The organism is Paenibacillus sp. JDR-2 (genome assembly GCF_000023585.1).
Taxonomy (GTDB): Bacteria; Bacillota; Bacilli; order Paenibacillales; family Paenibacillaceae; genus Pristimantibacillus.
Genome location: NC_012914.1, coordinates 5,198,186 through 5,254,006, shown reverse-complemented (window position 1 = coordinate 5,254,006; position 55,821 = coordinate 5,198,186). Strand labels below are relative to the sequence as shown.

Annotated in this window: 71 protein-coding genes and 3 pseudogenes (1 of these 74 running past the window's edge); 65 read left to right on the top strand and 9 right to left on the bottom strand. The window is 42.1% G+C overall.

The features are described from left to right. The 5 genes from PJDR2_RS23125 to PJDR2_RS33600 all read left to right on the top strand — a co-directional run. Positions 1-369 carry the 3' portion of a barstar family protein gene (locus tag PJDR2_RS23125; protein ID WP_015846145.1) on the top strand. It extends 21 nt beyond the left edge of the window, so 369 of the gene's 390 nt are visible here — the last part of the coding sequence; its start codon lies beyond the left edge, outside the window; the stop codon is at positions 367-369. Between the two features lie 212 nt (positions 370-581). Next, positions 582-779, top strand: a complete 198-nt coding sequence (locus tag PJDR2_RS23120; protein ID WP_015846144.1) for a hypothetical protein — start codon at positions 582-584, stop codon at positions 777-779. A gap of 318 nt (positions 780-1,097) precedes the next feature. Beyond that, complete coding sequence (locus tag PJDR2_RS23115) at positions 1,098-2,384, top strand: IS110 family transposase (RefSeq protein WP_015846143.1); 1,287 nt, start codon at positions 1,098-1,100, stop codon at positions 2,382-2,384. Between the two features lie 521 nt (positions 2,385-2,905). Beyond that, positions 2,906-3,229, top strand: a complete 324-nt coding sequence (locus PJDR2_RS23110) for a hypothetical protein (RefSeq protein WP_041613589.1) — start codon at positions 2,906-2,908, stop codon at positions 3,227-3,229. Positions 3,230-3,476: 247 nt separating this feature from the next. Further along, positions 3,477-3,773, top strand: a complete 297-nt coding sequence (locus PJDR2_RS33600; protein WP_049790075.1) for a hypothetical protein — start codon at positions 3,477-3,479, stop codon at positions 3,771-3,773. Positions 3,774-4,134: 361 nt separating this feature from the next. Here the strand turns inward: PJDR2_RS33600 and PJDR2_RS23100 are convergent, their stop codons facing one another. Continuing rightward, positions 4,135-4,740, bottom strand: coding sequence for a TetR/AcrR family transcriptional regulator (locus PJDR2_RS23100; protein ID WP_015846142.1), 606 nt, complete (start codon positions 4,738-4,740; stop codon positions 4,135-4,137). A gap of 207 nt (positions 4,741-4,947) precedes the next feature. On the opposite strand from PJDR2_RS23100, the gene PJDR2_RS23095 reads away from it, so the two are divergent. From PJDR2_RS23095 to PJDR2_RS22985, 24 genes and pseudogenes are all read left to right on the top strand, one after another. Then, positions 4,948-6,099 (top strand): Gfo/Idh/MocA family protein, encoded by a 1,152-nt coding sequence (locus PJDR2_RS23095; protein ID WP_015846141.1) that lies wholly within the window; start codon positions 4,948-4,950, stop codon positions 6,097-6,099. 95 nt (positions 6,100-6,194) lie between these two features. Then, the gene (locus tag PJDR2_RS23090) at positions 6,195-6,911 is read left to right on the top strand and encodes a DsbA family oxidoreductase (protein WP_015846140.1); all 717 of its coding nucleotides are present in this window, start codon (positions 6,195-6,197) and stop codon (positions 6,909-6,911) included. Positions 6,912-6,972: 61 nt separating this feature from the next. Beyond that, on the top strand, positions 6,973-8,355 hold the full coding sequence (locus PJDR2_RS23085) for an MFS transporter (protein ID WP_265525204.1): 1,383 nt from the start codon (positions 6,973-6,975) through the stop codon (positions 8,353-8,355). Between the two features lie 33 nt (positions 8,356-8,388). Further along, on the top strand, positions 8,389-9,051 hold the full coding sequence (locus PJDR2_RS23080; RefSeq protein WP_015846138.1) for an NAD(P)H-dependent oxidoreductase: 663 nt from the start codon (positions 8,389-8,391) through the stop codon (positions 9,049-9,051). A gap of 235 nt (positions 9,052-9,286) precedes the next feature. Beyond that, positions 9,287-9,487 (top strand): cold-shock protein, encoded by a 201-nt coding sequence (locus PJDR2_RS23075; protein WP_015846137.1) that lies wholly within the window; start codon positions 9,287-9,289, stop codon positions 9,485-9,487. A gap of 345 nt (positions 9,488-9,832) precedes the next feature. Continuing rightward, positions 9,833-10,513, top strand: a complete 681-nt coding sequence (locus PJDR2_RS23070) for a hypothetical protein (RefSeq protein ID WP_015846136.1) — start codon at positions 9,833-9,835, stop codon at positions 10,511-10,513. Positions 10,514-10,847: 334 nt separating this feature from the next. Then, positions 10,848-11,129 (top strand): annotated as a pseudogene (locus PJDR2_RS33870) (SMI1/KNR4 family protein); the annotation flags it as partial. A gap of 38 nt (positions 11,130-11,167) precedes the next feature. After that, positions 11,168-11,431 (top strand): hypothetical protein, encoded by a 264-nt coding sequence (locus PJDR2_RS23065; protein WP_041613588.1) that lies wholly within the window; start codon positions 11,168-11,170, stop codon positions 11,429-11,431. 27 nt (positions 11,432-11,458) lie between these two features. After that, positions 11,459-11,659, top strand: coding sequence for a hypothetical protein (locus tag PJDR2_RS33595; RefSeq protein ID WP_015846135.1), 201 nt, complete (start codon positions 11,459-11,461; stop codon positions 11,657-11,659). A 567-nt stretch (positions 11,660-12,226) separates the two neighbouring features. Beyond that, the gene (gene fabZ, locus PJDR2_RS23055) at positions 12,227-12,661 is read left to right on the top strand and encodes a 3-hydroxyacyl-ACP dehydratase FabZ (RefSeq protein ID WP_015846134.1); all 435 of its coding nucleotides are present in this window, start codon (positions 12,227-12,229) and stop codon (positions 12,659-12,661) included. Positions 12,662-12,860: 199 nt separating this feature from the next. Further along, on the top strand, positions 12,861-13,142 hold the full coding sequence (locus PJDR2_RS23050) for a hypothetical protein (protein WP_015846133.1): 282 nt from the start codon (positions 12,861-12,863) through the stop codon (positions 13,140-13,142). Between the two features lie 172 nt (positions 13,143-13,314). After that, positions 13,315-13,557 carry a hypothetical protein gene (locus PJDR2_RS23045; protein ID WP_041613582.1) on the top strand — a complete coding sequence of 81 codons (243 nt, stop codon included), beginning with the start codon at positions 13,315-13,317 and terminating at the stop codon, positions 13,555-13,557. A 670-nt stretch (positions 13,558-14,227) separates the two neighbouring features. Further along, positions 14,228-14,575 carry a hypothetical protein gene (locus PJDR2_RS23040; RefSeq protein ID WP_015846132.1) on the top strand — a complete coding sequence of 116 codons (348 nt, stop codon included), beginning with the start codon at positions 14,228-14,230 and terminating at the stop codon, positions 14,573-14,575. A 208-nt stretch (positions 14,576-14,783) separates the two neighbouring features. After that, a complete protein-coding gene (locus tag PJDR2_RS23035; protein WP_015846131.1) occupies positions 14,784-15,407 on the top strand; it encodes a DUF3885 domain-containing protein in 624 nt (207 codons plus the stop codon). A gap of 157 nt (positions 15,408-15,564) precedes the next feature. Next, positions 15,565-15,747, top strand: a complete 183-nt coding sequence (locus PJDR2_RS23030) for a hypothetical protein (protein ID WP_015846130.1) — start codon at positions 15,565-15,567, stop codon at positions 15,745-15,747. Positions 15,748-16,453: 706 nt separating this feature from the next. Beyond that, positions 16,454-16,873, top strand: coding sequence for a hypothetical protein (locus PJDR2_RS23020; protein WP_041613585.1), 420 nt, complete (start codon positions 16,454-16,456; stop codon positions 16,871-16,873). Between the two features lie 256 nt (positions 16,874-17,129). Next, positions 17,130-17,576 carry a hypothetical protein gene (locus PJDR2_RS32065; protein ID WP_015846129.1) on the top strand — a complete coding sequence of 149 codons (447 nt, stop codon included), beginning with the start codon at positions 17,130-17,132 and terminating at the stop codon, positions 17,574-17,576. A gap of 57 nt (positions 17,577-17,633) precedes the next feature. After that, entirely contained in the window at positions 17,634-18,107 is a 474-nt protein-coding gene (locus PJDR2_RS23010) for a UPF0158 family protein (protein WP_015846128.1), read from the top strand. A gap of 123 nt (positions 18,108-18,230) precedes the next feature. Beyond that, a complete protein-coding gene (locus PJDR2_RS23005) occupies positions 18,231-18,641 on the top strand; it encodes a DUF4830 domain-containing protein (protein ID WP_015846127.1) in 411 nt (136 codons plus the stop codon). Positions 18,642-18,781: 140 nt separating this feature from the next. Then, complete coding sequence (locus tag PJDR2_RS23000; protein ID WP_041613584.1) at positions 18,782-19,354, top strand: hypothetical protein; 573 nt, start codon at positions 18,782-18,784, stop codon at positions 19,352-19,354. Positions 19,355-19,404: 50 nt separating this feature from the next. Next, the gene (locus PJDR2_RS22995; RefSeq protein WP_015846125.1) at positions 19,405-19,872 is read left to right on the top strand and encodes a hypothetical protein; all 468 of its coding nucleotides are present in this window, start codon (positions 19,405-19,407) and stop codon (positions 19,870-19,872) included. A 141-nt stretch (positions 19,873-20,013) separates the two neighbouring features. After that, positions 20,014-20,157, top strand: coding sequence for a hypothetical protein (locus PJDR2_RS33590; RefSeq protein WP_265525072.1), 144 nt, complete (start codon positions 20,014-20,016; stop codon positions 20,155-20,157). A gap of 106 nt (positions 20,158-20,263) precedes the next feature. Continuing rightward, the gene (locus PJDR2_RS22990; RefSeq protein WP_015846124.1) at positions 20,264-21,220 is read left to right on the top strand and encodes a sigma-70 family RNA polymerase sigma factor; all 957 of its coding nucleotides are present in this window, start codon (positions 20,264-20,266) and stop codon (positions 21,218-21,220) included. Continuing rightward, the gene (locus PJDR2_RS22985; RefSeq protein WP_085982393.1) at positions 21,210-21,653 is read left to right on the top strand and encodes an SRPBCC family protein; all 444 of its coding nucleotides are present in this window, start codon (positions 21,210-21,212) and stop codon (positions 21,651-21,653) included. Before PJDR2_RS22990 ends, PJDR2_RS22985 begins: the two co-directional genes overlap by 11 nt. Before the next feature lie 80 nt (positions 21,654-21,733). On the opposite strand, the gene PJDR2_RS22980 is transcribed toward PJDR2_RS22985, so the two are convergent. Beyond that, positions 21,734-22,150: a VOC family protein gene (locus tag PJDR2_RS22980; protein ID WP_015846122.1), complete on the bottom strand. Its 417-nt coding sequence runs from the start codon at positions 22,148-22,150 to the stop codon at positions 21,734-21,736. Between the two features lie 427 nt (positions 22,151-22,577). On the opposite strand from PJDR2_RS22980, the gene PJDR2_RS22975 reads away from it, so the two are divergent. The 4 genes from PJDR2_RS22975 to corA all read left to right on the top strand — a co-directional run bounded on the left by PJDR2_RS22975 (position 22,578) and on the right by corA (position 24,975). Beyond that, positions 22,578-22,820, top strand: coding sequence for a hypothetical protein (locus PJDR2_RS22975; protein WP_041613582.1), 243 nt, complete (start codon positions 22,578-22,580; stop codon positions 22,818-22,820). Between the two features lie 170 nt (positions 22,821-22,990). Continuing rightward, the gene (locus PJDR2_RS22970; RefSeq protein ID WP_015846120.1) at positions 22,991-23,617 is read left to right on the top strand and encodes a histidine phosphatase family protein; all 627 of its coding nucleotides are present in this window, start codon (positions 22,991-22,993) and stop codon (positions 23,615-23,617) included. 85 nt (positions 23,618-23,702) lie between these two features. Then, positions 23,703-23,867, top strand: a complete 165-nt coding sequence (locus PJDR2_RS33265) for a hypothetical protein (RefSeq protein WP_190276166.1) — start codon at positions 23,703-23,705, stop codon at positions 23,865-23,867. 103 nt (positions 23,868-23,970) lie between these two features. Continuing rightward, positions 23,971-24,975 (top strand): magnesium/cobalt transporter CorA, encoded by a 1,005-nt coding sequence (corA, locus tag PJDR2_RS22965; RefSeq protein ID WP_015846119.1) that lies wholly within the window; start codon positions 23,971-23,973, stop codon positions 24,973-24,975. A gap of 152 nt (positions 24,976-25,127) precedes the next feature. Here corA and PJDR2_RS22960 read toward each other — a convergent pair whose 3' ends face one another. Then, positions 25,128-26,015, bottom strand: coding sequence for an AraC family transcriptional regulator (locus tag PJDR2_RS22960; protein ID WP_265525071.1), 888 nt, complete (start codon positions 26,013-26,015; stop codon positions 25,128-25,130). Positions 26,016-26,356: 341 nt separating this feature from the next. Between PJDR2_RS22960 and PJDR2_RS22955 the strand changes: the two genes are divergently transcribed. The 14 genes and pseudogenes from PJDR2_RS22955 to PJDR2_RS22895 all read left to right on the top strand — a co-directional run bounded on the left by PJDR2_RS22955 (position 26,357) and on the right by PJDR2_RS22895 (position 36,665). Then, entirely contained in the window at positions 26,357-26,974 is a 618-nt protein-coding gene (locus PJDR2_RS22955; protein ID WP_015846117.1) for a sugar O-acetyltransferase, read from the top strand. 35 nt (positions 26,975-27,009) lie between these two features. Further along, positions 27,010-28,398, top strand: coding sequence for an MATE family efflux transporter (locus PJDR2_RS22950; protein ID WP_015846116.1), 1,389 nt, complete (start codon positions 27,010-27,012; stop codon positions 28,396-28,398). Between the two features lie 383 nt (positions 28,399-28,781). Then, positions 28,782-29,504 carry a hypothetical protein gene (locus PJDR2_RS22945; RefSeq protein ID WP_015846115.1) on the top strand — a complete coding sequence of 241 codons (723 nt, stop codon included), beginning with the start codon at positions 28,782-28,784 and terminating at the stop codon, positions 29,502-29,504. Further along, complete coding sequence (locus PJDR2_RS22940; RefSeq protein WP_015846114.1) at positions 29,501-30,238, top strand: hypothetical protein; 738 nt, start codon at positions 29,501-29,503, stop codon at positions 30,236-30,238. Before PJDR2_RS22945 ends, PJDR2_RS22940 begins: the two co-directional genes overlap by 4 nt. After that, a pseudogene (locus PJDR2_RS33585) lies at positions 30,235-30,362 on the top strand (DNA alkylation repair protein); the annotation flags it as partial. The gene PJDR2_RS22940 and the pseudogene PJDR2_RS33585, both read left to right, overlap by 4 nt. 140 nt (positions 30,363-30,502) lie before the next feature. Continuing rightward, positions 30,503-31,069 carry a GNAT family N-acetyltransferase gene (locus PJDR2_RS22935; protein ID WP_015846113.1) on the top strand — a complete coding sequence of 189 codons (567 nt, stop codon included), beginning with the start codon at positions 30,503-30,505 and terminating at the stop codon, positions 31,067-31,069. 4 nt (positions 31,070-31,073) lie between these two features. Continuing rightward, positions 31,074-31,301: pseudogene (locus tag PJDR2_RS33580) on the top strand (hypothetical protein); the annotation flags it as partial. Between the two features lie 281 nt (positions 31,302-31,582). Beyond that, the gene (locus PJDR2_RS22925; RefSeq protein ID WP_015846112.1) at positions 31,583-31,915 is read left to right on the top strand and encodes an ArsR/SmtB family transcription factor; all 333 of its coding nucleotides are present in this window, start codon (positions 31,583-31,585) and stop codon (positions 31,913-31,915) included. Between the two features lie 66 nt (positions 31,916-31,981). Continuing rightward, positions 31,982-33,535, top strand: coding sequence for an MFS transporter (locus PJDR2_RS22920; protein WP_015846111.1), 1,554 nt, complete (start codon positions 31,982-31,984; stop codon positions 33,533-33,535). An 89-nt stretch (positions 33,536-33,624) separates the two neighbouring features. Next, entirely contained in the window at positions 33,625-34,146 is a 522-nt protein-coding gene (locus PJDR2_RS22915; protein ID WP_015846110.1) for a GNAT family N-acetyltransferase, read from the top strand. 99 nt (positions 34,147-34,245) lie between these two features. Continuing rightward, positions 34,246-34,716 (top strand): class I SAM-dependent methyltransferase, encoded by a 471-nt coding sequence (locus PJDR2_RS22910; protein WP_083778185.1) that lies wholly within the window; start codon positions 34,246-34,248, stop codon positions 34,714-34,716. 257 nt (positions 34,717-34,973) lie between these two features. Continuing rightward, positions 34,974-35,540, top strand: coding sequence for a dihydrofolate reductase family protein (locus PJDR2_RS22905; protein WP_015846109.1), 567 nt, complete (start codon positions 34,974-34,976; stop codon positions 35,538-35,540). 185 nt (positions 35,541-35,725) lie between these two features. Next, positions 35,726-36,136: a hypothetical protein gene (locus PJDR2_RS32055; protein ID WP_015846108.1), complete on the top strand. Its 411-nt coding sequence runs from the start codon at positions 35,726-35,728 to the stop codon at positions 36,134-36,136. Positions 36,137-36,212: 76 nt separating this feature from the next. Further along, a complete protein-coding gene (locus PJDR2_RS22895) occupies positions 36,213-36,665 on the top strand; it encodes a VOC family protein (RefSeq protein WP_015846107.1) in 453 nt (150 codons plus the stop codon). Between the two features lie 71 nt (positions 36,666-36,736). Here PJDR2_RS22895 and PJDR2_RS22890 read toward each other — a convergent pair whose 3' ends face one another. Beyond that, complete coding sequence (locus PJDR2_RS22890; RefSeq protein WP_015846106.1) at positions 36,737-38,047, bottom strand: amidohydrolase family protein; 1,311 nt, start codon at positions 38,045-38,047, stop codon at positions 36,737-36,739. 165 nt (positions 38,048-38,212) lie between these two features. Here PJDR2_RS22890 and PJDR2_RS22885 point away from each other — a divergent pair, with 165 nt between their 5' ends. The 5 genes from PJDR2_RS22885 (at position 38,213) to PJDR2_RS22865 (ending at position 41,980) form a co-directional block, all read left to right on the top strand. Beyond that, on the top strand, positions 38,213-38,641 hold the full coding sequence (locus PJDR2_RS22885; RefSeq protein ID WP_041614575.1) for a MarR family winged helix-turn-helix transcriptional regulator: 429 nt from the start codon (positions 38,213-38,215) through the stop codon (positions 38,639-38,641). Positions 38,642-38,765: 124 nt separating this feature from the next. Further along, positions 38,766-39,278, top strand: coding sequence for a CBO0543 family protein (locus PJDR2_RS33770; protein WP_322597423.1), 513 nt, complete (start codon positions 38,766-38,768; stop codon positions 39,276-39,278). A gap of 354 nt (positions 39,279-39,632) precedes the next feature. Then, a complete protein-coding gene (locus PJDR2_RS22875) occupies positions 39,633-40,211 on the top strand; it encodes a class I SAM-dependent methyltransferase (RefSeq protein WP_015846103.1) in 579 nt (192 codons plus the stop codon). A gap of 1 nt (position 40,212) precedes the next feature. Then, positions 40,213-40,899 carry a response regulator transcription factor gene (locus PJDR2_RS22870; protein WP_015846102.1) on the top strand — a complete coding sequence of 229 codons (687 nt, stop codon included), beginning with the start codon at positions 40,213-40,215 and terminating at the stop codon, positions 40,897-40,899. Further along, positions 40,877-41,980, top strand: a complete 1,104-nt coding sequence (locus PJDR2_RS22865) for a HAMP domain-containing sensor histidine kinase (RefSeq protein ID WP_265525070.1) — start codon at positions 40,877-40,879, stop codon at positions 41,978-41,980. The genes PJDR2_RS22870 and PJDR2_RS22865 overlap by 23 nt, the downstream gene beginning before the upstream one ends. A 65-nt stretch (positions 41,981-42,045) precedes the next feature. On the opposite strand, the gene PJDR2_RS22860 is transcribed toward PJDR2_RS22865, so the two are convergent. Continuing rightward, positions 42,046-42,684, bottom strand: coding sequence for a nitroreductase family protein (locus PJDR2_RS22860; protein ID WP_015846100.1), 639 nt, complete (start codon positions 42,682-42,684; stop codon positions 42,046-42,048). Positions 42,685-42,817: 133 nt separating this feature from the next. Here PJDR2_RS22860 and PJDR2_RS22855 point away from each other — a divergent pair, with 133 nt between their 5' ends. Beyond that, positions 42,818-43,180 (top strand): MerR family transcriptional regulator, encoded by a 363-nt coding sequence (locus PJDR2_RS22855; protein ID WP_015846099.1) that lies wholly within the window; start codon positions 42,818-42,820, stop codon positions 43,178-43,180. Positions 43,181-43,285: 105 nt separating this feature from the next. On the opposite strand, the gene PJDR2_RS22850 is transcribed toward PJDR2_RS22855, so the two are convergent. Continuing rightward, positions 43,286-44,494 carry an MFS transporter gene (locus tag PJDR2_RS22850; RefSeq protein ID WP_015846098.1) on the bottom strand — a complete coding sequence of 403 codons (1,209 nt, stop codon included), beginning with the start codon at positions 44,492-44,494 and terminating at the stop codon, positions 43,286-43,288. A gap of 117 nt (positions 44,495-44,611) precedes the next feature. Here PJDR2_RS22850 and PJDR2_RS22845 point away from each other — a divergent pair, with 117 nt between their 5' ends. Further along, the gene (locus PJDR2_RS22845; RefSeq protein ID WP_015846097.1) at positions 44,612-45,499 is read left to right on the top strand and encodes a LysR family transcriptional regulator; all 888 of its coding nucleotides are present in this window, start codon (positions 44,612-44,614) and stop codon (positions 45,497-45,499) included. Positions 45,500-45,573: 74 nt separating this feature from the next. Here the strand turns inward: PJDR2_RS22845 and PJDR2_RS22840 are convergent, their stop codons facing one another. Continuing rightward, positions 45,574-45,774 (bottom strand): hypothetical protein, encoded by a 201-nt coding sequence (locus PJDR2_RS22840; RefSeq protein WP_015846096.1) that lies wholly within the window; start codon positions 45,772-45,774, stop codon positions 45,574-45,576. Positions 45,775-46,098: 324 nt separating this feature from the next. On the opposite strand from PJDR2_RS22840, the gene PJDR2_RS22835 reads away from it, so the two are divergent. The 8 genes from PJDR2_RS22835 (at position 46,099) to PJDR2_RS22800 (ending at position 51,309) form a co-directional block, all read left to right on the top strand. Next, entirely contained in the window at positions 46,099-46,404 is a 306-nt protein-coding gene (locus PJDR2_RS22835) for a PadR family transcriptional regulator (protein WP_322597440.1), read from the top strand. Beyond that, entirely contained in the window at positions 46,404-46,751 is a 348-nt protein-coding gene (locus PJDR2_RS22830; protein ID WP_015846094.1) for a DUF1048 domain-containing protein, read from the top strand. Before PJDR2_RS22835 ends, PJDR2_RS22830 begins: the two co-directional genes overlap by 1 nt. Before the next feature lie 9 nt (positions 46,752-46,760). Further along, positions 46,761-47,054, top strand: a complete 294-nt coding sequence (locus PJDR2_RS22825) for a DUF1048 domain-containing protein (RefSeq protein WP_015846093.1) — start codon at positions 46,761-46,763, stop codon at positions 47,052-47,054. Positions 47,055-47,296: 242 nt separating this feature from the next. Next, a complete protein-coding gene (locus PJDR2_RS22820; RefSeq protein WP_015846092.1) occupies positions 47,297-47,743 on the top strand; it encodes a DUF1572 family protein in 447 nt (148 codons plus the stop codon). Between the two features lie 535 nt (positions 47,744-48,278). Next, entirely contained in the window at positions 48,279-49,061 is a 783-nt protein-coding gene (locus tag PJDR2_RS22815; protein WP_041613575.1) for a hypothetical protein, read from the top strand. Between the two features lie 2 nt (positions 49,062-49,063). Next, positions 49,064-49,522: a hypothetical protein gene (locus PJDR2_RS22810; protein WP_041613573.1), complete on the top strand. Its 459-nt coding sequence runs from the start codon at positions 49,064-49,066 to the stop codon at positions 49,520-49,522. Positions 49,523-49,614: 92 nt separating this feature from the next. After that, complete coding sequence (gene trhA / locus PJDR2_RS22805) at positions 49,615-50,250, top strand: PAQR family membrane homeostasis protein TrhA (protein ID WP_015846090.1); 636 nt, start codon at positions 49,615-49,617, stop codon at positions 50,248-50,250. 168 nt (positions 50,251-50,418) lie between these two features. Beyond that, positions 50,419-51,309: a YusW family protein gene (locus PJDR2_RS22800; RefSeq protein WP_015846089.1), complete on the top strand. Its 891-nt coding sequence runs from the start codon at positions 50,419-50,421 to the stop codon at positions 51,307-51,309. A gap of 70 nt (positions 51,310-51,379) precedes the next feature. Here the strand turns inward: PJDR2_RS22800 and PJDR2_RS22795 are convergent, their stop codons facing one another. Next, positions 51,380-52,252, bottom strand: a complete 873-nt coding sequence (locus tag PJDR2_RS22795) for an alkaline phosphatase family protein (protein ID WP_015846088.1) — start codon at positions 52,250-52,252, stop codon at positions 51,380-51,382. A gap of 257 nt (positions 52,253-52,509) precedes the next feature. On the opposite strand from PJDR2_RS22795, the gene PJDR2_RS22790 reads away from it, so the two are divergent. From PJDR2_RS22790 to PJDR2_RS22775, 3 genes are all read left to right on the top strand, one after another. Continuing rightward, a complete protein-coding gene (locus tag PJDR2_RS22790; RefSeq protein ID WP_015846087.1) occupies positions 52,510-53,712 on the top strand; it encodes a hypothetical protein in 1,203 nt (400 codons plus the stop codon). Positions 53,713-53,733: 21 nt separating this feature from the next. After that, a complete protein-coding gene (locus PJDR2_RS22785) occupies positions 53,734-54,531 on the top strand; it encodes a membrane protein (RefSeq protein ID WP_015846086.1) in 798 nt (265 codons plus the stop codon). 426 nt (positions 54,532-54,957) lie between these two features. Further along, entirely contained in the window at positions 54,958-55,449 is a 492-nt protein-coding gene (locus tag PJDR2_RS22775) for a DUF6985 domain-containing protein (RefSeq protein WP_015846084.1), read from the top strand. Between the two features lie 83 nt (positions 55,450-55,532). Here PJDR2_RS22775 and PJDR2_RS22770 read toward each other — a convergent pair whose 3' ends face one another. Continuing rightward, on the bottom strand, positions 55,533-55,763 hold the full coding sequence (locus PJDR2_RS22770) for a hypothetical protein (protein WP_015846083.1): 231 nt from the start codon (positions 55,761-55,763) through the stop codon (positions 55,533-55,535). Positions 55,764-55,821 lie beyond the last annotated feature (58 nt).

Genomic DNA, 55,821 nt, shown 5'->3' with positions numbered 1-55,821 from the left:
GATGGAACCAAAATCTCTAGTTATGAGGATTTTTGTAGAGAATTTTCAACTAATGTGTTATCAGGGAAGCATCAATGGAATGGCAATTTAGATGCCTTTAACGACATTTTAAGAGGCGGTTTTGGTGACATGGAGGCCAATGAACCTCTTACAATTATTTGGAAGGGTTCCAGCACTCTGAAAGGAAGTTTAGGGTACACTGAGACAATAAAAATACTTGAAGAGCGTTTATTAAAGTGTCACCTAACAAATGTTCCTCGTGTTAAAGAGGAACTCCGACTGGCCAAGAATAGCGAAGGACCGACCATATTTGATTGGCTGCACAAAGTTATATCTAATCACAAACATATCGCGTTAATCCTTGACTAATGGTATCTATCTACCAGGTACGATGATCTGTGGGGCAGTTCTGCAAGATATCGGATACGCTATGGTCATTCAACTAACTGGGAACTATAGCTCAACAATATGACAGCAGCCGGCATATAAAGCTCGGCTGCTTTTAGCTGAATCAATAGGCAGGATAGTTCCAATATGTTATGTAAGGACTTAAATACTCTTGTTATCGAGAGGAGAACCATTTGAAAAAGGAAATAACCATAACCATAGAAATAAAGACTAAAAAAGCAAAAGCTCTATTAGGTCTTGGAGTAATTTTAGTCTTCCTATTCTTTTTGTGGTTTTATAGGGGACCTATTTCTTCCACCGATATAAAACTTAATGAAGTAAAACACTCAGGAAACCGATTAATTATTGATGGCATTTTTAAGGATAAGTAGACACGTTATAAAAGCTACTCAATTCAATACGTAGGTACAGGTAAATCAAACTACGCAATATTAAAAATATACGGCGGTATTATTGGCAAGCGAGATATACATATCGATACAAATGCAATAAAGAACAACAGACCACTTTACCTTTACTATAAGCAACTAGAGGCAAGGGCAGAGGACGTAATAAGACAAAACAAATAAACGAATTAAAGTATTAAACTCTTAAACATTCCTGTAGAGCCTAAGAAATGGGCTTTGTAAAAAAAGGAGTGCCTCGTTATGATGGGTTTGTCGACAACACATCAAGGAGGCGCTCTTACTATGAAGTTTAAGCAATCAGACGCTCAAAATCAACGCATTCAACAAATTACCACCTCACATCTTGTCATAGGAATCGACATGGCCAAAGAAACGCATGTGGCACAAGCTACGAACTTCCGAGGAATCGTGGTTTCCAAGCGACATCTCTCATTCTCAAATAGCATTGAAGGCTTTGAAAAATTGAACCGTTGGATGACGGAGTTACTGCAAAAACAACGATTAAAGAGGCTCATTATCGGTATGGAACCAACCGGTCATTACTGGTTTAACCTAGCCAACTGGTTATCAGATAAGGGATTACACGTGGTTATGGTGAATCCAGCCACAACAAAGAGAAATAAAGAAAACCGAGATAATAGCCCATCAAAGAATGACCCTAAAGATGCGCTTACTATAGCAGACTCAGTTAGCCGGGGCTTCTATTACGAGTACACACGTCAATCATTATTGTTCCAACGGCTGAAGACAATAATGAGTGATCGGGAGTTCTGGGTGACTAATAGCGTACGGCTGCAGAACCGGATTGTACGTTGGCTGGACATTCGGTTTCCCGAATATCCGTCTGTATTCAAAGACTGGACTTGTAAGCGATCATTGGCAACCCTCAAAACCTTTCCATGCCCACAGGATCTCGAGAACTATAGAGTACCGGATGTCATTGACGCCTGGAGAGTGCATATGCAGCGAGCTGGGGGCTCAACAGGGTTTGAGAAGGCTGCACAACTTATCGCACGAGCGAAATGTAGTGTTGGAGAACAAGCCGCTGCAGAAGAAGCAAAAGCAGATTTAAGACGGCTCATCGAAGAATTTGAGCGTGTAACTACGATGCTCGAACAGATTGAAATGGACATCGAAGTACTGCTTTCAGAGATTCCTATGGCGCAGCAACTTCGTACCATAAAGGGACTTGGGAAGATTTTCACTGCGGCTATTTTAGCTGGTACTGGGGACCTGAGGCAATATGCGCATGGACGTCAGGTAATGCGTAAGGCTGGTTTAAATCTGGCTGAAAGTTCATCTGGTAGGCGTAAAGGTAAAATTGTTCTTTCAAAGCGAGGAGACTCTGCCTTGCGAAAATATCTCTATCTCGCAACTGTTCAACTCGTTTGGAATAACCCTGTTTTCCGCCATCTGCATGAGCATAATGTGCAAGAAAAGAAGATGAAAAAGCAGCAATCCATATTTAAGCTCATAGGGAAGTTGGCAAGAATTCTAGTCGGTATTGTTCAACGAGGAGAAAAGTTCACGCCAGAGAAAACCGTCTTGACCTGGTCAAAAGCAGCTTAAATTAAGAAGTAATCACGTATATTGACTCATTCGCGGGATTTCACAAAGAAAGCACGGAGGACCGAGTTCGTTCTCCATAAGGGCTATGACCCATCCGCTAAACGCTATCGGTCTCCACACCTTGGACAGGTATAACGAAGGAATGTAAGGGCATTGACCCGTTGAGTTGTGGGAGGGTGAACCTCCAAGGATCCTGTGGGGTATGCGTGCAGTAGAAACAGTCTGGGGAATATTTCCTGAGTCTTCCTCTATTTCCGCATGCCCAGCCAACCACCTCATACGGCATCAACTGCGTTGTTTCCTGAGATGGACATGATCCAAGGTGACGAAATCCTGCGAGTGAGTGAGTATATATGAGATAAACCCTTAAAAACGCGGGACGGGGAACATTAGTTTAAAACAAAGACCGGCAACAGATCTGAGATCCGCTGCCGGTCTTTTGGTGAAGTAAAGGGCAGGGATATGGAGCAAATTAGAAAATGTGAGAATAAAGACTGAATACGAGTAGGTAGGTGGTTACCTTGTCACCTGACATTGAAGCTAAAATAACTATATTAATAAGTGACGACAAAGGGAATGGGAGAAATAAACCGGCTTATTCAGGATACCGTCCAGCACATTTAGTGAGAGATGATTATTTGACGACAGGAATACATCAATATTATGGGGATGTGGTACTTCAACCAGGTGAGACGGTAAAGGGGACAATAACTTTTATTACACCAGAAGTTTACCCGCGAACTTTATGGATTGGTAAAATAATCAGAATACAGGAGGGAGCAAGGGTAGTCGGACATGCAGAGGTAACGCAGATTTTTAATGAGATCTTAAAAAAAGCAGATTGAACTGTCTGGGAACGTTAGCTCAAGAAGGTTAAAACTTAATCGGGTGGATATTTTAGTTGAATGGAAGAAAGCGTGTTATGGAAGAAATACACTAAATAGAATGGGGTTTTTAAATGACATTTCATATATCATATGGTGATCACCTATCTCAATTCGGAGTATTGCGTTTGCCAGATCTACCTGGACTTAGTCCAGTAGTTATAACTATTCATGGAGGTTTGGCAGTCTAAATATGGACTAGAAGAACTTGACCCTTGATGAAGATTTAACTCGTCGAGGTTACGCTACTTGGAATATTGAGTATCGTAGAGTCGGAGCAGCTGGCGGAGGTTGGACGGGAACATTTGTTGATGTAATAGATGCTGTGAATCACCTAGCCCAACTGGAGGAACGTTATCAGCTTGATCTCTCGCGAGTGGTTGTCCTTGGTCATTCCGCAGGGGCATTTGGCTCTTTGGTTCATCTGGTATTGCTTCCAGAAGTAGAACATTTTGCGATTATCGATCCGTCATCAGCGGCATGGAAGGCTGAGAAAGCAATCTAAGCGAGTGTTATCCAGAGGATTAAACTAACTGGAGACTATAATTCAATCACAAAAGCTGCATCAGATCCTTTGATCTGATGCAGCTTTTGTTGAAGTAAAGGGTAAGCTCTCTTCCTTTAACAACCATCATTAACATTCATACGTGGTGACTCCATTGTAACCAAGAGGATTTTTAGGTTCTTTGGCGTAAGTCAATGAACTAGTATGGAGAAAATTAGAAAATTAGAAAATTAGAAAATTAGAAAATTAGAACTTCCTGTTACAAACTTCGTGAGGTCAGTATTTGGCCGACATCTGAAATCGAACAGCCGCCTACTTTAAGTAGGCGGCGTTTTTTTCGTTTCGAATGCGATCTTGTTCATCACTTGTGGAATAGCGGCTCGATGAACACGTGAAAGAGTTTGTTTCTAATCTCTTCGGGTGAATAGCCGCGATGTTGTCTTTGGAAAATATAAACGTCCGGACGTAGTGTTGCCATAATGGCATCCGCCATAAAAACAGCATCAAGGACGAGGTTCTCGTTTTTTGTTGCGGTCTCGTTCAATAGTTGGACGATAACCGAATGAATGGACTCGTAGTGCTCCGAATAGAAAGGGACGTTTTGCTGCTCATCACCACCACTGTTTGCCTGGATGGCCGCTAGAACGGGAGAATGCGTCTCAAGCGATTCCAGATGATATAGAAGCACGGTTTCTAGACGATCTTTAATAGGACTGGAAGTATGGTCGCTTAAAAATGATTGGATTCGATCATAGTTCTGGATGCAGCTTTCGCCGATGAGATCCCAGCACAATTCCCCTTTGTTCGTATAGCTTCGGTAAATCGTGCCTTGGCCGACCCCGGCTTCCCGCGCGATCTGACGCATGCTGACATGCTCGACCCCATATTCCGCGAACAAAGCAGCTGCTTTTTCTAAAATGATTTGTCTACGTTCTTCCGCATCTTTGCGAAGGTTTCGCTCCAACATTAGCTTTTCCCCATTCCCAAATTATTATCCAGTTGACAACCGGACTGTGGTCCGGTTATATTGTTTGGCAAGCGGACCGTGGTCCACTTTGGCATTCGAATAACTCTTATTAGAACATATCTTATCCATCTTGTATAGGTGGGTCAATATTACAGGGAACAGAGTCCGAGGTCTGCGATGGCCAATTAGATTAGAGGAGGAAATAAAATGTCGAATCAACAACAGCAAGCCAATCATAAAAAAATCGGTGTAGGTATTATCGGTGCAAGTCCGTCCAACCCAGGGTGGGCTGTCGCGGCGCACATCCCGGCGGTTCAAGCTTTGCCTGACTTCCAACTGGCTGCGGTGAGCACGAGCAATCCCGAATCCGCGGTTGCGGCGTCCGAGGCGTTCAACGTTCCGGGATTCGATAATTACCAGGACCTGATCCATCATCCTGAAGTCGACCTTGTCGTGATCGCAATTAACGTGCAATACCATTACGATATTGCTCGCGCCGCGATTGAAGCGGGCAAAATGGTGTACAGCGAATGGCCGCTCGCTATGTCCGCGGAACAAGCGCAAGACTTGGCGGACCGTGCCAAGGAAGCGGGCGTTCGAACGTTTATCGGACTGCAGGCGCGATATTCACCGGCGATTCAACATGCTCGCGATTTAATCCATCAAGGCTATATCGGCAACGTGCTCGCGACTACGCTATCCGGAACGGCTTTGATCTGGGGACCCGTCACGATCCGGAAATTCGCTTACACGTACGATGTGAACTCCGGCGCGACCATGTTGGCATCCGCAGGACTTCACGCCATTGATGGGCTGAATTACGTGCTCGGTGATTACGATAATGTGTCCGCGAAGCTGGAAGTTCGTCACCCCGAAGCTCAAATGGCTGACGATGGGACGACAATAAAAGTGACAGCTCCGGATCACATGGCCGTAATCGGCACGCTTGAGAGCGGCGTATTGGCGACGACCTTATACCGGAGTGGAACATCGCGGGACTTCGATTTGCGTTGGGAGATCATCGGTACGGAAGGCGAGCTTGTCATCACTGCGGATACCAACGGCAATATGCAAAATACCGAACTGAAATTGAGAGGCGGTAAAGGGGAAGACAGGACACTCAGCGAGATTGTCATTCCTAGCCAATATACCGAAGATATCAAAGCGATTCCAGATGGACCGGCAAGGGCGAGCAATATCGGGAAATTTTATGCCAGCCTGGCTAAAGATCTTCGCGATGGAACGAATGAAACGCCAGATTTCGCACATGCCGTCAAACGCCATAAGTTGTACGACACGATCATGAGGGCCTCCCGTACCGGAGTCACGCAACAAGTCAACAACACGAACACGCACTAAACTATAACGTTTATGATGCGACCGGAGAGGATGGGGCGGCGGAATGATCTTCGTTCCTCCTCTTCCGGCATGCATCCAGAAAGCAGGAGGAAAACATGAAGGTAGAGATCTGGATGGATATCGTATGCCCGTACTGTTATATCGGGAAGCGGAAGTTCGAAGAAGGGTTAGAGAAGTTCGAGCATCGCGATTCGGTGGAGATCGTGTACCGCAGCTTTGAAGTTGATCCTCACATGCCAATTAACGCAAACGATGATATTTATGGATTATCGGCCAAAAAATTCGGATCGACGAGAGCGCATATGAAAGCCGTACATGACGATATAACAAAGCGGGCAGAGCTAGACGGCCTTACATTCCATTATGATACTGCGATACACACGAACACGTTTGACGCGCACCGTCTGCTTCATTATTCGGCGCAATTCGGACAAACGAACGAATTATTGGAACGGTTGTACAAAGCTTATTTTACTGATTCCTTGCATATCGGGGACGTAAATACGCTTGTGACGATTGCGGGGGAAGTGGGACTGGACGTCGCGGAAACGGCGGCAATGTTGGAAAGCGAGCAATACGCCGCCGAAGTTCGAGCAGACGAGCTTAAAGCACAAAAGTTAGGCATTCGAGGCGTCCCTTATTTCGTAATAAACGGAAAATACGCCATCTCCGGCGCTCAGACGAAGGCTGTATTCACTGAGGCTCTACAGCAAGCGTGGACGGAAGAGCATCCTATCGTTCAAATTCATTCCGCCCTAGGGGATAAGGAAGCGCCGTCTTGCTTAGACGGCTCATGCGCAGTGAAACACTGAGACCTAAGAATATTACAAGAAGGGGGTTAATTACGTGAACGACAGGATTTCCAAAGCGAATATGTTGTTATTGATATTAGTTTGTTTCTCGCAATTTTTAGAAGTCATGAATTCTTCCACAGTGACCGTAGCCATTCCGTCGATTCAAACGGCGCTTCACATGGATGCGAATCATTTACAGTGGATCGTTACGTCTTATGTCCTTACCTTCGCTTGTTTTCTGCTTATCGGCGGACGCGCAAGCGATTTGATCGGGAGGAAACGCGTGTTGACGCTAGGTTTAGCGATTTTTGCAGCGGCTTCTCTTGCCGGCGGCTTCGCAATGAATCCGGTTTGGCTCATCGCGAGCAGGGCGATGCAAGGAATCGGGGCGGCGCTGTCCATTCCCGCGGCCATGTCGCTCATCAGTACGTCGATTCCCGAAGGCGCGCAACGGAATAAAGCTTTTGCCATCTTTGGTGCGTTGGGTTCGGGCGGTTTCGCGGCGGGATCCATCGTCGGGGGGCTGCTGACGGACTCGGTCGGCTGGCGATCGTTGTTTTTCTTAAACGTTCCGCTCGGGATGGCGATTATTATAGGTTTAACGTTTGTTAAAGAAGCTCCAGTGGAGAAAAAAGAAAAACTATCCATCGATTTGCCCGGCGCGATTGCCGTGCTGTTAGGCATATTTGTTCTTGTGTACGGGTTGTCCATGCCCGATGCCGACGGCAGTTGGTCGACTGTCAAAATCGGAACCTTGATCGTCGGAGCACTTATTCTGACCGGATTCGTCTTTATTGAAAAACATGCCCAAAACCCGCTGATGCCGCTTCGCTTGTTCCGTATCGGTTCGCTCGTATCATCGAATATTATCGGGTTTTTGATGTACTCCTTCATGACCGCATTTATTTATTTCTCGACATTGTATTTTCATGCGCTTGGCTATTCTTCACTAGTAACGGGCTTGGCTTTCCTGCCGCTCGGCTTGTCGTCCGTACTAGCTACCCAAATCACGCCTTACTTCATGCGCATATTCGGAGCGAAAATGCTGTTGATCGTTTCGCAGCTAGTTAATGCACTCGGCTTATTCTGGTTAAGCACGATGTCGATGGACAGTGTCTATGCCGCGTTTGTTTTACCGGTCTTCATTCTATTGGGTCTCTCGACGGCAGCAGGATTTACGGCAATCATCGTGGGTTCCGTGAGGGATGTGAAACCTGAAGAGCATGGCGTTGCAGGCGGCATCGTAAATACGTTCCTGCAATTAGGAGGCAGTCTCGGCTTATCCATTCTGGCTACGGTCGCGAGCTCGGTAACTGCTTCGGCAACCGCTCCAGCGTCCAACGAAGCCATGTTGTCGGGATTTCAAACCGCATTAGTCGTTGGCGGCTGCTTCGCATTATTCGCTTTGCTACTGGCTTTACTCAGCTTGAGAAAGAAAAAGGCAGCATTGCGACACGCTTAAATAAATCGTTAACAAGACCGAGGAGGATTCGATATGAATAAGAGCACGACAAAAAAAGGAGTGCTGGAAGCTTATCATTTTAGACATGCAACTAAAGTGTTTGACCCAACCCAAAAAATAACCGAAGAAGATTTTCAGTTTATCCTGGAAACAGGAAGATTATCGCCGAGCTCCAATGGGCTAGAGGCGTGGAAGTTTCTAATCGTCCAAAATCCGGAACTTAGGGAAGAAATCCGGCCGTTTGCTTACGGCGCGTACAATCAACTGCCAACTGCAAGTCACATGGTCGTTATTCTTGCTCGTAAAGGACTTATCCCGGAATCCCCTTATATTTATGAACAACTGACGAAAGTTAAAAAATTCCCGGCTGAAATGGTGCGAAACAACATGGGAGCATGGCGAGATTTCTTCGATTCCTTTCATCTCGATAACGAACAAGCGAGAACAGCTTGGGCTTCTAAGCAGACCTATATCGCGCTAGGGAATATGATGACTTCCGCTGCGATGATCGGAATCGATTCTTGTCCGATCGAAGGCTTCGTACCTGATAGAATTAATAAAATTCTGAATAAAAGAGGATTGCTCGGAGAAGATGAGTACGAAGTAAGCGTTATGGTCGCTTTCGGTTATCGGGCAAAAGAACCGCACGAAAAAACAAGAAGAACGATGGAGCAAGTGTCTGAATGGATTCTGTAACGATATCACACAAAGGCAGCTAATCACATGAGGGACTGTCGTTTCAACAAACTCTTCTAATTACTCGTATAAACAGGGACGAAACTTTTGTGGAGGAATGTTGTGGTTTCACAATATTTTTATATAAATATTATATATGACAAATTTCAACAAAATCTTAATCATCTATGGTATATACTTTTGAATAGTCCGGTTTGTAGGGACTTAATGTTTAAACTTTGGAGGTTATATATTAATGGAAACAGGTACTGTCAAATGGTTTAATGCGGAAAAAGGGTTTGGCTTCATTGAAAGGGAAAATGGCGACGATGTATTCGTTCATTTTTCTGCGATTCAGAGTGAAGGATTCAAATCTTTGGATGAAGGTCAACGTGTTGAATTCAATGTTGTTAAAGGCCAACGTGGACCCCAAGCGGAGAATGTTGTAAAACTGTAGTATAGAAAATCAAGCCTGTTCTTGACGATATGTCAGGAGCAGGCTTTTTATTTTGAGTCCGAGAGTTTTATTGTTCTTGCGAAGACAGCCTTATTCCGATAATGGATACGTCAGTTTTTCATAAGACAATCAGACGAGGTTGCCGGTAAGTTCGTAGCCTCTTTAAGCTAATGGGGAGGATAGCGTAATAATTACCCCTCATTTGGTGGACCAAAATTGAACCGAAGAAGCTATTAAATAAGTCTAATTGAATTAGGATAGTTCTATGGTACTACTTTCTTCCTGTCCCTTTGGACCTAAATCTGTTATTATATAACAAATAACGGAAAGGCGAGGAACATGAGCATGGCTAATAAACTGAATCTCTTACTATCTTTTATAATAGCTATTATAATCTCATTCTGTTGCGGCGTGTATTTCTCGGAAGACATAAAATCCGATCTGCATCTTGCGAACGGTAAGACGTTGGCATATGAAGGGATTGAATCGACTACAGTCGAAACTGGGCAAACAGTGGCTTCAATTAATGAGCAAACGGTGGATGCCGAAAACGAACCATCCAATGGAGATGACGAAGAAAGCGAAGCGACTTCTGGTGCAGAGAATCAAAGCGGCAACGAACAGGCTATTGATGAACCCGAAGTAACTCGAGTGACAGCGGAAAATCGTTTCAGCGACCCAAGAGATTTCAAATACGGCGTCAATTCCGTGAACGGTATCACGCTGACGTGGTTCGTAAATAATTTGACAGGCAAAACGATTAACTATTATACTGTCAAACTCAGTACGTTTAATCCTGTAGGTGATCCTTCGTATGACGAGAACTCCAGTGACAGCACCTTTAATCTTCGTTATGTAGGACCGGTCGAGCCTGGGGAAGAATTCGGCGTGTTCAAGCTCTTCACGTATCAAGGTGCTCTGGATTCAATCCGTATCGACGAGGTTGTACTGGAATATGCGGATGACACCGAAGAAACCGTCGTATACAATCGTACAACTGCTGACAATAGTGGGCTCAACAATTAGTATCACGACATCAAGATACTATATAGGAAAAAATATAAATCTTTGCAAGAACTTGAGCTGTCTTTCATAGCGGTCAAATGCCATCAATTGTAGAATTACAACCATTGTTCCAATTAACTCAGACGGTGATCCTATATTGAAGTAAGAGAAATCTATACATTGATGAATGATTGAAACAAATATTATAAGCATATCAGAGAAGCGCTACAGGGAGAGATACTATGGAATTTATTAATTCAAATAAGTATGGGAAGTTAACCGAAATAGCAATTCTTCAGTTTGAAAAAACAATAAATCACCGGCTGCCTCTGAGTATTGAGCATACTTAAAAGCACGTAATGGCGGAAAGCCGACTCCTAGTTATTTTAAAACTACTGAATTTGAAAGTAATATACATCATATGTACGGTATCCACGGCGGACCGTCTTACGAATCTTTGGCCGACAATGTTAGTACATTTAAAGAGAGAATACCGGCTTCATTGCTTCCTTTTGCAAATGACGGTTGTGGAAACCAACACTGTATAGGGGTTTCAGGAGAATATATCGGTAAAATCTATTTTTGGGAACATGAAGGAGAATCACAAGTGACACTAATCCCTACTGGAATAGCATAATAAAAACAGCTGATTCATTCAATAAATTTCTAAATAGCATGTACAAAAGGGTCGATCCAAATGAAACAGAAATTGATCGAATTATTGCAAGTAATGATATTTATGCATTAATTAACCTTATTGATGCAGGGTTATGCTTTGAAGTAGAAGACGAATATGGCAGAACTTTAATTGAGAACGCGGCAATAGCAGCTAATGATGAGATGATTATGTTCTTATTCAAAAAGGGGGCTGAGTTCTTTGATGAACACAAAAAGACAGTTGAACTTATCAATGCATTACTCCAAACTGAGGAACGATAGTAGAAAACAGGAGAGGACCGATGAACTTTGAAGGAAATGATTTCGGTTCATGATAATGAAGTGATGTCTTATGAAGTCAATTTAAAAGATCAATATATAGCTATCAATACAGAGTATGAAGGAATAGAAGTGAAAATAAATTTTTCCGATGTCATGGCACATATATTTGAAGATCAGTTATGTGGAAGCATCTTGTTAGATATAGATCTATATAGACCATTTTATTGATGGAAATTTAGACTTGTTGGAAAAACATAAACCTCATTCTTGGCCAACATATTATAATACTACAATTGAACTTAAAGAATTGTTATTAAAAGAGCAATATAAGTATTATGTAATTTTCTCTTCCTATGGTTTTAACGGGTGGGTATTAGCTAAACAAATGAAAATACTTAAAAGTCATGCTTGAAGGAAGGATCTTCATTAGACTGGGATTTGAGCAGCGTTTTTTTTTCTTCGCCGAGGTTGAGGCTGTAGCGTGCGCATGGAATGAGGATGCACATGAGTGAAATGAAAGGATGTTCGGCTTGAACTTCCTCTCTGCGCTCGGGTCTGATTAATGTAAAATCCAATGAAGAGGCTTATAAGCGGTTTCGGAAATGGGTTGACAGGGTCCTGAACCCATACAGAAATAAGGCTGAAGATTAAACTAACGAAGAACTTTAGTTTATAAACACCATCATAAGCAACCGGTAACTAATCGGTTGCTGTTTTTGTTTAAATAGAAAGTTATGGTCGAGATTACTGGTTGGAAGTAAAATGGTAATATGCGAATTTTAGAGGAGGTAATCGATGCTTGATATTAATCAAATAAAAAATAGAATACCTCATAGATATCCCTTTCTTCTGGTCGATAAAATTTTAGAAGTTGTTGAGGGTAAAAAAGCAGTTGGTTTTAAAAATGTAACGTACAATGAACCTTTGTTCATTGGTCAATTTCCCAGTTATCCCGTCATGCCTGGAATCTTAATTGTTGAAGCACTGGCACAAGTCGGAGGAATTGTGATGTCAGATGGAGAAAGCACTACAAACAAAATAGGGTTATTGACTGGTATTGATAAATGTCGATTCAAGAAACAAGTAAACCCCGGGGACCAATTACATCTTGAATTTGAGGTGACAAGAGTTAAAGGACAGATTGTCAAAGGAAATGGAAAAGCCACGGTTGATAATGAATTAGTATGTGAAGTTGAAATCATGTTTGCCTTAGTTGAAGCGTTGAACTAACGGGAGACATTAGCTTAACGCATTTTGGAGCAGTTTGCCGGTGGCAGTTGCTCCATTTTTTATTCCACTTATGGGCAGAATAGTTCCAACATGTGGTACTATTTAAAGGCTCCAGTCTAACATCATTTCGATAGCGTTTCCTGCTGTCGTTACATTAGAAGATCCTACAAAAAAGAATGCAAGAGAATGGGAGGGAAATATGGACAAAAATAAAAAGGGGCAATTTTCTACCAATCTTTATTTTATTGCCACTTTATTTGTTGCTTGCCTATATTTGTACGGAGATATAAGAAGAATGCTGGATCTTATTCAAATTTCAAATGAACCAATTAATGAAGTAACTTATTCACATTTTAATGTAACAGTTTATACAGCTAGTGATACCTATCACTTACAAATATGGTTTCCACTTTTAACTGCGTTTGTTGGTATTGTTTATAATCTTATACATCTTCTGATGAAATATTTTAAAACCGATTAGAACCTTGTTAGCCACATGAGGGTTTAACATCTCACCAGTTTGAACTAAAGAAGAACGTTAGTTGAGGATGGCAGCTGATCCAGATGATTAGTTGCCATTTTTGTTGATATAAAGGGCAGAATCGTTTAATAATTGGGTATTGAATAACAAATAAGGGGGATTAGAATTGCGAATGTATGCTTTACTTGAAGAACCAGTGGAGAAAGTTAGAAAAGTTATGATATACGAGTCTGAGAGCGGCGTGTATGTCTTTTTGTTTGATACACAGGAAGATAAGAGTTGTATTGCTGACTTATGGTTTGAAACGCTCGGTGAAGCTGTCGATCATTGCCTTCAAGAATTCAATGTTAAACAGGCACAGTGGCTTGTTATCAATGACCCTAAAGAAGGAGAATATCACGATATTATTCGTTAAAATTGTCATTGAGCTAATGAGAGAGACTATAGCGTAATAAGAAAGTATGATTGATACAGCGACTCTTATGACATTATTGAGGAGGGGTTCTCATATTTCTAAAAATCAGAAGCCTACTAAAGACCCGGCGACTTAAATATGAATTAGAATTACTTAAGCCAATACATGTCATTTTGTATGAGAAAAAAGAGATCTTTGAAGACCATTGGCAAGCAAGAACAGAAGCTTATGAATCGTTATCACAAGAAGATATTAAGAGTATTTTATTCTATACTAAATAGAAACTGCATGAATTATCAAGTTACTTTAATACCATTAAGTTTAATAAACGGTCAAAAGCTGTTTTGTCCTTCTATACGGATTATGTAGAACATTTATTGAAGTATCACAAAAATAAATTTGATATGAGATATCATATGCAATACATGTTTTTATATAGTGAATTATTATTAGGCTCGCAAAGATATATAACGATTCAGAATTATTTAAGGGAAATTGATAGGGAGTTCGAAGAAGTGGATTCATTAAACGAGGAACGATAACTCAATAAGAACAGTGCAGCAGCCGGTTATTAATAGCCGGCTGCTGACTTTTCTCAATGGGCAGAGTTCCAATACATGATAAAATATACATAAAATTTTAATCGCTGGAGGAGGTTTTTTTTATAGCTTTGATTCATGATAATTCACAAAATTTGTTTAAGACTCATGTGAAAAATATTGTATGTGACATTGTTAATAGGAACTACAGGAATCTCGAAATGGAGGGGGCCATTGGGAGGTTCAGGAGAGAAGAAATTGAAGAAATAATCAATGAATATGGAGGCAGTCTCACTATTCCACCAGAAAGTGCGTATGAATCACTTTATGTTGGCCAAATAAGAGATACAAATGAATATTTAGTACAGTTCGATTTGTGGTTTGATAATGAAGAGAGCGACTTAACTTTAATGTGTGAAACGATAGTAGAGGAAAATGGTCAAATCAAAATATGGATTGATGACATCCATGTAATGTAATTATACTCGTCTATTCAAATTTGAGCTAACGGGAGACGTTAGTTAAGCAACACGACAGCAGTCGGCGCATTACGTCCGGTTGCTTTTTTTGTTGAGCGAAATGGCAGGATAGTTTAATTCACTTCGCGAATACCCCAATAAGGAAAGTTCGCAAATTTCATTAATAAGATATTAGACTAAAGACTACAAAACAAACTGAGGGGATCAAATGTTACAGGATATATATAGTTACTTAAAATATAAGTTTCCTGAATATTGGAGTGATATCAACATACGTTTTGAGTTAGGTGAACCATTTCGAAACGGATCAAAACGGAGAATTGTTCAAGTAAACAAGAGAGTAAATACAGTTTTCGAAGATCTATTTAAACCGACTGATTTTATATATGTCTTAATCAAAGACTGGGGACCATATGAAGATCCCATGTTTGGAAATACAACGCCGGACTATCTATATGATTTGCTCCAAGAAAGATCAATGGAAGAGGACACCCTCTTTGAGATCGATGAAGACGAGGATGAAGACGGAAATACAATAGAAGTTAAAAATCAGTATCAATTTAAAGTATTATCGGGTTTGGTTTCTTCAATTCCATATAAGAAAATCCTTGAAGGGATTTCTCATTATGAGCAAGGAAGAGAACCGTCCATTGGACAAAAAGTTTATTTTTTAAGTCGAGAAAAGGACATTCTATTTCACATGTACGATGATAGAGGGTGTATCGCACATGCCATTTCTATTGGAAGCTTAAAGACCCTATATTTAAAGCATAACGACTGGATTGTGGATTACTGGAGAGAGTACTTTGACGATATATTCAAGGATAAGTGATTCTTCATCTAATACCCACTCATCCATTGAGACTTACGCATGTTGGTTCGCCGCATTTCGAGGGAGAGGGTTAAGTAGACACAACAGTGAAAAGTAGTACGTCGGATGGCAGTCATCATTAAATTAATGGGAAACGATAGTCAAATGGAGGAAAAAGATGGATATGAAAAAGATTATGATTGAGTTTGACATCTCTAAACCAAAACAGAAAGAATTATATGATTGGCTTGAGAGGATATCCAAGAAAGAATTCAACGAAGAAACAAAAAGATATTGGTACGAAATGATGAATCTTCATAAAAGGGGCCATAGCGACAGGGTTCTAGAAGTCAAAGATTAAATTAAGAGACGATAGCTTGAGTGTAGCAGCCGGTCAATAATGACCGGCTGCTGATGTTTCTCAACTACTAAAGGGCAGGATAGTTTCAATATGTGGTATTGTTTAGGTGATACCAAAAAGAGCTTTTTAGGTTTCAAAATTAGCAGATAGGAGCTGAAGTTTTGTTACCTGCACTTATAGATAAGCAAATTAATTTTAAGAATGAGAACTGTCGATTGAGGGTTACTTCTTTTCATGGGGATTATTTAATTACAGTAAACCAATACAGCGAAGACAATCATTCAGTGCTGAGTACAAAGGTGTTTCTTCACTTTGGGCACAGAAATACAAGATTTAGGGAGTTTTACCACGCATATAGGCATAAGGGTTTTGATGAAATGGCTGAGATTATACGAGAGCTTGCATATAGAGTATTTGGTGAAGGGAATTGGTCAAATAACGATAGAAAACGCAAAGGGCTACCAACTCCCTTGTAAAAACTCAGTAGCAGGTAACTATACTTTCAGCTAAACCGAGGGACGGGAAACTTTAGTTCAATGAACAAAGCTGCAGCGGATCGGAGGATCTGTTGCAGCTTTGTTGAAGTAAAGGGCAGGATAGTTCCAATATGTGGTATTATAGAGGCAATGCTAATAAGAGCATTTTGTTTTCAAAAATGCACACTATACATTCAGCTAACAGTGGACGTCTAAGGGGATGATTCGTTTTGAAAAGAAAATACTTGGTGTTATCCTCCTCATTAATGTTACTTGTAATAGCTTTAGTATGGACACATTTTGGGGGCAAGCAAAGAGAATTGGTATATGTCTATGACGAAAGTATATTTCATGAATTTTCGATTGACGATTTAGATTACGTCACCTTCAGATGTGACATAACCATAAGAAACCGAAGTAATACTGAAGTGAAATTTTACATGACGGCAGATGTATCTAAGGATATTGGATTAACTAAAGGAAAATTCGCCTATTCATTTGAAGGTGAATCCCAAAAATACAACAAAGTTTATACTATTGCTCCGAATTCTACACAAACTTATCCAGTGAAGTTTAAAGCACTTAGCGGCGATAAGAAGACTAAGATGGACAGGTTACCCCCGAAAGAGGTTATTCTCACCCCACTATAAAGCAGTCGATCAAAGTGGTAGGCTGCTAACGTTCTCCCTTTCGTTTAAGTTTCTTTCGTAAAAGTTGTTGTTTCACGGCGAGAGGAAGTTAATTCAACTAACGGGAGACATTAGTTGAATAAAGAAGAAAGGCCGCCGGTAATTATGACCGGCGGCCTTTCTCTCAATTAAAGGGCAGGATAGTTAAATGGTTTCGAGAATATTACAAGTAAGTACAATGGCATCGGAATAAGCGATTACTTTTGGAGGAACTATTATGACAGTTTCTAGGTTTGATGATATAGGAGAAAGCATTTACGACTTCTTGTATAAATACGACATCCTTATAGAATGTCCTCATTGTTTAAAAAGTGCCAGAGGCTTAAGAAGAAGCGAGGGGGAGTTCGGATATCTTCTCCAGTGCAAACGATGTGGTATATTAAGTCATCCCAATGTTGGTTCTTGGGGAAATGGAACTTTTATGGGGTTCAATGTTTGGTTACGAACAGATTGCTGCGGCGAATTGCTTTGGGCGTATAATAAAGAGCATTTAGATTTGCTAGATGGTTATATTAACGCCTCATTGCGAGAAAGGATCCCAAATCAAAATCAGAGTTTGGCAAGCAGATTACCTGATTGGATTAAAAATCGGAAAAATCGGAATGAACTAGCAAAAGGAATTGCAAAACTACAAAATAAATTAATCAATCATGATTTGAACTAACGAGGAACTTTAGCTGAAATATAGAATTCTACTATTGAGCAAGGAAGGATGATTTCAGTGATAAAGAAACCAGTCAATTTGGATGAATTAGTCGGAGAGATTGAAATTGGTTTAGATGATACGTTTACTTATATAGATGTTACGACAGGTGAAGTGATTACGTTAACTAGAGAAGAAATTCGAGCTGCTGAAGATGAACGGCCGTTTGAAGATTTTCCCGAATGGCAAAGAGAGAACATTGAAAGAGCAAGTTGCATACTCGAGGATGAGCAAGGGAAATTTGCGGACTTCACGTTAAAAAACGACTACAACGAATATGAACTCATAGAAGAGTTCATAAAGACTGTTGAAGATGAAAATATCAATGAAGCGCTAAATGCAGCAATTAATGGGAAGGGCGCATTTCGCAGATTTAAAGATAAAATAATAGAATTTGGCATTGATAAGCAATGGTACACCTACAAGGAAAACAAGATAAAGGAATTTGTGATTGAATGGTGTATCGAACATGATATTGAGTTCCAAAATTAAAATACACCTAGAATGAAAGCTGCCGCGATGGCAGCTTCATTACGTTAACGGGCAGAATAGTTGAAACATCGCAACCTATATGTGGGACATTACGTCTCACATCTAAATGGAAAATGAAGGGAGTTGATTTCAATAAAGAAAATTATCGTTTTATTTGCATTCTTTTGTCTTTTATTCCTGATTGGTTGCAGTAAAGAAACAACTGAGCAGAATAATGTTAATTCTATTGAATACATTGAGTCGTTCGGTTGGCATGTAGAGGAGAAAATTAGCAATACAAAGTTAGAGACAAAAAGCTCAGACCCAAGTATTGCAGCTGTTGTTGATTTGAAGCCATATGTGAATGAAGAAGTTTATATTACAACCTACTTGCTGAAAGAAAAACAAAAAACAGGAAAGAAAATATACGCTAATATCTATCAAGCTAATGAAAATATTATTGGTGGATTCGGAAATTTAGATGGTTGGTTACCTGGAGTTTTTTCTTTGAAGGATAAAGAAAGGTTAATTAACGAAGGAACAATAGATAAATAGGGTGTTCTCCATTATTACGCTAACTGGGAACTTTAGCTCAATAAGAATTTTGCAGCAGCCGGTCATTAATGACCGGCTTCTGCCGTTTCTTAAGTAATGGTTACATTTTATAAATGCCAGTAGAAGGTGATCGGGTTGTAATGGAGAATATTTCTTGGAAAATACAAATATCTGAGGAAGTGGTCTCTATGAGTTATGAACTTCATATTACCAAGGCTGATCATTGGGTATCAAGCGAGCAAAATCCAATAACAAACGATGATATAAAAAAGGTCGTTGATCTATTAGATACTCATATGTGGATTCCATTCGTGTTTCAAGGGGGCAGAATTACTTTAAGCGGCGCTGATAAAATGGTAATCGGTCTGATGATAACTATTGCAAATAGAATTGGAGCACGAGTTCAAGGAGATGAAGGTGAATATTATGATAATACCAATAATTCATATCCTGAACTGCCCGAGCACCTGCGCATGGATTCAGTAGAAAATATCTATGAGTCTGATATAAAGACTCTCGATGAGCAATCAATATTTATTGGTTCTCTTTTGGTCAAAGATAAGATCCAACATGCTAAATATGGAACAGGTGAAATTCTTGGAATTACTGGCGAAGGGAACGATATAGAATTCTTAGTAAGATTCATGGATGAAATAGGAACTAAAAAATTACTAGCTTATTTTGCGCCAATTAGACCTTTTAATCAGGATTAACTTGTTCAACTAACGTAAGAACGATAGCATAGCGAAGAACGGAGAGAGTTATGAGGTTTGAATATGAACTAACAGGTATTGGTTGGGTTGATGGCTGTATTGAAATGAACTCAACTACGTTTTACTTCGCAACCAGTTATATAACCGATGCACTTAATGACATGTTAATGGCACTTAATGCACTTATACCAGAAATCAGTCCATACCCCGTTTCAAAGGCTCAATTTAAATGGAATGAGGAGCCTGGTGGAACCGTGTGGACACTTAGTAAAATTGATGATGATTCCATGCGTGTACATATTGTATCTTTTGAAGATTTACGTAATAAGAAACAGCAAGTTATAGAACTAGATGAAACTTGTTCAATACAGGAATTTTCAGAGGTAGTAGTTCAAGCACTGGACTTATTGTTGAAGCAATATGGACGGAAAGGTTACAAAGAAAAATGGGTTAATTATGAGTTCCCAATGGATATATACTTGAAATTAAAAGGTTTTACATCGAAAAAGGAAGTGTGAATCAACTCAATGATAGCGGAGCAAAAATCAAACGCTATCATCATTAAACAGGAGTGAGGAAATGAATAAGAAGCTCGAGTTAAATCATTTTCTAAATAAATTAAAAGATATCGATTAAGCAAGATTAGAAGTGAAGCTATTATGGTCGAGGTTGCAGTACCAGGACAGAGATGGGAAATTGAGTTTATGGACGACGGTGCCATTGAAATAGAGAAATTTATTAGTGATGGTGAAATGTATGACGCTGCAGAACTAGAAGAATTATTTAAAGGGTTCTCAGAATAGATGGATTATGTAGCTTGTTACGCTAAAGGGCAGGATAGTTTAACTTATCTAGTTCATTTCATTAATCTTGTGGTATTATTTAGGCAAAACGCCAAGGGAGGCCGTGATGAACGAGACCACATTTGACGAACCATTATTTGCAAGCTTGAAGCCGGGCTTAACCTCGTTCTGTTACCGAATGCTAGGCTCCATAGACGATGCGGACGATGCCGTTCAGGAGACGAGTATTCGGGTCTGGCAGAGCTGGAATACGTTCAGACAGGATTCCTCGTTCAAAACTTGGGTCTATCGAATTGCCTCTAACCTGTGCTTGGACAAGCTGAGACAATCCAAACGCCGCGCGCTTCCCGTTGACCTGTTCGACCCTGCGGTCGCCATCGTCGAGCCGCGAGACACGCTGCCGGACTCTGCCTGGATCTGGCCGTCTCCCGACTTTGGGGGCAATCCAGAGGATCGGCTCATCCGCAGAGATACCCTTCAACTGTGCTTCATCGCTCTCCTGCAGACCTTGCCTCCGCGGCAGCGCATGGTACTCATTTTGAAGGATGTATTTGAATGGTCCTCCAAGCAGATCGCGGAAACGTTGGCGATGTCGCCGGCAGCGGTGAACAACGCCTTGCAAAGAGCCCGAGAGACGATGGACCGGGCTCAGCTTCGCTCGGATGAGCTCAGCAGCATGGACGTTCAACCGGAGCAGCAGCTGTTGTCCCGGTATGTGGAGGCCTTCGAGCAATTCGATATTGCTGCGCTCGTCGCATTGTTCCACGAGGAAGGCTGCATGTCGATGCCGCCCTTCGAGATGTGGATCCGCGGCAAGGATGATTTGTCCGCCTTCTATTCGCTTACTCGCTGGCATTGCGAAGGTTCGCGATTTGTGCCCATTACGGTCAATGGCGGTTATCCGGCGTTGGCCCAGTATATGCCGGGCAAAGAGGGTTCTGGTCTGGTACCCTGGGGCATCCACGTCATCGTAACCAAAGAAAATCAAATCTTGCACGTTCAAAACTTCATTCATACGCCATTATTTTCGCGATTTGGGCTGCCTGAGCGAATTGACCAATGAATTTCGTCATTGGCTTACGTCTATATCATTAAGAATAACCAATCCGTTCATTCAAGCCCCTGTCGAGAAGGTATGGCGCTATTGGACGGAGCCGGATCACATCACGAAGTGGAATCAAGCGTCCGAAGACTGGCATGCGCCGAGAGCCGAAAACGATCTGCGGGTCGGCGGCAAGTTTCTTACACGGATGGAAGCGAAGGATGGCAGCATGGGCTTTGATTTTGGCGGCATCTACGATGTCATGAATCGGCATGAGGCGATCGGCTACACCATGGAAGACGGAAGAAGAGTAGATATTGCTTTCGTCGATCAAGGGAATGAGACTAAGGTCATTGAAACGTTCGACGCGGAAAGCTCCAATCCCGTCGAGTTCCAGCAAGCAGGCTGGCAAGGGATCATGGACAATTTCAAAGCCTATACCGAACAAAACTAATCATCACGAAGAAGACGCCGGGGAAGATGCCCGGGCGTCTTTCTTTTTGAACCCTAGTACGAGTTTGCTCTCCGTTAGCCTTAACCTTGTGCCGCATCCATGTTCATGTAGTTAATAGCCCAGAGATGGCCGTCCAAGTCCACGAAGCCCCAATGATACATGAACCCATGATCTTCAGGTTCAGCATGCAATTTCCCGCCCAAGGAGACCGCGGTATTCACGATTTCATCGACCTTTTCCCGGCTCTCGAAGGCCAATGCGATCGTCATCTGCGCATACTTGCTCGTATCGACGGATTCCTTCTCTGTGAGCGTATTAAAGAATGCTTGATTGATCAGCATGACCTGCAGGTTGTCGCCGATCACGATGGCTACCGAATTCTCGTTATCGGGGAATTGCGGGTTGAACTCGAATCCGAGTCCGGTGAAGAACGCTTTCGATTGTTCTACGTTTTTTACAGGCAGGTTGAAGCTCGTGAATGCGGACGTTAATACCATTTTCAAACACCTCTTCGTCAAATTAGTTTGTGTTCATTTATGCCTTCGTTTATATAGACGACAGCCGATCCGGGAATTCATCGGTCTCATGAATTCGGAAGCGTAAATTTTGAAAAATAACTTGGTATTTAGGTCGGATACCCGCCATTCCCGTAAGGTTGCTTGTTCTTATTATGCAGGGGTAAAGATTGAACCTCTCTAAAAATGAATTAGTATGAATATATGAAAACTAAAGGGTGGGTATCGAGTGACGGAATGAGGAATGAGGTCTAGTTTACTTGATCCATTATACGACGGGGAACGTTAGTTGAGTATAGCAAAATGGCAGCTGATTCAGATGAACAGTTGCCATTTTTGGTGAAGTAAAGGGCAGAATCGTTTAATAATTGGGTATTGAATAAACAAATAAGGGGGATTAGAATTGCGAATGTATGCTTTACTTGAAGAACCAGTGGAGAAAGTTAGAAAAGTTATGATATACGAGTCTGAGAGCGGCGTGTATGTCTTTTTGTTTGATACACAGGAAGATAAGAGTTGTATTGCTGACTTATGGTTTGAAACGCTCGGTGAAGCTGTCGATCATTGCCTTCAAGAATTCAATGTTAAACAGGCACAGTGGCTTGTTATCAATGACCCTAAAGAAGGAGAATATCACGATATTATTCGTTAAATCAAAATCGGCATTGAGCCTAACGGGGAACTATAGTTCAATTAAAGAAGCTGCAGCAGATCGGAAAATCTGCTGCAGCTTTTATTGAAGTAAAGGATAATTAAGCACTTGCGTGGAATTTCCTTAATCTGGATTGTCATTATGAGTATATAATTCAAAGGAGAACTGTGATGACACGCATCATTTTAGTGCAACATTGCCAGTCAGAGCATCATGTAAATGGAATGTCAGGGGGATGGACTGATACACCGCTCACAGAATTAGGTAGAAAACAGGCTGAGATTATAGGAAGTAAACTGAGAGATAGTTTAAACAGTAGCGATTACGTCCTTTATTCTTCAGATTTATTGAGGTCATCACAAACTGCAGAGATAATAGGGGGACTACTGGGGCTTGAAGTAAACATAAATAAAGAACTTCGGGAAATCAATACAGGTGACGCGGCAGGTAAGACTAAAGAATGGGCAAGATCTAACAGAAATCCGACAACAGGAAGTAGCTTTGATTTGGACTATCAAGAATTTAAGAATGGTGAGACTTGGAGACAGTTTTTTAGGAGGGTTTGTGAATGTTTGGAGTTAATATGTGAGGCGAATGAGAAGAACTTACTGATCGTAACCCATGGTGGAACCTTAGCCTATATAACTGCATGGTGGCTGAAATTTTCCGAGCGGATGCTGGGAAATGCATACTTTTCTGCTTCACCAGCCAGCATTTCTATATTGACCCGAAACGGCTATAATCAGAATGTATTAGAGGTATTTAATGATTCCGCTCATCTATCATTATTAAAGTAACTGGGAAAGTTAGTTCACTACACAGAGGTCTTAAATTATCCATTGGGGGTTAGTCAACTTCTATATATATATGAGAAACAAGTAAATGGAATTAAAGGATTTTGAATATTTATGGACTATTCAAAAAGAGATACATGCACTTGAAAAGTTGAATGAAGGTGAATATGTAATTAGTTCAGAGCCATCCATCCAGGAGCAGCGTGTCACATCGGCAGTTGCTCCTTTGTTTATTAAGCTAAAGGCAGATTAGTTGAACAGTCAAATACTCAAGTTTATTTGAAGGGGTGTGATTGGCGTCGCCGTTAGCTAGTGATAGGATAAAGCTAACATTGATTTTACTGGAGGGTAAACTTTTGATTCGGATTATGGGATTCACAAACGAAGGGGAAGTACACGACCATCTCTCGCTCAACGAACTGCCTAACGACCAATACGCATGGTTCTGGGCAGACTTCGACCGTCCAACGCAGGATGAAGTAAGTCTGCTCACCGATAAGTTCGGGTTCCATAAGCTTGCGGTGGAGGACTGCCTGCACCATCTGCCGAGGCCGAAGATTGAATTCTATAGTGATCACAGCTTCATTGTTGTTCACTCGCTGCATGGCGAGAAGCTGCTGCCGGAAGAGGTTGATCTGTTTGTTAGCGAAGGTTATATTGTCACCTTCCATATGGAGCGTAACGATGTGGTGGATCGGGCGATGGAGAAGGTATCACGCAAGCGGCATTCGGGCTTGTCGACCCGATACGCGGCATTTCTCGTCATTGACGAGATGGTCGATGACTTCTTCCCATCGCTGCTCCAAATTGAGGATCGGCTGGATGCGATAGAGAATGAAGCAATGAGCAGTGATACGGTGGGTAGGATTTTCGATCGGATTTATGACATTCGCGCTGATTTGCTCAAGGTGCGGCGCGTCATATACCCGATGCGCGATCTACTCTATCGTATTGTGAATTCCGAGCGGCTCGAACTGGACGACGAGAGCCGTGTGCATTTCATGGACGTCTATGATCATCTTTTGAAGTTGTCTGAGAAGATCGTCGACGACCGCGAGACGACAGCTGACATTATCGAGAACGTCAACTCCGTCCTGAACCAAAGGACGAACGAGGTGACGCTGCGGACGAATGACATCGTATTCCTACTTACCATTATATCGGTCATCTTCATGCCCCTCTCTTTCATCGTCGGCCTGTACGGCATGAATTTCATCGATATGCCTGAGCTTCATTGGAAGTATGGGTATATCTACGCGTGGACACTCATGATCATTATCGTCGCCATCATGGTATTCGTATTCCGCAAGCTGAAGTGGCTGACGTGGAACAGCAATGGTGGCGGCGGTGCAAAGAAGTAATCGGAGTAACCTTCAATCGTGACGTCCTCGGACATTTAGTGTCCGAGGATTGTTCGGTTTAAGCTGATAGGAGACTATAGTTCAATTAATAAGCTGCAGCAGCCCACACCATACAGGTGTGGGCTGCTTAACGTTGTATTCGAGGGATCTGATTAGAGGAGCCTATCTCTATATAATCGTTTCAATTCTTCTCTATATTGAGTGGGAGATGTCCCTGTCCACTTTTTGAATTGTTTTGAAAAATACAAAGGATCAGTAAAGCCGCAAGAGTTGCCGACCTGTTCAATGCTTATATTGGTGTTCAATAACTCCCTGGCTCTTTCCATGCGAACCTGATTAATGTACTGCTTAGGGGATAAACTGGTAAGCTGTTTGAACACCTTAGTAAAGTGCGTGCGGTGGTAACCAAGAGAAGTCGCTAATTTCTCAATTGAAATTGGCAGCATATATTGCGTTTGGAACCATCTAATCGCTTGCTCTACTAAGCGTTCTGAGTCGGTCAGAACTTTAGTTGAGGAATAATGCAATTTATTCGTATTCAAGCGGGCAAATTCGGCTAAGAGTAAGCGAAACCAGCCATCAGTGGCTAAGCTAGTAATGGTCTCTCCGGATTTAAGCTCTAACTCCTGTTCTATGGTTTCAAATATGCTCGCCAGATTTGCAGAATCTGCACCTCTGACGATGGGATTAGTAATTGTAACACCGACATTTTCAAGCATTTCCGTAACATTTCGGCCCTGCAGAGCTACCCAACGATAGGACCAAGGTTCGGCTTTGTCTGCTTCGTAGTTAAATAGCACGCCAGGAAAAATAACGAAAATATCTCCTTTACCCAAATGATACTTTTTCCTCTGCCATTCAAACGTACCAAAGCCATGATCTATACTATGAATTAATGTGTAATTATAAACAGCCGGACCTACTTTATGGAGCGGACGAGGTCTAGCTGCACCGGCAAATGTGATATTTAGCTCAGCGTTTAATAAGTACGGATTAATCTGTACTCTATACTCATAATGCTCCTGATTTTCCATCATCATTTCCCCTTTAACTTTCATGCGAGAATAATTATACTACAAATCTCCATGTATGAATGTCAATGCTCCATCCTCAAAATGATGTCGAGATTCTATAGTTAGAAACGTAGACCTCATGATTCGTTGGGGTATGAACAAGTTATGAAGGAATGAAAATCGGGTTTTAGGGGGATTAGAAACACAGTTTTTGATAAACATATAGATGGCCACTGCTTATTTACGTCGGCAGTACGGGAATCATACTGAGCGTGTATTAGCTCAATGTCTAGAAGCAAATGCAACATAAAGGCATATACGAATTAACAATTTAGTTTATAGAAAACCAATAAAAGGAGATCGAAAATATGAATATTAAAGAAAACCTTCACAATGGTAGTTTATATTTGCCTGGAGACGAGGAACTCATGAAGGAGCAAAGCAAAGCTCTTGAAGACCTCTACGATTTCAACATGACTCGGCCGAGAGAATATGAAAAGAGGGCTGCTCTCCTCAAGAAGATGTTTGCTGAGATTGGTGAGGGATGCTATATTGAACCTCCTTTTCATGCAAATTGGGGAGGAAAACATGTCCACTTTGGGAAAAAGGTTTATGCTAATTTCAATTTAACTATGGTTGATGATACGCATATTTACGTAGGCGATTGCACGATGTTCGGGCCTAATGTAATTGTAGCAACAGCGGGGCACCCTATCTTGCCTGAGCTTCGCTCAGAAGCTTATCAATTTAACGCATCGGTTACGATCGGGAATAATTGTTGGATAGGGGCTGGCGCAATCATACTTCCGGGTGTAACGATTGGCGATAATACAGTAGTAGGTGCTGGAAGCATTGTGACCAAGGATATTCCCGCAAATGTTGTGGCTGTTGGAAACCCCTGTAAGGTGCTTCGCGAAATTAATGAGCATGATAAAATGTTTTATTTTAAAGATAAAAAAATTGTAAGAGAAGAAAATTCGTTATAGGACTGTGATGTAATCGATTAGAAAGAGGTTAGGATATGTGGCGAAATTTACTATCATCAAGCCAAATAGATAAGAACTTTAATCAGCAATTGATTCGTTTGGTGATACCGATCGCTTTACAGAACCTAGTGTCGGCGTTAGCAGTGACGGTAGATGTTGTCATGTTGGGTTTTATAAATCAGTCTGCGATGTCAGCCGTCTCGCTAGCGGGTCAAGTAACGTTTGTTCTAACGTTGTTTTATATGGGTTTAGCTTCAGGAGTGGGGATTTTAACCGCACAATATTGGGGCAAGCAAGATGTGAAAACGATCGAACGCGTCCTGAGCATAGGATGCATGTATTCCTATATCGTTTCCTTTTGTTTTTTCGGGATTTCCTTATTCATTCCTGATGTACTGATGAGTCTCTTCACAGATGATGGAGAATTAATTAGATACGGTTCACAATTCCTGCAGGTTCTGTCCTTTTCCTACCTTGTAGGCGGCGCTTCACAGATGTATTTCAGTGTTATAAGGAGTATGGAGAATGCACGTTTGAGCGCGTGGATCAGTTCCGCATGCCTCATTCTGAATATTCTTCTTAATGCCCTCAGTATTTTCGTTCTATATCCAGATGATCCAGATAAAGCTATTGTAGCTGTTGCATTATCGACGGTTCTTGCACGTATCATCGAATTTATCTGCTGTATCGTACACTCAGTTAAGTGGAAAATTAAGTTCAAGCTCCCCAAGCGGGATACGATTCAACGTAACTTACAAAGGGATTATTTGAAATATACCTTCCCTGTTCAAGGGAATTATATTGTATGGGGATGTGCGATTACGGCAACGGCAGCAGTAATCGGTCATATCAATGCGGATATGGTGGCTGCAAACTCTGTAGCTGCTGTTGTTAAAAATTTAATGATCGTCGTATGCGGAGGCATCGCAAGCGGTGGTTCTGTACTAGTGGGAAAATATTTGGGCAGTGGCCAAATAGAGATGGCTAAAAGAACGGGAAATATTATAACTTTCTATACCATTGTTTTTGGCATCTGGGCAGGTGTGATGACGTTAATTGTCAAACCTCTTATTTTTCATGCGGTAAGCTTAGACGAACAGGCACAATATTATTTAAGTGGAATGCTATTTATATGTGCCTATTACTGTATTCCAAAATCCATTAACTCTGTCATCATCGGAGGGATTTTTGTTGCAGGAGGCGACTCCAAGTTTGGATTCTGGTGTGACCTGATTGTCATGTGGGGCATCATTTTACCATTAGCGTATTTAAGTGCTTTCGTGTACAAGTTTCCACCGATAGCTGTATTCGCCATTATTTGTTTGGACGAAGTTATTAAGGCACCGATTGCCTTCATTCGATACCGTCAATACAAGTGGCTTAATAATATTACACGAGACTTAACACACGAGAATGCAATTTAATAAGTTGATACCAAAGACAGCCAGAATACCTGAACATCGTCCGCTCCTTGCGGTTTAGGGATGCAGTGGAGATGATTAAGTCAGATTAGGGTACGAAAAAAGTTTATAAAGTGTAACGAACTCGACAGCAGCCGGTCAACTTGCCGGTTGCTGTTTTTTAGACTTAAGGATAATAAGAGCATCCGTTCACTATGAACGGATGCTGTTTGCATAATTAAAGGGCAATTTGACGCAACTTCCAATCAAAGGAAAAGTATATACCTATATAGTGATGATAAACAGTTTTCCTTAGTTATTTGTTTTGGTGGAAGGGTTCAATCAGTTATCCGATCGGATGGCTGATTTTTTTCTACGATAACCTTTAGACAAATTGAGGTGATGGCATGCAAATAGACTGGCATTATTCCTGGAATGTAGTAGATGCTGCTGCAGGATTGCTAGGTTGGCTCGTTGTGCTTGGTCTGGTAATCCGCCAACGCCAAAAGCAAGAGACTAAGCGCCCAATCTGGAAGATGCTTCTCGTGACACTCGCCGGCTTTTTTTCGTTATCATTCAAAATCCCTTTATTCGGGCAAATCGTAAATATCGCCTTATTGCCGCTTGGTCTCTGGGCTGCGTATCTCTTTTTACGAAAACGGTCCTGGACGGACTATCGTAAATTTGCTTGGATTGGCTTCACGGCAAACTATTTGTTTCTGGTGACAGCTCTGCTTGCTGGATTCATTCATGGTTCCTTCTACGACCGCAATGACCCTTCCACTTACTTGGCCCATTTGGAGAAAGCGAAGCTTGTTGCCATTCATCCGTCAGCAAGGGAGGCAACCTTCGATAAAGAGTTGTTCTCGAGCATGTTGGCAGAGGTAAAGGCATCCGATATGTCGGGCACGCTGGACTGGTACCGTGAATCAAAATTAGAGGACGGCACTCAGTATCAGCAAGAACGTTTCCCTTATTCACTGCTCGGAGCAGAAGCTCGCTGGGGGAGCGGTATGCATGCCTCAGCTTACTTGGAAGCTGATGGAAAGGGTTTATTGCTCGCTACAAAGGATCGGTATTACTACTACCGTTCTGAGAAGCCGATGTTGAGAATGGAGGTAAGAGAATGAGGGGAAGGAGACTGCTAATAGTCGTAATCCTTATAATTGCGATTGCGGTGATCGTCTTCTTCCGTACTTATGACGGTAAGCCGGGACCGCTTCCGAGTGTGGACGAAATTATAGAGGAGTTAAACGAGTACGACTCTGAAGCCAACGCGGCAGTTGTGCTTGATAATGTTAAGCTGACCGAACAACAATTTTTTATTCCATTTGTATCTAGTCAAGGTATTCACGGGATGGGATTCTTGAAATGGGAGAAGCGGAAGTGGAGCGTGGCTAGAGTTGATATTAGCGGCAGACCCGAAGTTAGAGTCACCGATCATTCCGATCCATCCGGCCGTTATGTGGTATGGAATAATAATCCCCTTGAGAAAGTAAAGGAATTCCGCTTCTACCTTATTCGGGATCGAAATGCCGGTATGTCGAATGGAGTATATTACTATGTACCGCGCGTGCAAATGGAAATGCTCGTCAATGTAACGGAGCATCCGTACGGAGCAATGCCGTTTCCAGATGAATGGGCAGGCATTATGCGCGAGGATAATAAGCTCGGCAAGGCGCCTGCCGCTAATATCATGGATCATTTATTCTCGCAGTCTTATTCTCAGTCATCCACGATCTATGTCGGGTATCTTCCCGTCTACGCCAATGACGCATCCGAGCTCGGCAGTTCCTCTAAGAGCGGCGATGAGGATACGGAGTTTTTGATGATCATGAACGAGACGGATTTGGAGAGGCCGTGAAGATCAATAGTAAAACTAAGCTGGGCGACTTAAGAAAAATCGCAAAGGACATTAAAAAAGATCACGAACTAGCTATAAGGAGATGCAGACTCACACTCTTGATGAGCGAAATAATTTAATGGATTAGTTACGATTGAAGTTAACAAACGACGTAATAATTAGTTGCCTTTTTTTAATACGAATAGCTGAGGGACTGCTAAGCGGACTCGCAATAGTCTGTAAAGCTATTCTCAAAAGACAGGAATAAACCAAAGGGGAAATTTGATGAAACCGATAATGATTGATTTTCCAGATGAGTTTCATACTGAACGATTAGTTATTAGAATGGCAAAACCAGGGGATGGCAAGGTTGTTTTTGAAGCCGTTAATGCTTCGATAAATGAGTTGAAACCTTGGTTAAGATTGTTTGCGCAAAATGAACATACCGAATACGACATGGAGTTAATAATTAGAGAAGCACATGTTAAATTTCTAACTCGCGAAAGTCTAAGATTCCTTGTCTTTCTGAAAGAAACGGGACAATTTGTTGCTACGTCAAGCTTACATAACATAGATTGGGAAGTACGGAAATTTGAAATTGGTTATTGGATAGATACACGTTGTAATAACAATGGGTATATGACAGAAGCAGTGAAAGGTATTTGTGATTTTGCGTTTAGTCAGTTGAATGCCCGGCGTTTGGAAATACGTTGTGATACAAAAAACACTAGAAGTAAGTTAATACCTGAGCGACTACGCTTTGAACTTGAGGGTACGATCAGGAGCGAAGATTTATCGGCTGATGGAAGTGAATGGAGGGACACATTTATTTTTGCAAAAATAAAGCGATGACATGTTGGAGGAAGCTGGCCTAGGGCCACTTTACGTGTATCACGATCACGCTTTGTATTACGCTAATGCATCGGGTTTACCTTATATTACAGCAAACAGCTTAAAGTTCCTTCGCGAACGCGAGATTGTCCATTCCCTGCGGTTTAGGGAAGCAGCCGATATCGGCTGCTTTTTTGTTAGGCTAAAAGTAAACAGACTTCCCTACTATCGGAGGTTTCAACGGGTAGAATAGCTTAATTATAAATATTCTTTACAGGTCAAAATTTGGGATTTAGCGGTGAACTAAAGCTATTATCTATAGCTTGGTACAGGGAGTGTTCTGTGTGGAATTATAAATATGTGGCGAGACGAATAATACCGACAAGTCTTATGTCGTAAACAAAATAATTGAATTTAATCTAAAGCATTTTCCGGATGACTTTAACTTATATTTCAAAAAAGAACTCGCTTAAAAAATTTAAGTTCATTGACATGTGCACACGCATGCATATAATGAAATCAGGTGGTGAGATTATGGGACTTAATCACGATCCGAGTAAATGTAAGAAATTGATTGAAGACAATATCGACATTGAATTTTACAGAGCTATCTTCGACCCGGTTCGAAGTGAATTGCTGATATTTCTCTCTATTTATGGGGAAATGACCATTGGGCAAATAGCGGAGAACTTCCCGCAGAACCGATCAGTGATTTCTCGCCATTTGGATCACATGAATCGGTTTGATATCGTGCTGAGAAGGAAAGAAGGCCGGGAAATTTACTACAAAGCAAATAAGCAATTTATTGTCGATACCTTCGAAAAGACAACGAATAACATGAAAGCACTCATGAATTTGCAGCAGTAGGGTGCTTTTTATTTTGTTCAATATATGCATATGTGTGCACAAAAACATGAAAAGGAGTTTTTTATTATGGAAAAATCGATTAGGAAATGGTGGGTCTTAATCACAGTTAGCTTGGCTGTATTCATGGCGATGCTAGATATTACAATTGTGAATGTAGCATTACCTGATATTCAAAGAAGTTTCTCCTCCGATTTTTCAAATCTACAATGGGTATTGAATGCTTATACTTTGGTGTATGCTGCGATGTTATTGCCCGTTTCGAAATTAGGAGATATCATCGGACGCAAAAAAGTTTTTCTAATGGGATTAGGCATCTTTGTTATCGGTTCATTGACTAGCGGTTTAGCAGGCAGCGATCTTTGGTTGAACATTTTCCGAGGTGTCCAGGGAGTCGGCGGAGCGGCAATGATGTCTTTATCCTTAACGATCGTTACGGCTTCCTTTCCTGAAAAACAAAGGGGACTTGCGTTAGGGATCTGGAGTAGCGTGGTCGGTCTTGCTATTTCAGGCGGTCCGCTTATTGGCGGTGCTTTAGTTGATAGTTTTGGCTGGCGATCCATCTTCCTGGTCAATATCCCCTTTGGTATTGCGGCTATCCTATTAGGAATGTTCTTCATACAGGAGAGCAATAAAAATAGTAAGGGAAAAATCGATTATTTAGGATTCGTATTCAGCACTGCAATGATTTTCACTATGGTATTAGCCTTAATTCAAAAAGAAGTTCACGAAAATTATTCATGGACGGATTGGCATGTTCTAAGTCTATTAGGTTTATCAATAGTTTTATTAATTGCTTTTATAATCACCGAGAGAATGGTCAAACAACCTATGATCGAATTATCTATCTTTAAAAGCCGGTCATTTAACGGTGCCAACATTGCGGCTTTTGTTTTGGGAGCTGGTTTGTACGGAGGATTCACTTACCTCACCATACTGATGCAAAATTATATGGGTTATTCTGCGTTCGAAACGGGAGTAAAAATGCTACTGATTAGCGGGTTTACCATCATACTTGGACCTTTGGCTGGGATGGTTTCCGGGAAAATCGGCAATCGTTGGTTGATTAGCGGGGCACTGTTTATTGGGGCAATCGGGATCATAGTTATTCGTCAAACGATCAAAGTTCCTGTTGAATGGAGCTATTTAATGCCTGGATTTGTCCTTCTAGGAATTAGTAATGCTTTGGTGAACCCGCCGATCGCTAATGCTGCAATGAGTTCTATTGATAAAAAACAGGTTGGTATGGCTTCGGGGATTCTAAACGTATTTCGTCAAGTCGGCATTTCATTCGGCGTGGTAATGCTGGGAATTAAGTTGACGGAAGGGTATAACCATTCGTTAGACAGACAGTTTATGGATATTCAAAACATTGACTTAGATAGTAAAAATCAAATGCTTGATGTTTTTCATGAAGCTGGAGCTTTTGCTGGCTCGCATATTTTCGATAGCAAACAAGCTGAGACATTTAAGCAAGTGCCGGCATTTGATGACATTAAGAATATGGTTTTTACTGCTTTTAACGACGGCATAAAAGAGGTGGATTTGCTCATTTCCATCTTTTTACTTATTGGAGTGCTTGCGAGTGTTTTTTTAATTAGAAATAAAAGGGAACCTAAATAAGTAGTCACATTAAAAACAAAAAAGTTTGTTTATAAGCCTACTCGTCCATGAAGTTTGTGGTAAAATTAACCAAATGGAGGAGGGGTTAAATGAGAATCGAATTATTGCAGGTTGCTTATGAAGATAAAACAATTCTTAATAATCTCATACAGCTATATCGTTACGACAGTAGTGAATTTGACGGACATGTTCTTAATAATCACGGTTTGTACCTATACAAATACTTCGATCATCAATGGACAGACGAGTACCGGCGTCCATTGATGGTAAAGGCTGATGGAGAAATTGCGGGCTTTGCATTAATTAGTCTGGATGTACCAAAGGAATATATGAAATGGAGTACAGCAGAGAAAACCAATGTAATAAGTGAATTTTTTATTATGAGGAAGTACCGCCGTAAAGGGCTTGGCAGGCATGTTGCGTGCTTACTCTTTGAACAGTTTACTGGTATTTGGGAAGTGAGGCAGACAGCTAATAACCAGCCTGCTTATACCTTTTGGAAGCAAATAATTTCTAAGTATACAAACAATGATTATCTAGAGACTATTCTGCAGAACGAGAAATGGAATGGGCCTGTCTTTGTATTTGAGTCGAATGCTGATTTAAGCTAACGGGAGAACATGAACTTCAGTCAACGGTTCAACTGAGGGGCAGGATCAAGAATAGAACTAATAAGTAGACGGTGGTTATGTTGGAGGAGTCTGTCTTAGATTTTTATAATTGGTACACAAGCAATAGGGTTGGCTAACCACGGATTTAAAGTAACGGGTACTGATATAAGTCCAGTATCAATAGCAAGAGCAATAAAAGAGGCAGAATCTCTCGGTGACAAGATAAATTTTGGAGTAGCTGATTTCCGTTCATTAGAACGGGATATTTCCGGAGCTTATGATGTCGTTCTTTCCGCTGATAATGCAGTCCCGCACCTTCTGACGGATGAAGATTTATTATTGGCTGTAAGAAATATGTATTCAAAAGTTAGAAATGATGGCCTGCTTCTCATAACCATAAGGGATTATGATGAGTTGGTAAAAGAAAAACCTAGAGCTACAGAGCCACGCATTTTCGAAAAGGGCAAAAGAATTGTATTTCAGGTTTGGGATTGGGCGGATGACGCAAAAACCTATCAGACCAATCATTTTTTAATACAAGAGAAACAGGTTATTACCAGCCCGTTGTAACTGCTCGAAAAAAGTGTAGTTTAAGCTAACGAGAAACGATATTCAATCAATAAAGCTGCAGCAGATCGAAGGATCTGCTGCAGCTTTTGTTGAAGTAAAGAGTAGGATTACGCTATATTGTTGTATGCAGAAAAATTCAGATGCCTCTTGAACCTTACGTAACGTAATGAATTATAGTGAATGTAACAACAGGACAAAATACAGGACAATGGCCAAAAAATGATCAAGATAAATTCGAATTCGGAGGAGAAACGAACATGAGAAAACTCGTATTGTTCATGCATGTGTCGCTGGATGGGTATGCGTCAGATTCGAACGGAGGACTGAATTGGATTCCGTACAATGAGGAATTTGAGAAATACGCCGAGGAGGTTGTAGCCGAAGTCGGCTCTCCCGTTTACGGACGTACAACGTATCGGATGATGGAGAGCTACTGGCCCACGGTGCTGGATGATCCGAACGAGTCGAGGCACAGTATAGAGCATGCTAAATGGCTGCAGGATGTTAAGAAGATCGTCATTTCTAGCACGATGGACAAGCCGGAATGGAACAATACGATGCTGATCAAGGACAATATCGCAGAGGAAATCAAAGCGCTCAAGGAGCAGCCAGGCAAAAACCTCGTTATCTTCGGCAGCCCGGGGGCTGCGAAGACACTCCTTGAGCTCGGCCTGATCGACGAATTCCTACTGACGATTTGTCCGGTCGTCCTAGGCAGCGGGAAATCGGTATTCGACGGCGGCGAGAAAATCAGGCTTAAGCTGCTGTCCAGCCGGACGTTCGATTCGGGCATTATCGCGACCCGCTATGAGTTGGAGAAATAGTCGAGCCGTACAAGGGAATTCACCCGGGTACTTGGGGACACTGTTGACGGGGCGATTGGAAACAATACCTATCAGTATTACGAAAAGCCTCTTGCAACAATAATGAATTGGATTTCTAAGCTTCCTAGGATGAATACGATTAAGTTGTACTGCGACTGATTTAAAACTTAATCAAGGAGATTTTTATGATAAGAAATTTGATTAGCATGCTGTTCATATTGCTCGCCTTTATATTTGTAGCTAGTTTAATTGGTTGCAGTGCAAGGACGGATTCAAGGGATAAAACATTTGAGCAATCTATTGACGAAAGACTCCATGACATTGTCAATCCCAAAAATAATAAAGTATCATTTTCATCTAATCCCTACGATTATATTAAAGGTGAAGAAAATAATTTGAATTACAAATATATTGTTACGCAAGGAGAACAGTCATTGGATTATATGCTGCATAAATTTGCAAGTAATGACGAGGATGGTCTGGAAGAATATATTATGGCAATGGCCTGTTCAGAAATTTTAAAAGAAAACCCCGATGATAAAAAGTGGGCTTCAGGTAGGGAGTGGTATAGAGAATATAAACAAGGCTCTAAGTAATAAAAACTCATAAGGAGTGGTTATAACTTCGAATTATTAAACTATAAAATAAAATATCAGGAGGTTGGAATAAACTGTGGAAACAAACAAATTACTAAGAATGGACAATGTTGGCATCGTTGTAGAGTCCCTTGATGACGCGATCTCTTTCTTTGAGGAAATTGGCTTGAAGCTCGAAGGGCGAGCTACTGTCGAAGGTGAATGGGCTGGTCGCGTAACCGGGCTGGGTTCACAGAATGTAGAGATTGCTATGATGGTTACCCCAGATGGCCACAGCCGCCTTGAACTTTCGCGATTTCTCAACCCACCTACTATATCAGATCACCGAACTGCTCCTGTAAATGCCCTCGGTTATCTTCGCGTCATGTTCACCGTTGAAAACATTGACGAAATGGTATCCAGACTCACTAAGTATGGCGCTCAGCTCGTTGGCGAAGTGGTTCAGTACGAGGACTCGTATCGGCTCTGCTATATTCGTGGAAATGAAGGACTTCTAATCGGTTTGGCGGAACAACTCGGTAATAAATAAGAGACGTTTGACCCTCGGTTGAGGGAGGAGAGGGACTGTAAGCTGCAGTCCCTCTTATTTGCGATTTAATTTTAACCTAGTTGCTGCGAACCATTGAACCATACGGATTTAATCGACAAGGTATCCGAAATATTAGTGGTCGGATCGCCGTTTATGAGAATAAGATCAGCACGCGCACCTTCGGTAATCCGGCCGCGATCATGAAGACCAAAGCAACGGGCCGGTTTGGAAGTAGCCGACTGAAGAGCCTCAGTCGGAGTGAACCCGGCCTTCACCAGCAGCTGCATTTCGTGGTGGACGCTAGCCCCATGAGCAAGGCCACCAAGGTTCGGAACGGGAACCGGCGCAACATCCGTACCTACAAGAATATCAACTCCGGCATGGTGAAGATCCATCACATTCTTAAAGCTGTTCTCCATATTGCCTTGAGGGAACGTATTGAAGCTTGAGTTCAAAATATCGATCCAGTCCGGACTTAATTTGGAATGAACCCGTGGATCATTCGCCAATTCCGATGCCGGATTTCCAATAATCGATGAATTCAACACCAAGCACGGTGTAACAAAAGCTCCTGAATCCGCGATGGATTTAACTAATTCTGACGTGCACTCTGGTCTATCGATAAACAAGTGGCCCAACCCGTCGACTCCAAAATCGATGGCTGCTTTCGATGAAAGAGCAGTCAAGACGTGGGCGATGACCAACTTATCGAATTTGTGGGCTTCAGTCACGGCTGTTTTTAGAATCTCATCGCTTAGAACGGGCAAGCCAGGTGCACCCATGACCGTTCCTTCTTCAATCATAATCTTAATATAGTCGGCTCCATTCTCCACTTGGGTATGCACATGCTTGATCGCTTCTTCAACCGTCGTAACTTGCGGTATTTCGTCGTGATCGTGAGCGTATGCGGCCAACATCGCTTCCCTGTCTTCCTCCGATAACTTCTCTAGTTCCTTTAATACGAATTCCGGTATTTCATCTCCATCCGGCAGTAATTCATCCGGGTGTCCACCAGGAGCGGTAATCGCTGTACCGGCAGAACGGACGTCCGCGATGTCATCCACATTTTTTAGCTGAATTTCGCGCCCTCTTCCAGTAAAATCACCGTTCATTTCAAGTTCAGTTGTAACGCCGAATTTTAAGGCATCTCGTAATCCGCCAATTGAGGTATGGACATGTGCATCAATCAGACCAGGTAGCAGTGTCGCATTTTCTCCATCGATAATCGTTGCATCGGCGGGAATGTCTCCGCCCACTGAAATAATGGACTCCCCTTTAATGACAATATGTCTGGGAGCTATAATTTGATATCCATCAAAGATTCGTACATTCGTAATTGCCGTTATTTGTTCTAACGCAGCATTTTGTTTTATTTTCTCCATTTTAATTCCTCCCAATGTGTTTGCGATTCAACACTTCGGAGTATAACTGTTAGGTTTCTAACTGTCAATAAGCTAAGTTTTATTTGACAAGGCTATAGGATCACTGTATATTTTAGCTACTTACAATTAGATTCCTAACAATTAGAGAGGGGACGATGGATGATCATGCATTCCCGAAAAGATACGCCCTATATGGATTTGTTTCAGATTATTGGTCTCAAGTTAAAGAAAAGAGCGGATGAGAGTATAAAAGAGCTGGGATTAAGCTCTCAACAAGGAAAAGTAATCGATTATATTTACGAGAACCAAGATAATCATATTATTCAAAAGGATCTTGCAGATCGGTTTCATCTACGCGGGGCAAGCATTACAAGCATGCTTCAAGGTCTAGAGCAAAAAGGGTTCATCGAGCGCAAAATCCCGGCCAATAATGAACGGCAAAAAAATATATACGTATTGCCAAAAGCGGTTGAATTGATTGAAGGCTTTAATGACTCATTCCAAAAAGTGGAGGATGAAATCGTTCAAGCTCTTAATGACGAGGAGAAGCAAATCTTAAAGAAATTGCTGATTAGAATTAATGAACGCATATAAAGAGGGGGATTCCCGATGAGCAGCCGCGTATGACGTTCGGTTGCTTTTTTATTGAACGAAGGGCAAATTAGTTTTTAATATTAAAATCTTCTCTGATTGGTGAAACTATATAAACCCTACACTAATGAGGTTGTGTCGCTTTATGATAATGGAAAGAAACATTCTAATCGGAATTTGGATATTAACAATCTTGCTCTTAATATTTACGATACCTCTTAGCAAAATAAGGGAAGCGTTTGTCGTTTTTTCGTTTAAACAAATACTAACTTGGTTTTTTGGGCTTCTTGTTGCACAGTATAAATTAATTGAATACCCTGTTCGCGAGTTTCCTTATGCGACACGAAGCAGTTTCTCGTTCGAGTATTTCATCTATCCTGCAATCTGCATCGTGTTTAACTTGAAGTTTCCAAAAGACAAAAGCATCATCAAAAAAACGCTCTGGTATTTATTTTTTCCAAGCTGGATGACGGCTTTGGAGGTATTGTTGGAAAAGCATACTGGGCTTATACACTACATCGCCTGGCACTGGTACTGGACCTGGGTTACCCTTTTAGCTACCTTTTGCTTGACCCGGATGTTTTATCTTTGGTTTATGAAAAAACAAACTGGACAGACGCAAACTAACGAGGAAATTTAGTCCGAAGAGATTTATTATAAAGAAGTTTAAACTTGCAGACGTCTCCGGCAGTTATGTTTGGCTTAAAGACTCTTTTAAAGTCTGGAAGTGTTCAATCTGGAAATGTCACATCATAAGTTATCACTACGAGTAGCAGCCACATATTTGTGGCTGCTATTTTTTTGGAGCTAAAAAGCAGGATCGCGCAATGACTTCGCGGCAATGTCTAGAAATCTTCAGGATTTCTTCAGAAAGAACCTACATAGGAACTAAGTTTTTTTCCCTAAACTGATGTTGTACCTAAGAGAAGACAACAATACGGAATTGGCTGTATCTGTGGCAACCAATATTCAAATATTCCAATGAGGTGATACCATGTTAAAGAATAATTCACTACTTTTTTTCAAAAAATTCATTCATAATCCTAAATATGTGGGTAGTATTACTCCAAGCTCGCGTTATTTGGCGAATCGTATGGTTGCAGCGGCCAAGTGGGAGGAAGCTGAGAATATTGTGGAAATTGGGTCTGGGACTGGTGCAATCACTCAAGTTATTGCAAAACGCGTCATGCTTAAAAGTAAGGTGATTTTGTTTGAAAAAGATGAAGAAATGGCTCAAAAGCTTCATCAGAATTTTCCGCAGTTTACGAGGGAAGGTAACGCTTTAAGATTAGTTGCTCAGCTCAAGAAGCATAATATCCATGAAGTTGATTATATTTTTAGCGGATTGCCATTTTATAATTTCCCCACCGATATGCGTCTCCAATTGATTCTACAATGCAAAGAAGCACTGAAACCAGGTGGTAAATTAATTGCATTTCAGTATTCCTTACAGATGAAAAACCTGCTTTCGGAGCATTTTGAAATTGAAACCATTTCTCTGGTTCCCTTGAATATTCCGCCAGCTTTTGTTTATGTTTGCAGGAAACCAGATAGGTTTAAAGGGGAGAAGTAATATGGGTGTCATATTAGTCGTGGATGATGATACCGAAATTAGAGACGTTATTCATGTTTATTTACGAAATGAAGGACACTCGGTTCTCGAAGCCGGCGACGGATCAGAAGCAATCGATTTGCTTGTTCAGCAGGAAGTGGATCTTGTTATTTTGGATGTCATGATGCCGAGAATGGACGGTATAAAAGCATGCATGCATATTCGGGAACAATATTCCGTCCCCATCATCATGCTCTCCGCGAAGGAAGGAGATATTGATAAGATTATGGGGCTATCAATAGGCGCTGACGATTATGTAACAAAACCGTTTAACCCGATGGAACTGATTGCCCGCGTGAAGGCGCAGTTAAGGCGACAGAAAATGCTTACGTCGAAAGAAGGCGTACATGATCAGATAACCATTGATGAACTTGTAATCGACGTTGCAAAGCACTTTGTATCGATTCGAGGTCAAGTAGTTATGCTGACCCCACTTGAATTTGCGATTCTCAAGCTGCTCGCGGCTAACCCGGGACAAGTCTTTAGTGCAGATACGATCTATGAATCGGTGTGGAAAGAGCGCATTGGATTTTCAGATAATACCGTCATGGTACACATTCGAAATCTACGGGAGAAGCTTGAAATTAATCCAAGAAAGCCAGAGTATATCAAGACGGTATGGGGTGTTGGATATAAAATGGATAAGTGAGCGATTCAAAATAAAACGCAGCGTAAGATATTCTTTTCTTGCGGCTATGGTTTTTACACTTGTATTATCATACCTTCTTAGTTTGTATATTATTGGCCTAATCGGGCAACTGCTCGATTCAATTACTTCCAAAGGGAAGCTTGAGTATATTCCGCTATTAATCTTCACTTCACTAGCCGTATTCATCATGATTTTTCTGTTAACTTTTTATTTGCTAACGAAGCGTATGATTAATTATTTCTCCGTGCTTTCGGAAGGGCTCGGATTGATTTCTCAAGGGAATTTTGAATATAGGGTACCTGTTCGCCGGGAAGACGAATTAGGCATGCTGGCCAGAAACATGAACAAGATGGCGGAACAACTTTCCTCGCAAAAAAGGAAGGAAAAGGAGACCGAGGAATCTAAAATGAACCTTATTACGGGTGTGTCTCATGATCTTCGCACTCCGCTCACGAGTATGATTGGTTATTTAGATTTACTTCGTAAAAGGTCCTATATAGACGAGAATGAATACGACCGGTTTGTAAACAATGCTTTTAGCAAAGCCCAACAACTGAAGAAGTTAATTGACGATTTATTTATCTATACCCGTCTAACCACTGGAGACATGATATTTGCCAAGCAACAAGCGGATATGCGAGAGCTAGTGGAGCAAGTGCTGTTTGAGTTTATACCCATTGCCGAAGAGAATCATGTATTCGTAAGGCCACATTTAAACATACATGAGGCAGCCGTCCATATTGACCCCGAACAGGTCGCAAGAATCTTAGACAACTTGCTGATGAACGCTCTTAAATATTCAAAGACACCTAAAGACATTGATGTTTATTTAATGTCTGACGAAACATCCGTGTATTTAACTGTAGCGAACGAGGGAGAACAAATTACGAAAGAACAAGAAGGTAAACTCTTTGATCGCTTTTATAAGAAGGAGCATGTGGAGAGCAATGCACATATTCAAGTAGGTGCTGGCCTTGGCCTTGCTATTGCGAGGCAACTTGCAGAACACCAGGATGGTTGCCTTACACTTGACTATGAGGATGGTCATTATGCGTTTACATTGAAACTCCCTCTTGCTTAGATTGACGACAGGAACAGCCGATTATATGAAATCGGCTGTTTTTAAATGCATATGCAAAATTACAATCAGCGCCAAAAAGTAATTTGCTCGCTATCCATACGCACAGATTCATGCCCCTCTTGTGCGGCTTTGCCGATGGAGAGGATCATGACCGGTACATAACGTTCGTCGTCCAGATCGAAGGTGCTGACAATCTTATCGCGTTCAAAGCCTGCCATAGGATTGGTGTCATAACCATGCGCACGGGCAACCAACATTAGTTGCATGGCAAATAAACTTGCATCGATTTTGGCGACCTCGATTTTAATTTCTCTAGGCAGCAGAGGAAACATGTTCATAATTTGTGTGACTTGCTTATCGCGCAAATCCTTCGGCATTTTCCCTTGTTCTACGGCTGAATCATAAATTCCCTCTACATACAGTTCGCTTTTAGTATCGCCTAAAATAATAAGCATAGCGGCTGACGTATCATTTTGCCTCGTATTGAATTGCACGAGTGGCCGAAGTTTGTTTTTTCCTTCAGGGGTATTAACGACGATAACGCGCCATGGCTGCATATTTGCAGAAGAAGGCGCTAAACTTGCTTCTTTAATGATATCCTGCATTTCTTCCTTTGGAATCTTAACGTTCTCATCATAATGGCGTACTGAACGCCTGCCAGTAATGATGTTGATAAAATCGTTGTTTAGAATATGTTCCGGCATGAGCTCTCTCCTTTTGTTGGGACCAGATTATTTGACTTCAGCGATGTCACTGGTTAACATGTGCTTATTGTGAACTATGAACCTTGGTTTATAGCAAATATAAATTATTGTAGTGTTCAGAAAGGAATAGTTTATGAAAGCGAGTGAAGTTTCGAAGTTGACGGGGCTGCCAATATCCACCTTGCGATTCTATGAACGCAAGGAGTTGATTCCGGTGCAATTTGTAGCGAGGGATGAAAATAATTATCGCGTCTATGATAAAGAAGTGGTTGGCTTTCTGGAGGACGTGAAAACGCTGCTCTCCGTAGGTTTTACTATTCAAGAATTAATCTTGCTCATCAATGAAAGCGAAAATTCTTATAAAGAAAAGAAAGTCCTGGTGATGGAGAAAATTCAACATATCCAAGAGCAAAAAGAAAAATTGGAATTATCAAAAGTTTTTTTAATGGATGTATTAGAGGGCAAAGCAAGTTTTCAAACTCATTGCAGATCTTAATACAGCGTGCTCGCCGCGGACATTTAGAAATGCTTGTTCTGTATACAACAAAAGCCGCATAATTGCGGCTTTTTATTTTGCATGCAAGTTGTTGTCGTTTGCTTATCAAGCCGCTGCTTCCTTTGCTGGCTTAGGGGCGGAATGACTGACTAGTCGTTCGGCCAAGCCAGCCAAGAGCAGCACGACCACGACCATGCCAACAACGCCGTTCCAGCCGTATCGGCCCCAAAACAAGCCGCCAGCGAATCCCGCAGCGCTTGACCCCCCGTAATAAAACAAGAGATAAAGCGAGGATGCCTGTGCGCGGTAGCCTGCAGCTATTCGTCCGACCCAGCCGCTAGCGACGGAATGGGCACCGAAGAACCCGAAGGTGAAGCAGGCGAGCCCAAGGATCTTCACATACAATGATGGCAATAAAGTCAAAAGGCAGCCGGCTAGGGAGATAACGATCGCCAGCCTGATCGCTTGGGGCCTTCCCAGGCGATCGGCCAGCTTGCCCATCCATGCCGAGCTGAACGTCCCCATCAAATATACAACGAACACGAAGCTCACAACAGTCTGGCTCAGCCTGTAGGGTTCACCCGTCAGCAGATAACCAACATAGTTATACATGGCGACGAAGCCGCCCATCAACAAGAATCCGAGCGCATAGATCCCCGCAAGGGAGCGATTCCGCAGCGCTCTTATCGACATCCCCAGAGTTTCGGACGGCGCAATTCGCTTAGGGGCGGAGTGGCTGGCCTTCGGCAGTGCACGCAGGAACCAGACCGCAATCGCAAGGCTGATTAGTCCAACGGCGAGCAGGGCGATTCGCCAGGAAAACAGATCCGCCAAGGCGCTGATGACGATTCTTCCTGACATCCCCCCGACAGAGGTGCCACTGACGTAAAGCCCCATCGCGCGCGCGTTCTCGGCGGGGTCGAACTCCTCGTTGACATAGGCCATCGCGATTGCAGGGAAACCGGATATCGCAATCCCTTGTATTGCTCGCAGGATTAGCAACGCTTGGAAGTTTGGCGAGCAAGCGACTAGAATCGATACAGCCGCGGATGCCAGAAGCGACAGACTCATGACGCGCTTGCGCCCCCAGCGGTCAGAGAAGCCCGCGACGAGAGGCAATGCGATCGCCAGGCTGATTGTCGCAACGGATAGTGACAGACTGGATAAGGCAGGGGTTACTTCGAACCTCTCCGTTAGTTCGGGCATAAGCGGCTGGGTGGAGTAGAGCTCCGCAAAGGTAACGAAAGCCCCGCCGAACAGCGCCATCGAGGCACGAGTGTATCCGGGCTGCCCGGATTGTAAATAAGACATCATAAACATCTCCCGACAAGCTTGTGATGCCTCTTACTGTACTCTCGATAGATGATGATGTAAAATTTATAATAATCATTAAAACAATGCATTTTTGTAATGAAATAGGGGGATTCACTTTTGGAATGGCAGCAGATCGAATACTTTCAGACGTTAGCACGCCTGCAACACGTGACACGCGCGGCGGACCAGCTGTCTCTCTCTCAACCGGCTCTGAGCCGGTCTCTCGCCAAGTTGGAGGAGGAGTTAGGCGTTCCCTTGTTTGACCGACAGGGACGCAGCTTGAAGCTTAACCGATACGGGGAACTATTTCTAAAGAGGGCGGAACGAATTCTTATGGAAATGGAATCCGCAAAAAAGGAGCTTCACGATATTGTGGATCCAGAGCTTGGTGAAGTCGCCTTCGGCTTCCTGCACACACTAAGCTCGAGGGTTATACCCGACTTCCTAGGCGCCTTCCGTGAACAGTCACCTTCCATACGGTTCGAGCTAAAGCAGAATCACAGCTACAATTTGTTGAATCATCTTTATTCGGGGGAGCTGGATCTCTGCTTAATCGCCGAACCGACGGAGCCTCGGCTGCCGATTGAGTGGATTCCGCTATGGAGCGAGGAGGTGCTCGCCGTACTGCCGGCCGGACACCCGCTGGCGGGCGCCGATAGTCTGGCATTAGAGGAGCTGGCGGAAGAGCCGTTTATCTTGCTGAAGAAAGGCTACGCTCTGCGCGACACGGTAGACCGGCTGTTCCAGCAGAGTGGTATCCGCCCCAGAGTAACGTTCGAGGGAGAAGAGACTTCCATCGCGGCGGGACTTGTAGCCGCCGGGCTGGGCGTGTCTCTGCTGCCATCGTCGGGCTTGGATCCGAGCCAAATCCGACAGGTACGCGTACGGGACGATAACTCTCGAAGGGTGTTAGGTCTTGCTCTCCTGGAGGGGAAATATCTCTCTCCGGCCGCCGCATCCTTAAAGCAATTCGCAATCCATTATTTCCGGGAATTTAGAGCATAATAAAGGCAAGCGATCGTAAGGATCGCTTGCCTGTTTTGGTCATCCTATTATTAATTGACAGCTAGATGAATTCGCTACGCACTTACACCTTGACTCCATTTATAGAAGCCGTACCCCAGCCTCTCGTATAACTCTAAAAACCCATTTCCGGCTTGTATAGGTTCAAGTGTCACCTTAATCGATTTAGTAGTGTCACGCATATGAATGAGCTTACCCACCCATTCTCCATTTAACATATCTTCTTTCACCTGCTGCATAGTTTGACTTACGTACATGCAGTTCCACCTTTCCTGTGCCTCATATTAGTGGACAGTAACCTTCTATACCCGCTGCCTCTAACTATCATTTCAGGTATTCATAGTTTTTGCCGCTATTCGATTATATAGAAAGTGGCGGATAAATGATGTCACTTTCCGTTGTCGCATATTAGGTAGTTTTATCGACTCTATTGTATAACTACGATTGTGTTAAAAATCGTTTGAAATGAGATGTTATTGACAGATCCGCTACTGAGTGTTACTATATAGCGGTAGTTAGTATTACTGAATACAAGTGATACAGAATAGCAAGGAGTGATTGTGCTGGAAAATCTAACGGAAATGCTCAAAGGGGTGCTCGAGGGCTGTATCCTTGAAATAATAAGCCGCAACGAAACCTACGGCTACGAAATCACGCGGCGCCTGAACGCCCTTGGCTTCACGGATGTTGTGGAAGGGACGGTGTACACCATCCTGATTAGACTTGAAAAAAACAAGCTGGTGGAGATCACGAAGAAACCCTCCGATATGGGACCGCCGCGTAAGTTTTTCGCGATTAATGAAGCAGGGCGCCAGGAACTGAAGAGGTTCTGGGGAAAATGGGAGTTCATATCATTAAAGATGAACGAGTTAAAGGAGGAGAAGTAATGAATTTCTGGGAAAAAATCACTGGCAGTGACATGACTAAAGAATTCAAAGCCTTTGAAGCGCGCGTCAAAAAGCTGCCGGCTGACTATCAAGCGGCATGGAAAGACATTTACTCCAATCTTTTTCAGTATTCGGATTTTACCGGTCGTAACCTCATGCCGATTCTTGATGGTGTTCTAGGCCTGCTTGAAGAAACGGCTGCGGACGGTCAGAGCGTCCGAGAGGTTCTGGGTGACGATATCAAAGGCTTCTGTTCGGCGCTAGCCGGCGAAGAAGGAGCGAAGTCTTTCCGCGACAAATGGCGTGAGCAGCTTAACTATAGTATCGCTAAAAAATTAGGTAAATAGGAGGGTAAAATGAGCATACGAGATATCATCGAAGGCAAAAAAGAGTGGCGTTCGCACGTGGCGCGCGTCAAAGCCCTCCCGCGGGATTATCAGATCGTTTATAAAGAGATCCAAAAATATCTCTTTAAGGTCGGTCCTGTCGAGCCCACCGATTGGATGGGAGTGCTCTCGGGGATTATCGATCTTTTCGAAGAGGGGGCGGCCTTGGGGAAAGGCGTGCTTGAAGTGACGGGCAGTGACGTTGCGGCATTCTGCGACGATCTGATCAAAAATTTAAAAACCTACGCTGATAGAAATCAGTAGAGGAAAGGAAAGCCGGTCAGCATGCTGAACCGGCTTTTTTCTTGGCTTTGTATGAAAACGGCACGAACACACCGGGACTAAGCTCGCCTTTCATCAGGCAAATGATGTGATAAGATCAGGCAATCCTTTGAGAATATTGTTATAACCATCACCGCGTTAGCTATAGCATAATAAGGAGGCACACTTTAACTATCTATTGGTAGATAAGTTAGGAATAAAAACATTCGAATGAGGTGATTGGAATGACCGAGATAACAGCTGTATTGAAGAATAGATTTGATGCCATTGAGAAAAGAATCATCTTGGTATTGAATCAGTTAGACGACCAACAAGTTAACTGGCGCCCTAACGAGTCTAGCAATAGCATAACAAATTTAATTGTTCATATAAGCGGGAACATTAATGAGCGGATTGGCATGGCCATGAACAATAAACCATTCTCCAGAGATCGCGATAAGGAATTTGAAACGCAATTTAAAACGAAAGCTGAATTAATCGAACTAACCCATACTTCATTTGGCGAAGTTCAAACCGCTTTAACCGGAAATCGTGAACAATCGAACCTAGAGATTTTTATTCAGAGCGCGACGCATTTCTCTGAACACATGGGACAGATTTTATATATTGCCAAGATTCTAAAGGACGAAGACTATATAACAACATCCGTGCCAAAGAAGAAATCACTATGAACCAGACATTCATATTATGGCCGGTATCGTTATTTTTCTGGCTGGATCCGTATTATGCGGTTTATAACGAGCTCCGTCCCCTTAGGACGGAGCTTTTTGTTTTATTTGGCTAAGTAAGCCTTGCGAAGGGGGATCTATGAGCTTGGTTAGGCAGCTGCGGCTTATAGGTACTGCAGAAACCGACAGCGTGCGTGACGCTGCCGATGCATACCCAACCGGTCGTCATGACGAGATCCCCTTGTTGGCGAAAATGGATGATCTTGCAATGCATGCAGTAATAAGAATCGGTATTGACTAACAATCGATTAACCACCTTGTTCATTTTATTTACAGAACTATACCATAATTAGTTTATGTTGGGATGCGGTTAGATTTAGGAGTGTGGTAGAGAAAATTAAGATTGTTTGCCAAGTTAGATCAGTTAGGATAGAAGTAAAACCTTTTGCTGAAACGTAGTTTAGCTGCATGAATATCCTCCATAAAAAGAGACAAAATAATTTTGTTGTTGGTAATGGAAACTTAAGGAGGGGAGATAATGGAGAATTTCAGAAATAAATTACGAAACAGACGTTACATCGCGCATGTTAGCATATTGGGAACAACGCAGCTGCACAAGCGCAACCCCATTACAATAGCCTGTTGGTCCATAGCTTTTCCGGGTTTTGGACATCTGCTCTTAAATAAATATTTGCGTGGATATGCTCTGATTCTGTGGGAGATGTTTATTAACCAGAAAATTCATTTGAATTTAGCCATCATATATACCTTTAACGGTCAATTCCAGGCAGCCAGAGATGTAATGGATCCCAAATTCATGTCTCTTTATATCCCTGTTTACTTATTTGCGATTTATGATAGTTATCGAACGGCTGTGGATTTAAACAAAATTTATCTCTTGGCTCAAAGGGAAAAAGGACGGTTTAATCAATTTAGCATCGGGGCACTGGAAATCAATTACCTTGATAAACGCAAACCATGGATAGCTGTTTTATGGTCCATGGGGATTCCGAGCCTTGGCCAGCTTTACTTGCATCGTATTATTTTGGCTATCTTTATTTTAATAAGCACGATTCTGATCATTTGGAACTCCAATCTAATCTTAGCCCTACACCTTCTGATCATAGGGGATGTGGCCCTCTCCTCGTCGGTTCTTGATAAGCAATGGTTCTTGTATTTCCCCTCCTTTTATTGCTTTACCATTTATGATGCCTATACGAACACGGTGGAAAATAACAAGCTGTTTGATGATGCTCAAAAACAATATCTTATAGAAAATTACCAGCCTGCCGGGCATCACATCACAATAGGAGATCAATAACGATGCAAATATTGGCAACATTCGAGTATTCAATGTTTGTTGAAATTGCCATAACAGAACTTGAGGAAAAAGGAATCACAGCCATTTACGCAGTGCCGCTTGATTTGCGTAAAAAAGAACCAAGACTTCTTGATAGCATCCACCGGGCTGATGGACTGTCCTTTATCGATAAAGGCATGATTTTTGCCTTCTTGTTAGGAACCATCGGTGCTAGTAAAGGTTTCGTGTGGCGAGGAGGACCAATAATTTGGGGAGTTGCCGGTTTTATTCTGGGCTTTCTTATAGGCGCTGCCTTGAGTTGGATTATTTATCTTTTGAAACGGGACAAAAACCAGCAACAAATTAAAAAAGGGAATAAGGGAGAAATTATATTAATTGTTACGTGTGAATCCAATCAGGTAACGGTTGTAGAAGATATACTCTGGGACCATAGAGCTCTTGGCGTGGCTATAACAGGATAACGGTTGCCGATATGCTCGGCAGCCTTTTATTTTTTGACGAATGCTATCTTTTGTAGTATAGCTAACTTATAGTAGTTGAATAGGAGGAGTCTATGGCAAATACACATGTCTATTCCAAAAAAGAAGAAGCAGCTAACGCAATCACCCATGGCATTGGTGCCGGATTGAGTATTGCCGCATTGGTACTGCTCATTGTCAGGGCGAGTTACATTGGTGAAGCCTGGCATATCGTATCGTTTATCCTGTTTGGATTTTTTATGTTTATTTTATATATGTCATCAACCCTTTTGCATAGCTTTCCGGAAGGAAAAGTAAAGGATCTGTTTGAAATTTTCGATCATGGATCGATATATTTGTTTATTGCCGGCACATACACGCCGTATCTGCTCGTTACGATACGAGGTCCGCTCGGTTGGAGCTTATTCGGCGTTATTTGGGGCCTTGCGATCAGCGGCGTGGTATTTAAATGTTTTTTTGTAAAGAGGTTTCTATTCCTATCTACGCTTGGTTACGTCATTATGGGGTGGATGATCGTATTTGCATGGGGAGCTCTAGTTGATCATCTAGCCTATGGCGGTCTTGTGTTTTTGGTCGTCGGCGGGGTGTGTTATACAGTCGGCAGCGTCTTTTATGTATGGAGAGGATTCCTTTACCATCATGCTGTATGGCATCTCTTTGTTATCGCCGGATCGATCTGTCATTTCTTTTCGATTCTTTTGTATGTTTGAGAAACATAGGAATTCATGAAGGCCGCGAAAATCGCGGCTTTTTTGTTTCGCTAAGAAACGCTTTTTTGGACTTTTCGAAAAATACGGACTTAAAAAGATCCCAACGCAACGAAATCCTATATTGGCCGCCAAGAACAAAAACATGCATGTAATTTTAGGAGGTACATTTTGAAGAAGAAAATTTCCTATATATTAATCGGTGCAATATGCTCAAGCATACTTTCTTACGGCTTAGTTGCTTACGCGGATAACGATTCTTCCGCAACAAAAGAGGACAACCGGGCAGCAAGCGATACGTACGTTGTCCCGTCAAAAGCTGATGAGGCTGTGGTTAAGCTTGCGTCTGCTCAACCGAGCAACAGTGAAACTCCAATTCAGCTTGAACAGCTGAAAGCATTGGATTTGAAAATCGATGGCGATAACGTAAAAGTTAAGATCGAGCTCGAAAAGGAAGAATCAAAGACCGAGTCCAAGGTGGAAATTAAAATTGCCGAGGATCGGAAACAATATTTGACAGGCGATGAAGCGACTCAATTCATTCAGCAGCTGCTTGCAGCTATCAAGATTCAAGCTAACATGGACAAGCAGCAAGTGATGGATGCGTTATTCACTCATTTTGCTGTCGAGCCGGCTAAAGTCGAACTGAATATCGATATCAAATTGAAGGATCGTCCGGAAGAACTGAAATTCAAGGAAGAGAAAGACGAAGACGCTGACGTCGAAGCTGACAAGGACGATACGAAAGTTCAAACCATGCAATCAAACGTGCAAGAAAATCAGAAGGCACAGCTTGCAGCTAATGATCAACCTACCAAGCAAGAGCAGAAAAAAGCTTTGATTGCACAGAAAAAAGCGCTGCAGCAAGCTTGGCAGAAGGCTCATAAAGAGCAGCAAGAAAAGAAGAAACAGCAAAAGCAATTGAATCGCAGCGATCGGGACCACGACCAGAATAAAGGTCAAAAAGGTGACGAAGACGATGATGATCAAGGCGAGGACCACGACCGTGACGGCGATCATGGTAAACACCAAGAACATAAAGAGCATGATGACGAGGATTAATGCAACTCAAATAAAAAAGGCCCCATGTTGGGGCTTTTTTGATATCGAATAGATTTTCTTGTTTTATATTTTACTTCCATACATTTATGGGCTTAATGTTTTTGCTATTTCCCAGTGCCGGCAATCCATAGAAGTCTTCGATTGTACGTAGCATATTATAATGATTTGTTTTGGTTATATAGGCTTGCGGTTTGATTTTTTGGCCAATCATAATAGTGGGGATTTTATTCTTAGCACTCCTATCGTCTTCGTCCCAGGTCAGAATAAAGATGCTATTATGTTTTTTTGCCCATTCAATATAGCCCGCCATGTTGTTCTTTAGCCAATCGTCCGCTTCTTTAATTGTTCCATCATGTATGTCGTGTTTTAGATTTGGAACAACAAAGGAAACAGTTGGAAGTTTACTGTAGTCCTTTGGAAAAGAGATAAACGGCATATTTACTTTTGCAGAAACGTTAGTGAAATCAACCCAGGGGTTATGTTTTCGAGCATACAGGGTTTTAAGGTCGTAGGGGCCGGTAAATCCTGCACTTGGCAATCCTTCAGAATAACCACCAAATGTGTAGCCGTGTTTTATAAGCTCATTAGCTAAATTATCTGTTTTAAAAGTATGGGATGGCTTATCATCGGTTACACCTTGATTCGAACCGGAGAAAAGATCGATATAGTTCGGCTGGCTAGGGTGTTCAATCGCAAAATGATTAGTTAGATTGGCACCGTTTTTTACGAGTTGATTGATATAAGGGGCATTTTTATTTCCAATAATCTCCTTGTAGGAGTGGTTCTCTTCTACAACAATGACGATATGATTCGGTGCTAAACGGGTTTGCGTTGTTGTGCTAGAGGCATGAACCGTTTTAAAGCTTTCTTTTAAAAAAGGACTCATTGAAAAACTCATTACAACAAGCATAACGCTAACCATTCCAATTTTCTTTATTTTCATACTAGGCCCTCTCTTTTGGGTGCTCAATTTGCCGTGAATTTTACTATCATAACTTGTATTTTCCCAAATAGATGCACCTTATGATGGAATTAATATTTTTTTAAGATTTGAGGGGCGGACATTGTCCGGCTCTTTTTTTTTGTCCGTATTATTTTGATATTAATATCCAGTTAATAAATTATTTATTATTTTACGTTAATCTACAGAGGCAAAAATAATCGATATTTCCTTTGATATCATTTGAAAGGGGCATGAAAATGGCTGCTTCTCCAAGAGAGTATAACCAGCTTTTAAGCAAGGTTCCGCAAGTAACGATTTTTTTCTGGCTGATTAAAGTTTTGTGTACGACAGTGGGTGAAACATTCTCGGATTTTTTAAGCGTTAATGTAGGCTTGGGTTTGCCGGTGACTACCTTGGTAATGGGGATCGCATTTGCAGTTGTACTCTATATTCAGTTTAAAACATCGAGATACAACCCGTTAATCTATTGGCTTACCGTAGTGCTTATTAGTGTGTTTGGCACTCTAGTTACCGACAATATGACGGACGGATGGGGAGTGCCGCTTGAACAAAGCACAATCATCTTCACTCTGTTGTTAGCATTAACTTTCCTATCCTGGTATGCAAGTGAAAAAACGCTATCCATCCATTCGATTTATACGTTTAAAAGAGAAGTATTCTATTGGCTGACGATTCTGTTTACTTTTGCTTTAGGTACAGCCGTGGGAGATCTTTATTCGGAACAGCTCGGTCTTGGATATTTAAAAACAGGCATCATCGTGCTTGTAATCATTGCTTCTGTTTTTGTCGCATGGAAATTAAAGCTAAATGAGATTTTAGCTTTTTGGATTGCGTATATTTTGACCAGGCCGCTAGGAGCTTCATTAGGAGATTATTTGTCCCAAACGAAGAAAAATGGCGGCTTGGAGCTCGGCGCTACAGTAACAAGCGTAATATTTCTCATAGCTATATTGGCGGTTATCCTTTTACTGGCCGTAACTAAGCTTGATTTAATCCCGAAATCCGAGGAAGTTAAGACGGGTGGTCAACGTACGGGTATCCAAAAGGTGTGGGTGCAGTCCATCTCGACAATCGTTGTCTTGTTAGTTGCAGGAATTGGCGGATACAGCTGGTGCAGTCATAATCTTGTGCCGCAGGTTGATTCTTCGCAAACAACCTTGAGTGGACAACTGGACGGTTTCATACAACTTGAAAACGACATTCAGAATAGCATCACCGGCAATGACTGGAAATCAGCAAAATCTGGAGCCGATGATCTGGAACATAATTGGGATAAGTCGGAGCCTAAGCTAAGAAAAATAGATCGAAAAACATGGACGCAAATTGATGGCACGATTGACAATGTTCTTGCGGCCGTCCGTAGTAAAAATCCGGATGCAGGTAAGAGTAGTACCGTTCTTACGGATTCATTAAATGTATTAAACTCATCCAATCAATAATTTTGACAGGAGTAGACAACGATGTACATTTACAAAGACGCATTTAAAGCCAACCCAGCAGAAATGCTAGCGAAAGTACCTGAAATCACGTTATACTTCTGGATAACAAAGCTCCTTACAACAGCTTTGGGAGAAGTAGCTTCGGATTATTTATTCGAACGATTAAATCCGATAATCTCATTACCCATAAGCGTAGCCGTTTTTATTGCAGCCATGCTCCTTCAATTCAAGGTGCAAAGGTATATCGCCAGCTTGTATTGGCTTGTTGTAATCATGGTTAGCATATTTGGAACAACGGCTGCTGATGTAATTCGCGTAGGACTTGGAATACCCTATATGGCTTCAACCTTCTTTTTTGTTATCATGCTGGCCGCGGTACTTCTAACCTGGTATGTGAAAGAGAAAAGCTTATCCATACACAGCATAAATACCCGGAGAAGAGAAGTTTTTTATTGGTTGACTGTTCTAACCACATTCGCCTTGGGTACTTCTGCAGGGGACCTAACGGCTTCCAGCCTGCATTTAGGATACTTGGATTCCGGGATCATGTTCTTCGCCTTATTACTTATACCTGCATTATGTTATTGGCTGTTTAATATGAAGGAAGTAATAGCCTTTTGGTTTGCCTATATCTTGACTCGTCCTGTTGGCGCTTCGTTTGCGGATTGGTTCTCTGCAGCGCATGCCGATGGGGGAGTGGGATACAGCAAAGGAGCTGTTAGTCTGGTATTGTTCATTGCCATAGTGATTCTAGTTGCCTTTCGAGGCGGTGTTGCCGCAAAGATGCAGGAGAGTCCGCAAGCGGCGGTCAATCATTAATCAACGCATAAACAAACATGACAGTAGCCGATTATATTTACCGGCTGCTGTTTTTTGTTAGGATAACTGTGCGAAATTAATGGAAGTGGGTTAATGCAATTGGAACATTATAGTAAAATAAGAGGGTAGGTGAAGCCAGAAACAATTGAGGAGGAAACAAAGCATTTATGGGCAACGACTTTTATCGAAAACTAGGGGCTGCTTTTATAATATCCGCTGGAGTAATCTATACATTCGAACGTGTGGGCTCTTTGCTGGCTCGCAGCCGCGAAATTGTAGCTATGTATGAAGTAAACATGCATGCCATACCGCAAACGCATATCGCAGGCTTCTTCGATAATATTTTTGTACCTGTTCTTACGTTCATTGGCTTAATACTGTTCGTATACGGATTCCCGAAAAAAATAAAATAGGAGGAGACAATTGATGATACGAGTTCCGTACTTCGATAACGCTATAGTTGAAATCGTTGAGGAGATCGACCCAAGCGATATGAAAGCGGCTGCTGCTTTGAAGGCATTTCTTTCTCTTACGGAAGAAGACCGGTTGGCGGACTCTCGCCACGTCTATGCTTACTATAAGGACTTTCATGAGGCGGTTGGAGGAGAGGATTGGCTGGACGAGGAGATGGGTATTCCGCAAACCCCCGCTGATATTTGGGCGCATGTTACCCCTGGCGATATAGAGGTGCAACAAGGCTGGAACGGTGACGACAACTGGTATGTCAGCATGGAGGCGAACTGCAGCTGGGAAGTAGAGCACGGCTTGATGATGGTGTGGCGTAACGGTACGGCGCTGACCAAGGTAGGCGGCTATGACGGTCATTTAACGAATGTTAACGCCTTTGCCGATCCCACCTTGGAAGATGTTGTCTATTCGGCGTCTGATCCGAAATATACGACTCGCTTGAGCGATTAGTGTCCGCCGCAAATTCCTGTTGGCACATCCGCATACTTCTTCGTATAGAATTCTTACTATAGAAGTTATTACGGGTGGTTCAGTCAAATTCCGGTACGATACTTGCGTTCGCTGGAGGAATCCCGTTTCGTGCGGTCTTTCTCCTTTTCGTCCTGCTGCTCAATGGTCTGGTCCTCTACTGGGATCGGATCAACTGTGCGTTCGCTAACATACTTGTCGAACAGACTCTCTTTCTCCGTTGGAACGCCTTCCGGATTGTCACGCTTGCCCTGCTGCTTGCGCCGGCGGTCGGCGCTTCGTTCGAATGGATTCATCGCTGTCACCTCCCATCGTTTATAGGAATGCTTACCCTGTTTTTCACTGTTCTCAAAC

Coding starts and splice junctions, on each gene's coding strand:
- PJDR2_RS23115 (WP_015846143.1), top strand. CDS start 1,098: ATGAAGTTTAAGCAATCAGACGCTCAAAATCAACGCATTCAACAAATT.
- PJDR2_RS23100 (WP_015846142.1), bottom strand. CDS start 4,740: ATGTTGGAGCGAAACCTTCGCAAAGATGCGGAAGAACGTAGACAAATC.
- PJDR2_RS23095 (WP_015846141.1), top strand. CDS start 4,948: ATGTCGAATCAACAACAGCAAGCCAATCATAAAAAAATCGGTGTAGGT.
- PJDR2_RS23090 (WP_015846140.1), top strand. CDS start 6,195: ATGAAGGTAGAGATCTGGATGGATATCGTATGCCCGTACTGTTATATC.
- PJDR2_RS23085 (WP_265525204.1), top strand. CDS start 6,973: ATGTTGTTATTGATATTAGTTTGTTTCTCGCAATTTTTAGAAGTCATG.
- PJDR2_RS23080 (WP_015846138.1), top strand. CDS start 8,389: ATGAATAAGAGCACGACAAAAAAAGGAGTGCTGGAAGCTTATCATTTT.
- PJDR2_RS23075 (WP_015846137.1), top strand. CDS start 9,287: ATGGAAACAGGTACTGTCAAATGGTTTAATGCGGAAAAAGGGTTTGGC.
- PJDR2_RS23070 (WP_015846136.1), top strand. CDS start 9,833: ATGGCTAATAAACTGAATCTCTTACTATCTTTTATAATAGCTATTATA.
- PJDR2_RS23065 (WP_041613588.1), top strand. CDS start 11,168: ATGTACAAAAGGGTCGATCCAAATGAAACAGAAATTGATCGAATTATT.
- fabZ (WP_015846134.1), top strand. CDS start 12,227: ATGCTTGATATTAATCAAATAAAAAATAGAATACCTCATAGATATCCC.
- PJDR2_RS23050 (WP_015846133.1), top strand. CDS start 12,861: ATGGACAAAAATAAAAAGGGGCAATTTTCTACCAATCTTTATTTTATT.
- PJDR2_RS23045 (WP_041613582.1), top strand. CDS start 13,315: ATGTATGCTTTACTTGAAGAACCAGTGGAGAAAGTTAGAAAAGTTATG.
- PJDR2_RS23035 (WP_015846131.1), top strand. CDS start 14,784: ATGTTACAGGATATATATAGTTACTTAAAATATAAGTTTCCTGAATAT.
- PJDR2_RS23030 (WP_015846130.1), top strand. CDS start 15,565: ATGGATATGAAAAAGATTATGATTGAGTTTGACATCTCTAAACCAAAA.
- PJDR2_RS32065 (WP_015846129.1), top strand. CDS start 17,130: ATGACAGTTTCTAGGTTTGATGATATAGGAGAAAGCATTTACGACTTC.
- PJDR2_RS23000 (WP_041613584.1), top strand. CDS start 18,782: ATGGAGAATATTTCTTGGAAAATACAAATATCTGAGGAAGTGGTCTCT.
- PJDR2_RS22995 (WP_015846125.1), top strand. CDS start 19,405: ATGAGGTTTGAATATGAACTAACAGGTATTGGTTGGGTTGATGGCTGT.
- PJDR2_RS33590 (WP_265525072.1), top strand. CDS start 20,014: ATGGTCGAGGTTGCAGTACCAGGACAGAGATGGGAAATTGAGTTTATG.
- PJDR2_RS22990 (WP_015846124.1), top strand. CDS start 20,264: ATGAACGAGACCACATTTGACGAACCATTATTTGCAAGCTTGAAGCCG.
- PJDR2_RS22980 (WP_015846122.1), bottom strand. CDS start 22,150: ATGGTATTAACGTCCGCATTCACGAGCTTCAACCTGCCTGTAAAAAAC.
- PJDR2_RS22975 (WP_041613582.1), top strand. CDS start 22,578: ATGTATGCTTTACTTGAAGAACCAGTGGAGAAAGTTAGAAAAGTTATG.
- PJDR2_RS22970 (WP_015846120.1), top strand. CDS start 22,991: ATGACACGCATCATTTTAGTGCAACATTGCCAGTCAGAGCATCATGTA.
- PJDR2_RS33265 (WP_190276166.1), top strand. CDS start 23,703: ATGGAATTAAAGGATTTTGAATATTTATGGACTATTCAAAAAGAGATA.
- PJDR2_RS22960 (WP_265525071.1), bottom strand. CDS start 26,015: ATGATGATGGAAAATCAGGAGCATTATGAGTATAGAGTACAGATTAAT.
- PJDR2_RS22955 (WP_015846117.1), top strand. CDS start 26,357: ATGAATATTAAAGAAAACCTTCACAATGGTAGTTTATATTTGCCTGGA.
- PJDR2_RS22950 (WP_015846116.1), top strand. CDS start 27,010: ATGTGGCGAAATTTACTATCATCAAGCCAAATAGATAAGAACTTTAAT.
- PJDR2_RS22945 (WP_015846115.1), top strand. CDS start 28,782: ATGCAAATAGACTGGCATTATTCCTGGAATGTAGTAGATGCTGCTGCA.
- PJDR2_RS22940 (WP_015846114.1), top strand. CDS start 29,501: ATGAGGGGAAGGAGACTGCTAATAGTCGTAATCCTTATAATTGCGATT.
- PJDR2_RS22935 (WP_015846113.1), top strand. CDS start 30,503: ATGAAACCGATAATGATTGATTTTCCAGATGAGTTTCATACTGAACGA.
- PJDR2_RS22925 (WP_015846112.1), top strand. CDS start 31,583: ATGGGACTTAATCACGATCCGAGTAAATGTAAGAAATTGATTGAAGAC.
- PJDR2_RS22920 (WP_015846111.1), top strand. CDS start 31,982: ATGGAAAAATCGATTAGGAAATGGTGGGTCTTAATCACAGTTAGCTTG.
- PJDR2_RS22915 (WP_015846110.1), top strand. CDS start 33,625: ATGAGAATCGAATTATTGCAGGTTGCTTATGAAGATAAAACAATTCTT.
- PJDR2_RS22905 (WP_015846109.1), top strand. CDS start 34,974: ATGAGAAAACTCGTATTGTTCATGCATGTGTCGCTGGATGGGTATGCG.
- PJDR2_RS32055 (WP_015846108.1), top strand. CDS start 35,726: ATGATAAGAAATTTGATTAGCATGCTGTTCATATTGCTCGCCTTTATA.
- PJDR2_RS22890 (WP_015846106.1), bottom strand. CDS start 38,047: ATGGAGAAAATAAAACAAAATGCTGCGTTAGAACAAATAACGGCAATT.
- PJDR2_RS22885 (WP_041614575.1), top strand. CDS start 38,213: ATGCATTCCCGAAAAGATACGCCCTATATGGATTTGTTTCAGATTATT.
- PJDR2_RS33770 (WP_322597423.1), top strand. CDS start 38,766: ATGAGGTTGTGTCGCTTTATGATAATGGAAAGAAACATTCTAATCGGA.
- PJDR2_RS22875 (WP_015846103.1), top strand. CDS start 39,633: ATGTTAAAGAATAATTCACTACTTTTTTTCAAAAAATTCATTCATAAT.
- PJDR2_RS22870 (WP_015846102.1), top strand. CDS start 40,213: ATGGGTGTCATATTAGTCGTGGATGATGATACCGAAATTAGAGACGTT.
- PJDR2_RS22860 (WP_015846100.1), bottom strand. CDS start 42,684: ATGCCGGAACATATTCTAAACAACGATTTTATCAACATCATTACTGGC.
- PJDR2_RS22855 (WP_015846099.1), top strand. CDS start 42,818: ATGAAAGCGAGTGAAGTTTCGAAGTTGACGGGGCTGCCAATATCCACC.
- PJDR2_RS22850 (WP_015846098.1), bottom strand. CDS start 44,494: ATGATGTCTTATTTACAATCCGGGCAGCCCGGATACACTCGTGCCTCG.
- PJDR2_RS22840 (WP_015846096.1), bottom strand. CDS start 45,774: ATGTACGTAAGTCAAACTATGCAGCAGGTGAAAGAAGATATGTTAAAT.
- PJDR2_RS22835 (WP_322597440.1), top strand. CDS start 46,099: ATGCTCAAAGGGGTGCTCGAGGGCTGTATCCTTGAAATAATAAGCCGC.
- PJDR2_RS22830 (WP_015846094.1), top strand. CDS start 46,404: ATGAATTTCTGGGAAAAAATCACTGGCAGTGACATGACTAAAGAATTC.
- PJDR2_RS22825 (WP_015846093.1), top strand. CDS start 46,761: ATGAGCATACGAGATATCATCGAAGGCAAAAAAGAGTGGCGTTCGCAC.
- PJDR2_RS22820 (WP_015846092.1), top strand. CDS start 47,297: ATGACCGAGATAACAGCTGTATTGAAGAATAGATTTGATGCCATTGAG.
- PJDR2_RS22815 (WP_041613575.1), top strand. CDS start 48,279: ATGGAGAATTTCAGAAATAAATTACGAAACAGACGTTACATCGCGCAT.
- PJDR2_RS22810 (WP_041613573.1), top strand. CDS start 49,064: ATGCAAATATTGGCAACATTCGAGTATTCAATGTTTGTTGAAATTGCC.
- trhA (WP_015846090.1), top strand. CDS start 49,615: ATGGCAAATACACATGTCTATTCCAAAAAAGAAGAAGCAGCTAACGCA.
- PJDR2_RS22795 (WP_015846088.1), bottom strand. CDS start 52,252: ATGAAAATAAAGAAAATTGGAATGGTTAGCGTTATGCTTGTTGTAATG.
- PJDR2_RS22790 (WP_015846087.1), top strand. CDS start 52,510: ATGGCTGCTTCTCCAAGAGAGTATAACCAGCTTTTAAGCAAGGTTCCG.
- PJDR2_RS22785 (WP_015846086.1), top strand. CDS start 53,734: ATGTACATTTACAAAGACGCATTTAAAGCCAACCCAGCAGAAATGCTA.
- PJDR2_RS22775 (WP_015846084.1), top strand. CDS start 54,958: ATGATACGAGTTCCGTACTTCGATAACGCTATAGTTGAAATCGTTGAG.
- PJDR2_RS22770 (WP_015846083.1), bottom strand. CDS start 55,763: ATGAATCCATTCGAACGAAGCGCCGACCGCCGGCGCAAGCAGCAGGGC.